The organism is Arthrobacter sp. GW822-FHT05G07, from assembly GCF_058799755.1.
The window spans coordinates 1-55,359 of sequence record NZ_JBXALT010000007.1 but is presented as its reverse complement, the minus strand read 5'-3'; the positions used below and the strand labels follow the sequence as shown (position 1 = coordinate 55,359).

56 protein-coding genes (1 of these 56 only partly in view) are annotated in these 55,359 nt (G+C 62.5%); 19 read left to right on the top strand and 37 right to left on the bottom strand.

All coding sequences use genetic code 11. The features are described 5' to 3' along the window. The 13 genes from AC1RJY_RS13130 to AC1RJY_RS13070 form a co-directional block, all read right to left on the bottom strand. Window positions 1-27, bottom strand: partial view of a LapA family protein gene (locus tag AC1RJY_RS13130; RefSeq protein ID WP_011773409.1) — the beginning only. Its footprint begins 357 nt before the window's first position; the window shows 27 of its 384 coding nt (coding positions 1-27); the start codon lies at window positions 25-27; the stop codon falls past the left edge of the window. A 170-nt stretch (window positions 28-197) separates the two neighbouring features. Continuing rightward, a complete protein-coding gene (locus tag AC1RJY_RS13125) occupies window positions 198-428 on the bottom strand; it encodes a hypothetical protein (protein ID WP_011773408.1) in 231 nt (76 codons plus the stop codon). 100 nt (window positions 429-528) lie between these two features. Further along, window positions 529-1,209, bottom strand: coding sequence for an SDR family oxidoreductase (locus AC1RJY_RS13120; protein ID WP_498602465.1), 681 nt, complete (start codon window positions 1,207-1,209; stop codon window positions 529-531). Continuing rightward, window positions 1,209-2,696 carry an NAD-dependent succinate-semialdehyde dehydrogenase gene (locus tag AC1RJY_RS13115; RefSeq protein ID WP_498602464.1) on the bottom strand — a complete coding sequence of 496 codons (1,488 nt, stop codon included), beginning with the start codon at window positions 2,694-2,696 and terminating at the stop codon, window positions 1,209-1,211. Before AC1RJY_RS13115 ends, AC1RJY_RS13120 begins: the two co-directional genes overlap by 1 nt. A gap of 12 nt (window positions 2,697-2,708) precedes the next feature. Further along, window positions 2,709-3,896: an iron-containing alcohol dehydrogenase family protein gene (locus AC1RJY_RS13110; protein WP_498602463.1), complete on the bottom strand. Its 1,188-nt coding sequence runs from the start codon at window positions 3,894-3,896 to the stop codon at window positions 2,709-2,711. Between the two features lie 5 nt (window positions 3,897-3,901). Then, window positions 3,902-4,888: an NAD(P)-dependent oxidoreductase gene (locus AC1RJY_RS13105; RefSeq protein ID WP_014920691.1), complete on the bottom strand. Its 987-nt coding sequence runs from the start codon at window positions 4,886-4,888 to the stop codon at window positions 3,902-3,904. A 27-nt stretch (window positions 4,889-4,915) separates the two neighbouring features. Continuing rightward, window positions 4,916-6,433, bottom strand: coding sequence for an aldehyde dehydrogenase (locus tag AC1RJY_RS13100; RefSeq protein ID WP_011773403.1), 1,518 nt, complete (start codon window positions 6,431-6,433; stop codon window positions 4,916-4,918). 10 nt (window positions 6,434-6,443) lie between these two features. Beyond that, a complete protein-coding gene (locus AC1RJY_RS13095; RefSeq protein ID WP_011773402.1) occupies window positions 6,444-7,547 on the bottom strand; it encodes a mandelate racemase/muconate lactonizing enzyme family protein in 1,104 nt (367 codons plus the stop codon). A 5-nt stretch (window positions 7,548-7,552) separates the two neighbouring features. After that, on the bottom strand, window positions 7,553-8,062 hold the full coding sequence (fae, locus tag AC1RJY_RS13090; protein WP_498602462.1) for a formaldehyde-activating enzyme: 510 nt from the start codon (window positions 8,060-8,062) through the stop codon (window positions 7,553-7,555). A 2-nt stretch (window positions 8,063-8,064) separates the two neighbouring features. Beyond that, on the bottom strand, window positions 8,065-9,000 hold the full coding sequence (locus AC1RJY_RS13085; RefSeq protein WP_498602461.1) for a glycine betaine ABC transporter substrate-binding protein: 936 nt from the start codon (window positions 8,998-9,000) through the stop codon (window positions 8,065-8,067). Between the two features lie 29 nt (window positions 9,001-9,029). After that, a complete protein-coding gene (locus AC1RJY_RS13080) occupies window positions 9,030-9,815 on the bottom strand; it encodes an ABC transporter permease (RefSeq protein WP_498602460.1) in 786 nt (261 codons plus the stop codon). Continuing rightward, a complete protein-coding gene (locus tag AC1RJY_RS13075; RefSeq protein WP_011773398.1) occupies window positions 9,812-10,828 on the bottom strand; it encodes an ABC transporter ATP-binding protein in 1,017 nt (338 codons plus the stop codon). Before AC1RJY_RS13075 ends, AC1RJY_RS13080 begins: the two co-directional genes overlap by 4 nt. Then, complete coding sequence (locus AC1RJY_RS13070) at window positions 10,821-11,534, bottom strand: ABC transporter permease (protein WP_498602585.1); 714 nt, start codon at window positions 11,532-11,534, stop codon at window positions 10,821-10,823. The genes AC1RJY_RS13075 and AC1RJY_RS13070 overlap by 8 nt, the downstream gene beginning before the upstream one ends. Window positions 11,535-11,628: 94 nt before the next feature. Here AC1RJY_RS13070 and AC1RJY_RS13065 point away from each other — a divergent pair, with 94 nt between their 5' ends. Then, window positions 11,629-12,534 (top strand): IclR family transcriptional regulator, encoded by a 906-nt coding sequence (locus AC1RJY_RS13065; protein ID WP_498602458.1) that lies wholly within the window; start codon window positions 11,629-11,631, stop codon window positions 12,532-12,534. 7 nt (window positions 12,535-12,541) lie between these two features. On the opposite strand, the gene AC1RJY_RS13060 is transcribed toward AC1RJY_RS13065, so the two are convergent. Further along, the gene (locus tag AC1RJY_RS13060) at window positions 12,542-12,766 is read right to left on the bottom strand and encodes a hypothetical protein (RefSeq protein ID WP_011773396.1); all 225 of its coding nucleotides are present in this window, start codon (window positions 12,764-12,766) and stop codon (window positions 12,542-12,544) included. 116 nt (window positions 12,767-12,882) lie between these two features. Between AC1RJY_RS13060 and AC1RJY_RS13055 the strand changes: the two genes are divergently transcribed. From AC1RJY_RS13055 to AC1RJY_RS13040, 4 genes are all read left to right on the top strand, one after another. Then, entirely contained in the window at window positions 12,883-13,344 is a 462-nt protein-coding gene (locus AC1RJY_RS13055; protein WP_011773395.1) for a MarR family winged helix-turn-helix transcriptional regulator, read from the top strand. A 113-nt stretch (window positions 13,345-13,457) separates the two neighbouring features. After that, the gene (locus AC1RJY_RS13050) at window positions 13,458-13,991 is read left to right on the top strand and encodes an SSI family serine proteinase inhibitor (RefSeq protein ID WP_498602457.1); all 534 of its coding nucleotides are present in this window, start codon (window positions 13,458-13,460) and stop codon (window positions 13,989-13,991) included. Then, complete coding sequence (locus AC1RJY_RS13045; RefSeq protein WP_210064717.1) at window positions 13,978-14,916, top strand: 3-methyladenine DNA glycosylase; 939 nt, start codon at window positions 13,978-13,980, stop codon at window positions 14,914-14,916. Before AC1RJY_RS13050 ends, AC1RJY_RS13045 begins: the two co-directional genes overlap by 14 nt. A 29-nt stretch (window positions 14,917-14,945) precedes the next feature. Beyond that, the gene (locus AC1RJY_RS13040; RefSeq protein ID WP_011773392.1) at window positions 14,946-15,350 is read left to right on the top strand and encodes a serine protease inhibitor; all 405 of its coding nucleotides are present in this window, start codon (window positions 14,946-14,948) and stop codon (window positions 15,348-15,350) included. 90 nt (window positions 15,351-15,440) lie between these two features. Here the strand turns inward: AC1RJY_RS13040 and AC1RJY_RS13035 are convergent, their stop codons facing one another. Beyond that, window positions 15,441-18,560, bottom strand: coding sequence for a S8 family serine peptidase (locus AC1RJY_RS13035; RefSeq protein ID WP_498602584.1), 3,120 nt, complete (start codon window positions 18,558-18,560; stop codon window positions 15,441-15,443). Window positions 18,561-18,876: 316 nt separating this feature from the next. Beyond that, a complete protein-coding gene (locus AC1RJY_RS13030; protein ID WP_498602456.1) occupies window positions 18,877-21,813 on the bottom strand; it encodes an exo-alpha-sialidase in 2,937 nt (978 codons plus the stop codon). A 209-nt stretch (window positions 21,814-22,022) separates the two neighbouring features. On the opposite strand from AC1RJY_RS13030, the gene AC1RJY_RS13025 reads away from it, so the two are divergent. After that, window positions 22,023-22,970: a phosphoglycerate dehydrogenase gene (locus tag AC1RJY_RS13025; protein WP_498602455.1), complete on the top strand. Its 948-nt coding sequence runs from the start codon at window positions 22,023-22,025 to the stop codon at window positions 22,968-22,970. Window positions 22,971-23,095: 125 nt separating this feature from the next. Next, the gene (locus tag AC1RJY_RS13020) at window positions 23,096-24,064 is read left to right on the top strand and encodes a manganese catalase family protein (RefSeq protein WP_011773388.1); all 969 of its coding nucleotides are present in this window, start codon (window positions 23,096-23,098) and stop codon (window positions 24,062-24,064) included. 60 nt (window positions 24,065-24,124) lie between these two features. Here the strand turns inward: AC1RJY_RS13020 and AC1RJY_RS13015 are convergent, their stop codons facing one another. Both AC1RJY_RS13015 and AC1RJY_RS13010 read right to left on the bottom strand, forming a co-directional pair. After that, entirely contained in the window at window positions 24,125-24,415 is a 291-nt protein-coding gene (locus AC1RJY_RS13015; protein WP_017198375.1) for a DUF1540 domain-containing protein, read from the bottom strand. Window positions 24,416-24,579: 164 nt separating this feature from the next. Continuing rightward, window positions 24,580-24,762 carry a hypothetical protein gene (locus AC1RJY_RS13010; protein ID WP_011773386.1) on the bottom strand — a complete coding sequence of 61 codons (183 nt, stop codon included), beginning with the start codon at window positions 24,760-24,762 and terminating at the stop codon, window positions 24,580-24,582. 305 nt (window positions 24,763-25,067) lie between these two features. Here AC1RJY_RS13010 and purS point away from each other — a divergent pair, with 305 nt between their 5' ends. Genes purS through purL form a run of 3 tightly spaced genes read left to right on the top strand, consistent with a single transcriptional unit; the run spans window position 25,068 to window position 28,397 of the window. Beyond that, window positions 25,068-25,319 (top strand): phosphoribosylformylglycinamidine synthase subunit PurS, encoded by a 252-nt coding sequence (gene purS, locus AC1RJY_RS13005; RefSeq protein WP_011773385.1) that lies wholly within the window; start codon window positions 25,068-25,070, stop codon window positions 25,317-25,319. A 1-nt stretch (window position 25,320) separates the two neighbouring features. After that, window positions 25,321-26,091: a phosphoribosylformylglycinamidine synthase subunit PurQ gene (gene purQ / locus AC1RJY_RS13000; RefSeq protein ID WP_014920684.1), complete on the top strand. Its 771-nt coding sequence runs from the start codon at window positions 25,321-25,323 to the stop codon at window positions 26,089-26,091. After that, the gene (gene purL, locus AC1RJY_RS12995) at window positions 26,088-28,397 is read left to right on the top strand and encodes a phosphoribosylformylglycinamidine synthase subunit PurL (protein ID WP_011773383.1); all 2,310 of its coding nucleotides are present in this window, start codon (window positions 26,088-26,090) and stop codon (window positions 28,395-28,397) included. The genes purQ and purL overlap by 4 nt, the downstream gene beginning before the upstream one ends. 74 nt (window positions 28,398-28,471) lie before the next feature. Here purL and AC1RJY_RS12990 read toward each other — a convergent pair whose 3' ends face one another. The 3 genes from AC1RJY_RS12990 to AC1RJY_RS12980 are packed head-to-tail and all read right to left on the bottom strand — an operon-like array spanning window position 28,472 to window position 31,565. Further along, the gene (locus AC1RJY_RS12990) at window positions 28,472-29,890 is read right to left on the bottom strand and encodes a putative bifunctional diguanylate cyclase/phosphodiesterase (protein WP_498602454.1); all 1,419 of its coding nucleotides are present in this window, start codon (window positions 29,888-29,890) and stop codon (window positions 28,472-28,474) included. Further along, complete coding sequence (locus AC1RJY_RS12985) at window positions 29,887-30,390, bottom strand: hypothetical protein (RefSeq protein WP_011773381.1); 504 nt, start codon at window positions 30,388-30,390, stop codon at window positions 29,887-29,889. The genes AC1RJY_RS12990 and AC1RJY_RS12985 overlap by 4 nt, the downstream gene beginning before the upstream one ends. Continuing rightward, window positions 30,387-31,565: a GGDEF domain-containing protein gene (locus AC1RJY_RS12980; protein ID WP_210064722.1), complete on the bottom strand. Its 1,179-nt coding sequence runs from the start codon at window positions 31,563-31,565 to the stop codon at window positions 30,387-30,389. The genes AC1RJY_RS12985 and AC1RJY_RS12980 overlap by 4 nt, the downstream gene beginning before the upstream one ends. A 502-nt stretch (window positions 31,566-32,067) precedes the next feature. Here AC1RJY_RS12980 and AC1RJY_RS12975 point away from each other — a divergent pair. After that, window positions 32,068-33,186: a histidinol-phosphate transaminase gene (locus AC1RJY_RS12975; RefSeq protein WP_498602453.1), complete on the top strand. Its 1,119-nt coding sequence runs from the start codon at window positions 32,068-32,070 to the stop codon at window positions 33,184-33,186. A gap of 732 nt (window positions 33,187-33,918) precedes the next feature. Then, on the top strand, window positions 33,919-34,212 hold the full coding sequence (locus AC1RJY_RS12970) for a DUF503 domain-containing protein (RefSeq protein ID WP_498602451.1): 294 nt from the start codon (window positions 33,919-33,921) through the stop codon (window positions 34,210-34,212). Here the strand turns inward: AC1RJY_RS12970 and AC1RJY_RS12965 are convergent. Continuing rightward, on the bottom strand, window positions 34,209-34,850 hold the full coding sequence (locus AC1RJY_RS12965; RefSeq protein WP_498602450.1) for a GntR family transcriptional regulator: 642 nt from the start codon (window positions 34,848-34,850) through the stop codon (window positions 34,209-34,211). The genes AC1RJY_RS12970 and AC1RJY_RS12965 overlap by 4 nt on opposite strands. 221 nt (window positions 34,851-35,071) lie before the next feature. Between AC1RJY_RS12965 and AC1RJY_RS12960 the strand changes: the two genes are divergently transcribed. The 6 genes from AC1RJY_RS12960 to AC1RJY_RS12935 are packed head-to-tail and all read left to right on the top strand — an operon-like array spanning window position 35,072 to window position 40,317. Further along, window positions 35,072-36,433: an MFS transporter gene (locus AC1RJY_RS12960; protein WP_011773375.1), complete on the top strand. Its 1,362-nt coding sequence runs from the start codon at window positions 35,072-35,074 to the stop codon at window positions 36,431-36,433. Further along, the gene (locus tag AC1RJY_RS12955) at window positions 36,430-37,224 is read left to right on the top strand and encodes a carbon-nitrogen family hydrolase (protein ID WP_011773374.1); all 795 of its coding nucleotides are present in this window, start codon (window positions 36,430-36,432) and stop codon (window positions 37,222-37,224) included. The genes AC1RJY_RS12960 and AC1RJY_RS12955 overlap by 4 nt, the downstream gene beginning before the upstream one ends. Window positions 37,225-37,261: 37 nt before the next feature. Beyond that, the gene (locus AC1RJY_RS12950; RefSeq protein WP_011773373.1) at window positions 37,262-37,945 is read left to right on the top strand and encodes a DUF2848 family protein; all 684 of its coding nucleotides are present in this window, start codon (window positions 37,262-37,264) and stop codon (window positions 37,943-37,945) included. After that, window positions 37,945-39,417 carry a 4-hydroxyphenylacetate 3-hydroxylase family protein gene (locus AC1RJY_RS12945; RefSeq protein WP_014920678.1) on the top strand — a complete coding sequence of 491 codons (1,473 nt, stop codon included), beginning with the start codon at window positions 37,945-37,947 and terminating at the stop codon, window positions 39,415-39,417. The genes AC1RJY_RS12950 and AC1RJY_RS12945 overlap by 1 nt, the downstream gene beginning before the upstream one ends. A gap of 2 nt (window positions 39,418-39,419) precedes the next feature. Then, a complete protein-coding gene (locus AC1RJY_RS12940; protein ID WP_011773371.1) occupies window positions 39,420-39,791 on the top strand; it encodes a cupin domain-containing protein in 372 nt (123 codons plus the stop codon). A gap of 1 nt (window position 39,792) precedes the next feature. Continuing rightward, on the top strand, window positions 39,793-40,317 hold the full coding sequence (locus AC1RJY_RS12935; protein WP_011773370.1) for a flavin reductase family protein: 525 nt from the start codon (window positions 39,793-39,795) through the stop codon (window positions 40,315-40,317). A gap of 122 nt (window positions 40,318-40,439) precedes the next feature. Here AC1RJY_RS12935 and AC1RJY_RS12930 read toward each other — a convergent pair whose 3' ends face one another. The 14 genes from AC1RJY_RS12930 to AC1RJY_RS12865 all read right to left on the bottom strand — a co-directional run bounded on the left by AC1RJY_RS12930 (window position 40,440) and on the right by AC1RJY_RS12865 (window position 53,109). Further along, window positions 40,440-40,760 carry a putative quinol monooxygenase gene (locus AC1RJY_RS12930; protein ID WP_011773369.1) on the bottom strand — a complete coding sequence of 107 codons (321 nt, stop codon included), beginning with the start codon at window positions 40,758-40,760 and terminating at the stop codon, window positions 40,440-40,442. A gap of 122 nt (window positions 40,761-40,882) precedes the next feature. Beyond that, window positions 40,883-41,776: a carbohydrate ABC transporter permease gene (locus tag AC1RJY_RS12925; RefSeq protein ID WP_014920677.1), complete on the bottom strand. Its 894-nt coding sequence runs from the start codon at window positions 41,774-41,776 to the stop codon at window positions 40,883-40,885. After that, entirely contained in the window at window positions 41,776-42,792 is a 1,017-nt protein-coding gene (locus tag AC1RJY_RS12920) for a carbohydrate ABC transporter permease (RefSeq protein WP_011773367.1), read from the bottom strand. Before AC1RJY_RS12920 ends, AC1RJY_RS12925 begins: the two co-directional genes overlap by 1 nt. A gap of 5 nt (window positions 42,793-42,797) precedes the next feature. Beyond that, window positions 42,798-44,207: an N-acetylglucosamine/diacetylchitobiose ABC transporter substrate-binding protein gene (gene ngcE / locus AC1RJY_RS12915; protein WP_014920676.1), complete on the bottom strand. Its 1,410-nt coding sequence runs from the start codon at window positions 44,205-44,207 to the stop codon at window positions 42,798-42,800. Window positions 44,208-44,384: 177 nt separating this feature from the next. Beyond that, on the bottom strand, window positions 44,385-45,011 hold the full coding sequence (locus AC1RJY_RS12910; protein WP_498602449.1) for a hypothetical protein: 627 nt from the start codon (window positions 45,009-45,011) through the stop codon (window positions 44,385-44,387). Window positions 45,012-45,107: 96 nt separating this feature from the next. Further along, on the bottom strand, window positions 45,108-45,518 hold the full coding sequence (locus AC1RJY_RS12905; RefSeq protein WP_011773364.1) for an MmcQ/YjbR family DNA-binding protein: 411 nt from the start codon (window positions 45,516-45,518) through the stop codon (window positions 45,108-45,110). A gap of 49 nt (window positions 45,519-45,567) precedes the next feature. Then, window positions 45,568-46,386, bottom strand: a complete 819-nt coding sequence (locus tag AC1RJY_RS12900) for a polysaccharide deacetylase family protein (RefSeq protein WP_498602448.1) — start codon at window positions 46,384-46,386, stop codon at window positions 45,568-45,570. 141 nt (window positions 46,387-46,527) lie between these two features. Further along, entirely contained in the window at window positions 46,528-46,953 is a 426-nt protein-coding gene (locus tag AC1RJY_RS12895; RefSeq protein ID WP_498602447.1) for a CoA-binding protein, read from the bottom strand. A 9-nt stretch (window positions 46,954-46,962) separates the two neighbouring features. After that, the gene (locus AC1RJY_RS12890; RefSeq protein WP_498602446.1) at window positions 46,963-47,817 is read right to left on the bottom strand and encodes a hypothetical protein; all 855 of its coding nucleotides are present in this window, start codon (window positions 47,815-47,817) and stop codon (window positions 46,963-46,965) included. Then, on the bottom strand, window positions 47,814-48,368 hold the full coding sequence (locus AC1RJY_RS12885) for an RNA polymerase sigma factor (RefSeq protein ID WP_498602445.1): 555 nt from the start codon (window positions 48,366-48,368) through the stop codon (window positions 47,814-47,816). Before AC1RJY_RS12885 ends, AC1RJY_RS12890 begins: the two co-directional genes overlap by 4 nt. Before the next feature lie 286 nt (window positions 48,369-48,654). Then, window positions 48,655-50,115, bottom strand: coding sequence for an HNH endonuclease (locus tag AC1RJY_RS12880; protein ID WP_498602444.1), 1,461 nt, complete (start codon window positions 50,113-50,115; stop codon window positions 48,655-48,657). Window positions 50,116-50,159: 44 nt separating this feature from the next. Next, window positions 50,160-51,434, bottom strand: coding sequence for an alpha-L-fucosidase (locus tag AC1RJY_RS12875; RefSeq protein ID WP_498602443.1), 1,275 nt, complete (start codon window positions 51,432-51,434; stop codon window positions 50,160-50,162). Continuing rightward, complete coding sequence (locus AC1RJY_RS12870) at window positions 51,431-52,045, bottom strand: TetR/AcrR family transcriptional regulator (protein WP_498602442.1); 615 nt, start codon at window positions 52,043-52,045, stop codon at window positions 51,431-51,433. The genes AC1RJY_RS12875 and AC1RJY_RS12870 overlap by 4 nt, the downstream gene beginning before the upstream one ends. Beyond that, a complete protein-coding gene (locus tag AC1RJY_RS12865; RefSeq protein ID WP_498602441.1) occupies window positions 52,042-53,109 on the bottom strand; it encodes a saccharopine dehydrogenase family protein in 1,068 nt (355 codons plus the stop codon). The genes AC1RJY_RS12870 and AC1RJY_RS12865 overlap by 4 nt, the downstream gene beginning before the upstream one ends. A gap of 470 nt (window positions 53,110-53,579) precedes the next feature. Here AC1RJY_RS12865 and AC1RJY_RS12860 point away from each other — a divergent pair, with 470 nt between their 5' ends. Continuing rightward, window positions 53,580-54,716, top strand: coding sequence for an AI-2E family transporter (locus AC1RJY_RS12860; RefSeq protein WP_498602440.1), 1,137 nt, complete (start codon window positions 53,580-53,582; stop codon window positions 54,714-54,716). A 12-nt stretch (window positions 54,717-54,728) separates the two neighbouring features. Here AC1RJY_RS12860 and AC1RJY_RS12855 read toward each other — a convergent pair whose 3' ends face one another. Next, entirely contained in the window at window positions 54,729-55,187 is a 459-nt protein-coding gene (locus AC1RJY_RS12855) for an iron chaperone (protein WP_498602439.1), read from the bottom strand. Between the last annotated feature and the right edge of the window lie 172 nt (window positions 55,188-55,359).

Sequence of the window (55,359 nt, the reverse complement as noted above, 5' to 3'; positions counted from 1 at the left end):
GCTTGCTGCATCATCTTGGAAACTCATGGAAGGCCCCCTCTGTAGACCAGCATTTACCGTACTACTCACATAATAAGCATGCTGATTAGTTGCTCAACAGTGGCACGGTAAGGGAATCAGGGTCAAGGCGCCGTGCCGGTCTTCACGTAAGGAAGGGCCGGAGTTCGCGGTCCGGCCCTTCGGCATCTCACGCCTTTTTAAAGGCTGTAGTCGGTGCTGGTTGGCCCGGGATCATTGTTCCGGACTGCGTAGTGATGGCCCTCAGAGTCGGTCTCGACGTCGAAGTTCTTCAGATCCGCCTCGGAAGCGGTCTCGAAATCATCGTGCTTGTGCACCACAGGGCCGTCCGTATCGCCGTGGGTTGCCGGTCCAAAAACGGACTGCAGCCGCTCGGTCACATGGACGAAGCCTTCCATTCTGCGTCCCATGTTTTCCACCTCCTTCCCTACCGGAGAGAGAAAAAGCGAGTGCCAATCAGTGAGGCAATTTTACGCCCGCTGAGGGAAAAAGGCGCGGCCTGAGGCGGGGCTAGAACGCCTGGCCGGTCGCCCGGACCATGACTTCTGAAACGTCGACGCCGGGTGGCTGGGTCAGAGCCCACAGCATGGTCCCAGCCACGGACTCGGGCGGGATGAGAGCATCCGGTGCTTCTTTCCACAGCGGGGTGTCCACATGGCCCGGCGCGATGTGGAGCACCCGCACTCCTGTCCCCACCAACTGTTGGCGAAGTGACTCCGCATACCCGGTCACGGCCCATTTGGTGGCGGTGTACAGATTTCCGGGATATACCTTCCTCCCTGCCGTGCTGCCGATCAGTACCATGTGTCCACGGTTCTCCAGGAGTTGCGGCAGGGCGGCCTTGGCCAGGATTGCGGGGCCGTAGACGTTGGTGAGGACCATGTGCCGCCATTGGTCCGGGTCGCCGTCGGAGAGATCACCGGCCGCGGAGAACCCGGCGTTTGCCACGGCGACGTCGATGCCGCCAAGGAACTCATGCGCTGCGGAAACGGCATCCCGGGTCTGCTCCCAGTCGCCGGCATCTGCCACCACACCACCAACATGACCAAGGCCGGAGCATGTCTCAAGGAACGCTGCGAGTTTCGCAGGGTCACGGCCCGTGGTGAACACCGAATGCCCGGCCTGCAGGGAATCCCTGACCAGGGCGGCACCGATCCCGCTGGTGCCGCCCGTGACAAGTAAACGAAGCATCAGGAGGGGTCCGCGATACCGATGTAGCGGGTCTCCAGGAACTCCTCGATGCCCTCGGTGCCACCTTCGCGGCCAAGGCCGGATTGCTTCACACCGCCAAACGGCGCCGCCGGGTTGGACACGATGCCTGTGTTGAGTCCGAACATGCCCACGTCCACTTTCTCGGACAGCCGGATACCGCGGTTGAGGTCCCGCGTGTAGGCGTAGGCCACCAGGCCGTACTCGGTGTCGTTCGCCAAAGCGACCGCTTCATCCTCAGTGGAGAAACTGACCACGGGTGCCACAGGACCGAACACCTCCTCATGCAGGATCCGGGCTGAGGCGGGAACGTTCGTCAGCACGGTGGGCGGGTAGAAGTAGCCCTCCCCGTCCGCTGGAGCCCCACCAGTCAAAACTGTCGCGCCGCCGTCAACGGCATCAGTCACCAGTTCGTCCACCTTCGCGCGACTCTTGGCATCAATGAGCGGCCCGATGTTGGTGCCATCCGCGGACCCGCGTCCGAGCCGGAGGGAGGACATGCGTTCCGCCAACCGATGGCTGAACTCTGACGCCAGCGATTCGTGGACAATGAACCGGTTCGCCGCTGTGCAGGCCTCCCCCATGTTCCGGAGCTTGGCCACCATGGCGCCATCAATCGCTGCATCCAGGTCCGCATCCTCGAAGACCAGGAACGGCGCGTTGCCGCCCAGTTCCATGGAAGTCCGGAGCACTTGCTGCGCAGAGTCAGCGATGAGCTGCTGCCCCACGCCGGTTGATCCGGTGAACGAGAGCTTCCGGAGGCGACTGTCCCGGATGAGCGGCCCCGTGACGTCGCCCGGGCGGGTGGTGGGAATGACGTTCAGGACGCCCGCCGGAAGGCCTGCTTCCTCCAGGACCCGAGTGAACAACAAGGCAGTCAACGGAGTAAGGTTGGCCGGTTTGAGGACCATGGTGCAGCCGGCGGCAATGGCCGGGGCGATCTTCCGCGTGGCCATGGCCAACGGGAAATTCCACGGGGTGATGAACAGGCACGGGCCCACCGGGCGCTTGGTCACGAGCAGACGGGACTTGCCGTCCGGTGCCGTGGAGTAGCGGCCCGAAACCCGCACCGCTTCCTCGGAGAACCAGCGCAGGAACTCGGCACCGTACGCCACTTCGCCCCGGGACTCGGCCAACGGCTTGCCCATCTCGAGGGTCATCGCCAGTGCGAAGTCCTCTGCCCGGGCCGTGACCAGCTCGAAGGCGCGGCGAAGAATCTCGCCACGCTCGCGAGGCGGGGTTGCCGCCCAGGATTCCTGGACGCGGGCAGCAGCTTCCAACGCACGGTGGCCGTCAGCGGGAGTCGCGTCAGCGATCCTGGTGAGCACAGCGCCCGTGGAGGGGTCCTCAACAACGGACGTCCCGCCGTCGGACGCGTCTGTCCACTGGCCGTCGATGTAAAGCTGCGTGGGCAGGGACTCAACGAACGCCCGCTCGGCGCCTGTCAGAGCGGACGTATCAAAAGTCAAGGTGTTTTCCACTTAGAGCGCTTTCTCGAGGATCGTGCGGATTTCGACGGCGGTGGGCGGCACCGGGGTGTTGTTGATGACCGAGTCCGCCAAGGTGTCCTCCACGAGGGAGTCGAGGTCGGCTTCAGTCACGCCGAAGTCGGTAAGTCGGGCTGTCATGCCCACCTCCCGCGCCAGCGTGGCAACAGCCTCGACGGCGGCATCCGCGTTCTGTTCGACCGTGGCCGCAGTGTCTCCGACACCCAGCGCGAAGGCGAGCCGCGCGGTCCGGTCAAGCCGGTTGCGGAGGTTGAGGCGAAGGACGTCCTCGATCACCAGGCACAGCGCCAGGCCATGCGGGATGTTGAAACGGCCGCCCAGCGGGTGGGCGATGGCGTGCACCAGGCCCAGACCGGTGTGGGAGAAGCCAACGCCCGCAATGTGCGAGGCCAGGAGCAGCTGCGAACGCGCCTCGATGTCACTGCCGTCGGCCACTGCGCGGGGCAGGAACTCGGCCACCATGGAAACCACCTGAAGGGCAATGCCGTCCGAGTACGGGTTCTGCCGGATGGACGAGTAGGACTCAATGGCGTGCGTGAGCGCATCCATACCGGTGGCCGCGGTAGCCTTCGGCGGGAGCCCAAGGGTCAGCTCAGGATCCAGGACCGCGGCCTTGGGTAGCGCCGATTCGTGGCCGACGTAGAACTTTCGGTGTGCATCCACGTCCGTGACCACCCCGAACGCGTTGACCTCCGCACCGGTGCCGGCGGTGGTGGGCACGGCAACAATAGGCAGCGCCGGGTTCTCAAAGTGGTTGCTGTAGTCCAGTCCCGCTCCCCGGGCCGGGTTCACGGCACCCAGCGAGATGCCCTTTGCTGCGTCCATGGACGATCCCCCGCCAACAGGCACCAGTACATCGACTCCGGATGCCGCGGCCTGGTCCGAACCCGCATCCACGCACGTGGTGGTCGGGTTGGGCGTGACGCCGTCAAACACGCTGACGGAGAGCCCGGCTGCTTCCAGGGACTCCCGCACGGCCGCTACGACGTCTGTGGTGGCAAGGAAAGGGTCCGTGACAATCAGGGCGGATTTCGCGCCGAGGGCAGCGACAATCCCTCCAATCTCAACCACGCGGCCCCGCCCAAAGTAGGCGGTGGGCTTCGGATCCAGCGTCAGCTCCGTGGAGGCCAGTTCAGCGTGGATCTGCATACGTGTCTGCATGATGGTCAAGCTCCTTCCGTGGCGCTGCCGGAGGCCTGCACGGGCGTCCGCAACTGCATGCCGATAGCGTCTTCGTAAAGTTTTACCGGGGTCATCTCCCCGGCCTTGTCGCCGTAAAGAGCCTTGGCCCGGCGGTAGAGCTGCTCCACCAAGCCGGACAACTCCATGGGAACTCCAACGGAACGGGCCAGGTCCACGGACAAGCCAAGGTCTTTGCAGGCCAAGGCGATCGCGAAGCCTTCGTCGTAGTCGCCGTGGTTGAGGATGGACAGGACATCGTTTTGGACGAAGTTGGAGTTCGCCGGGCTGGCGATGAGCGCCTGCCTCAGGACTTCCAGGTCCACACCCGCCTTGACGCCTGTGCTCAGGACCTCCGCGGTGGCCACCAGGTGCGAGAACCACAGCTGGTTGATCATGAGCTTCACCGCGTAGCCGGCGCCATGGCCGCCCACGTGCAGTATCCGTTCAGGATCGCCCATAGCTTCGAACACGGGACGAAGACGTTCGACGTCGGCAGGCTCGCCACCGACAAAGATCTGCAGCATGCCGTTCGCAGCGCCTACGGACATGCCGCTGACGGGTGCGTCAAGGACGCGGATGCCGCGGACTGAGCCCGCCTCGCGAACCCTGTTGGCCACCTCCGGAACCGAGGTGGACATGTCCACCCAGGTGCCGCCGTCGGGCATCCCGGCAAGGATGCCGCCGGGCCCCATGGCCACCGTCTCCACGTGCTTGGGCGTGGGGAGCATGGTGATGACGACGTCGGAGCCGGCGGCGACTGCCGCTGCGTCCTCCGCCCACTCTGCTCCGTTCGCTAGGAGTGCGGCCGCGGATTCCTTGCGGACATCGTTGACCACCAGGTGAAAGCCCGCGGCTTGGAGGTTGCGCGTCATGCCCGAGCCCATGTTGCCGAGGCCGATGAAGCCGATGCGGGCGGTTCCGGGCGTGAGGGGTTGTGTTTCCGTGGCGGAAACGTGCGTTGTTGCAGTCATATCGAGTCTCAATTCAGGCTGGGTGGTTCAGTCGTCCAGGGCAGCGTCGCCCAGGTTGATCCAGGTTGTTTTCAGTGCGGAGTAGGCGTCCAGGGCGTGCAGGGAACGGTCCCTGCCGAACCCGGATTCCTTAAAACCGCCAAAGGGCGTAATGATGTCCGCGACGTCGAAGGTGTTCACCCAGACGGTGCCGGCGCGGAGTTCACGCGCGGCTGTGTGCGCCTTGGTGATGTCCTGCGTCCACACGCTGGCAGCCAGCCCGTACTTGGTGTCGTTGGCCATCCGGATGCCCTCCGCAGCGCCACGGAACGTCGATACTGCCAGTACCGGCCCGAAGATCTCTTCCTGGCCGATGCGGCCGGCGTTGTTGACCCGGTCCAGGACCGTGGGTTCCAGGTAGTAGCCATGTTCGACGCCGGCAGGGTGGACTTGGGTGCCGCCGCTGGCCACCGCGATGCCCTCGCCTTCTGCGACGGCGTAGTAGCCGAGGATGCTCTCAAGCTGCCGGTCATCAATAATCGCCCCGATCTGGGTGGCAGGATCCAGCGGGTCGCCGAGCTGCAGCGAGCGCCCCACCTTGATGACTTCTTCGATCAATTCGTCGTGGACGCGTTCGTCCACCAGGAGTCGGGAACCTCCGTGGCAGGTCTGCCCGGCGTTGTAGAAGATCCCCCAGGCCACAGCCGAAGCGCAGGCTGCGATGTCTCCGACGTCGTGAAGAACCACCTGCGGCGACTTGCCACCGAGCTCCAGCGCCACCTGCTTGCCATTGGATTCGGAGGCGTAGCGTTGGAAGTACCGCCCAACCTCCGGTGAGCCCGTGAAGGTGATCTTGTCCACGAGGTCATGCCGCCCCAAGGCAGCACCCGCAACGTGGCCGAGGCCGGGGACGACGTTGAATACGCCATCCGGCACGCCCGCCTCAGTGGCGAGTTCGGCCAGGCGCAACGCAGTCAGGCTGGTCTGCTCCGAGGGCTTGAGGACCACGGAGTTTCCGGCGGCGAGGGCGGGAGCTACTTTCCAGGCAGTGATGATCAGTGGATAGTTCCACGGAACCACTGCGCCGATCACACCGAGTGCCTCGCGGGAAATGACCGCGAGGGCGTTGCGCGGAGTGGGTGCGACGTCGTCGTAGACCTTGTCCAGGGCTTCCGCGTACCAGCGGAAGGTCCGTGCGCAGCTGGGCACGTCAACGGCGAGTGCGTCGCTGATGGGGTGCCCGGCATCCGTGGACTCCAGGAGCGCGAGTTCCTCGAGGTTTTCCAGGATCAGGTCCGAGAGCCTGGTCAGGACTGTTTGCCGGTGGCGGCGATCGGTCCTCGACCACACGCCGCTTTCGAAAGTACGGTGCGCGGACCGGACGGCATCGTCCACGTCCTGATCCCCCGCTGCCGCCACGTGAGCCGTGATGGAGCCGTCTCTCGGCGAGACAGTGGGGAATGTTTCACCGCTGCGCGCGGAGCGGAAACCGCCGTCGATATACAGTCCCGTGGCTGGCTGCTGGGCTGCCGCCCGCTCGATCCAGTCGTTCTTCGTTGTTGCCATGGCGGGCTCCTTAGACCGAGTACTTCTTGACGGCGTCGTAGTCGATGACGGCGCCCAGGCCCGGAAGGTCGGGCACGCGGAGTGCACCGTCGTCGTCGATGTCCAGGGGCTCCATGAAGAAGTCGCGGCGCTCGGGGGTCCAGCCCGGCGGGTCATAGGGGAATTCCAAGTATGGCCCCGCGTCCACGCCTGCGGCTACGTGCAGGTTGGCCAGCAAGCCCAAACCATTGCTCCACGTGTGCGGTGTGAAGAAGCGGTGCTTCAGGTTTGCCGTTTCGGCCACTTGGCGGGCGCGGTACATGCCAACTGCCAGGGCGACGTCGGGCTGGTAGATGTCGTAGGCGTCGGCTTCGATGAGGGCCATCATTTCCGGCATGCTGCGGACCATCTCGCCTCCCGAGACCTGGATGCCGGTCTGCTCACGCACGCGCTGTGCGCCCTTGATATCGGCCTGCGGAAGTGGTTCCTCGAGCCAGCGGACATCCAGTTCAGCCAGCTGGGCTGCGAGTCGGTGGACTTTGGCAAGTTCCAGGGCCGGTTCGATGTCGCCGCTCATGCGCCACATCTGGTTGAGGTCCACCATCAGGTCGAAGTCTTTGCCCACGGCTTCCCTGGCAGCGCGGACGGACTCCACGCCTTGGTCCAGGTGGTCCCGGGAAATACGGATCTTCATGGCTTTGAAGCCGCGCTCCTTCGCCGCGAGTGCAGACTCGGCCCTCGCTGCGGGCGCCTTCAGTTCGCCGGAGGAAGCGTAGGCCACCAGGCGATCCTGGGCTCCGCCGAAGAGAGTAGCTACCGGGAGTCCGGCAACTTTGCCGATGATGTCCCACAGCGCCGCTTCGAGTGGCCAGTAGCGGCCGCCGTGGAAGTTGATGGTTTCGATCCTGCGGACCTGGTTGAGGATGGCCATAGGGTCGGTCCCGATGAACAGGTGCTCATAGGCCTCGAAGCCATCCATCGTGTCGCCGGAGCCTACGCCGGTGATGCCTTCGTCAGTTTCCACCTCCACCAAAGTTGCCGGGAATGATGTGCGGGGTTCAGGATCCCAAGCGGCGTTGAACGGCGGGTCCAGGGGCAGGACCATGCGGGTCAGCCGGATTGCGGTGATCTTCATTGCTGTCAGCCTCGCGGGGTGAAGAAGGGGTTGGACGGGGAGTTGCGTGCCTCGATCACTTCTGCCGTGGAGGGAAGGTTCTTGACCCCGTTCTCCAAAGCAGTCCGGACTGACTCACGGTTATTGCGGTAGACGGCGTCGTCGTCGTCGGCGTTGGGGTTCACCCACACCGCGGCGATCAGCGCGTGCGAATCGGCCTGTTCGTCCGTGAGGATGCCGTCGGCCACAGCGTCTGCCACGCCTGCGGCGATGCCGGCCTGCGCTGCACCCCAAATGAGGTTGCCGTGCTGGTCGTTGGACGCCGCCGCCTTGGTGACGAAGAGCGTCAGCGGCTTCACGGGAAGCGAGGGCCGGAGGACGGCGACGAACGGAACGTGGCCGGCACTCGGTGATGCCAAAGCCGTGGCCCACGCGGTTCCAGCGGGGCCGCTCCGGTGTCCCAGTACGGTGTTGACGTGCGCTGCGTTGACGCCGTCCCCAATGAAGGACTCGCCGATTTGAAGCTGTTCAGTCATTTTCAGATCAGTCCTTCGGATTCGAGCCATTCCTTGGCAATGTCTTCCGGGTCTTCGCCATCCACGTCAGCCTTGGCGTTCAGCTGCTGCATGACCTCGGTGGTGAGCTTCGGGGAGACCTTGGCCATAATGTCCGTGATGGCCGGGTACTTGGCGAGGATGTCGGCCTTGACAGTGAGGGCACCTTGGTAAATCGGGAAGAAGTTCTTGTCGTCTTCCATGACCTGAAGCTTCAGCGCGGGAATGCGGCCGTCCGTTTCGAAGACTTCGCCGAAGTTGCAGTCCTGGCCCTTCTGGGTGGCGGTGTAGATGACGCCGGTGTCAAGCATGGAGACCTTGGCGTCGGGGCTCAGACCGTACTCTTTGCGCAGTCCCGGCCAGCCGTCGTCGCGGGTTGAAAACTCACTCTCCACGCAGAAGGTCTGCTCGCTGGCGGGAAGCTTGGCCACGTCCGAGAGGCTCTTGATGCCGAGTTCCTTGGCCTTATCCTCGCGAACGGCGAATGCGTAGGTGTTGTTCAGCGGTGCGGGGTCCAGCCAGGCAATGCCCTTCTTGGCATCGGCATCCTTCACGGCCTTGAACATCTCCGTTTTGTCCTTGATAGGCGTGGTCTGCTTGTTGTAGGTGATCCAGGACGTTCCGGTGTACTCCCAGTAGCCGGCGAACTGGCCGGTCTCGAAAGCCGTGCGGACGTTGGCCGAGCCCACCACGCTGGTGTTGGTGGTGGTGTCTGCGCCGTGGGCGTTCAGGACCTGGCTGGTGATGTGGGACAGGATGAACTGCTCGGAGAAGTCCTTGGCACCGAACACGCCGGTGAGGCCTTCGAGTTCGTTGCTTCCGGCTCCGCTTGACGTGGAGGAGGCCGAGCCGCCGCAGGCTGTGAGGCTGAGGGCCACGGCGACGCCGGTGGCCAGGAGGGTCATTGCGGATTTTTTCATGATGAAAGTCCTTGGGGAAGTAGGAAAAGTCAGATGCCTTTGGGCTTGAGCAGGTCTTCAGCGAGGCCTGCCAGCCAGTCGATGGTGAGGGCGATGCAGGAGACCACCACGGCTCCGGTGATGAGGACGGGCCAGCGCTGGAGTTTCAGGCCGTTGACGATCATGTCGCCCAGGCCGCCGGCGTTGATGAATGTGGCCACTGTGGCGACGCCGACGCAGAACACCAGCGCGGTCCGAAGTCCGGCAATGATCACCGGCACGGCCAAAGGGAGCTCGATGCGGGCCAGCACTTCCAGCGGACGCATGCCCATGCCCTTGGCCGCTTCCGTGAGGCTGGAGTCAACCTGTTGGAGTCCCACCAGGGTGTTCCGGAGGACAGGAAGGACCGAGTAGGCAACCAGGCCTACCAGTGCCACTTCAAAGCCTGTCTTCCACACGATGGCCAGCAGGATCACCAAGCCGATGGCGGGTGTTGCCTGCCCCACGTTGGCAATCCCGAACACCACTGCGTGGACAGCCTTGGAATGCACCCTGCTCAGGGCAATACCTGCCGGGATGGCAATCAGGGACACGATCGCGGACGCCGTGACGGTCAGCAGGAGGTGTTCCCTGGTCCGATCGGCAAGGTAGTCCCAGTTCAGGGTGCGCAACTCAATGGAATCGAGCGTCAGCGAGGAGATCCAGAGGAGCAATGCCAGCAATGCGCCCACGATGATCAGCGGTGTTCCGAACCGTTTGAAGGAGAAGTACTTGCCTTTGCGGTTTGAGGCGGTGCCGAAGGACGTGGCCAGATCCCGCGTTGCCTGCGCAGTCATGGCCGCACTCCCCCGGCAAGGGCTGGCGGGAGAATTTCGGCGCCGAGGACAGCGGAGATTCGTTCGATGTCGATGGTTCCCACAGAACTGCCGTTCCGGTCCAGGACCGATACGGGAAGGCCACCGGACAGCACCAAGGCATCCAGCGCGTCCCGCAGGGAGTCGTCCACACCTATGGTCATGGCGGTTTGTCCCCCGGCCGGACCCAGCGCCGCATGGCCCACAGGGATGAGTCCCAGCCGCTTTAGGGCGGCACCGTGTCCTACGAACTGGGACACATAATCGTTGGCGGGATTGGCCAGGATGTTCGCGGGGGTGTCGAACTGCTCGATCTGGCTTCGTTCGGACAGCACCGCGATCCTGTCGCCGAGCCGAACCGCTTCATCGAAGTCGTGCGTGACGAACACGATGGTCTTGCTCAGTTTCTCCTGCAGGCGCAGGAATTCACTTTGCAGCTTTTCCCGGGTGATGGGATCCGTGGCACCGAAGGGTTCGTCCATGAGCATCACGGGCGGATCCGCGGCCAAGGCCCGCGCAACGCCAACACGCTGTTGCTGCCCGCCGGACAGTTGGCGCGGGTAGCGGGAGGCGAACGTTTTGGGGTCAAGCTCGACGACGGCCAGCAGCTCTTCGACGCGGTCCCGCGTGCGCTTCTTGTCCCAGCCCAGGAGCTTGGGCACCACCGAGATGTTCTCCGCGATGGTCATATGCGGGAACAGGCCGATCTGCTGGATGACGTAGCCGATCCGACGGCGCAGCTCGTTGGGGTTCAGGGACAGGACGTCCTCACCGTCGATGGTGATGGAGCCCGAGCTCGGTTCGATGATCCGGTTGATCATCTTCATAGTGGTGGTCTTGCCGCAGCCGGACGGACCAACGAACATGATCAGTTCGCCTGGTGCGATGTCCATGGAGAAGGATTCGACGGCGGGAATCACCTGACCGGGGTAGGTCTTGGTGACGTCCTTGAGGACGATCCGGGCGCCGGCGGCCGGGGTTGTTGATTCAGACACGAAGTCCCCTTGAGGTAGTAACGCGGCGGATGAGCACGAACGCGCCATCCAGCAGCAGGGCAAGGACAATGACACCGACGGTTCCGACGACGGCGAAGTTCAGGGCGTTCTTGGACCCCAGGCTCGACAGGCCTTTGAAGATCATTTCGCCCAGACCGGGACCACCCACATAAGCAGCGATGGCTGCGATACCCATGGACAGTTGGGCCGAAACACGGACTCCGGTGAGCACTACCGGCCAAGCCATGGGCAGCTGGACCCGGAACAGGGTCTTCACGGTGCCCATCCCCATGCCCAATGCGGATTCGGACACTGCCGGCGGTACTTCGCGCAGCCCCACCACCGTGTTGCGGATGATGGGGAGCAGCGCGTAGAAGGCCAGACCCACAACGGTGGGAGTCCAGCCGAGTCCCAGCACGGGGATAAGGAGTGCCAGGAGCGCCATGGACGGAATGGTCAGGCCAACACCGGCCCCGGCGATGGCCATCGAGCGGCTGATGGGCCTGTTCCACACAAGGACACCGACCCCCACACCGATGACCGTTGCTATCAGCAGGGAAACCAAGACAACCACCAGGTGCTGGGCGGCGGATTCGGCAATGTCTGCCGATCTCTTGACGAGGAACTGTCCAAGGTCGGACAGAAGGGTGTCGTTCAACGTGATCCTCCTTTTCACTTCATTGGGGGTAAGGATCGGGGCCCACATCTCCGTGAGCCATGACACAACCGTAGAGGGGGCGTTCCCTTTTGCGCAATGAATGTTGTTGAAATGTCAACGCCATGAGGGTTAGGATCGGAGCGTGACCGGAACAACCAAGGAGCCAGCCGTGAACGGAACACCCATCCCCAGGCGCAATTCCTCGGGCCTCCGCAGGGATTTGGAACTGCTGGAGATCCTGGGCTCCCCGGAGGCCGTGGCCGGAGGGGGGCTCGGAGTAAACAAGGTTGCCGAGATCACCGGGCGGGACAAAGCCCAAGTGTCCCGGACACTTGCCACACTGGCGGAAGCGGGCTTGGTCAGCAGGGACCCGGAGAGCCTGCTCTACACTCTCGGGCACAGCCTCTACGCCTTGGCTGCCCGGACCACCGAGGCTCGCATGGTCAGCGCATCGGCACAATACCTCAAGCGGGTGTCGGCGGCTACTCACGAAACAACGCACCTTTGCGTGCTGCGCGGCGGCACCGTCCTGACCCTCAAGAGTGAAATGTCCAATCACACCTATAGGGCGCTGGGCTGGGAAGGTGTCAGCGTGGACGCCTGGAGCACATCAGCCGGCAGGGTACTCGTCAGCGACTGGGACGACGCCGCCCTGAAGGATTGGTATGACACGCATACCGCCGAAGCCAAGGCCGGGGTTCGGCCTGATCGGCAGGACCTTTCGCCCTTGGCGCTTCAAGCGGGCCAAAGCCCGTTAACAGGGGACCTCACGTCCAAGATCCAAACGTTCGAGGACCTTCGCGCCGAGATCAACCTCATCCGACGGCAGGGTTATGCGGTGGTGGACGAAGAATTCGAACTGGGCGTAGTGGGCGTCTCGGCACCCGTCTACGACTTCAAGCAACGCGTCGTTGCAGCCTTCAATGTCAGCGCGCCCAAGCAGCGGTTTGGACGGCATTTGGATCAAGCGGGGGTGCTGGCCGCGAAGGTTGCCCGGGACTTTTCCGTAGCTCTTGGCGCTTCAACCAACGCCGAAATCCCCCGCTGAGACGGGTTTACCGCAGCGACTTGTCCTCCGGGTTGCGTGGCACCACATAGGTGCTGCCGTCGGGCCGGCGGAGGGTTTCCCATTGCTGCGTCTCAGCCTGGCGCTGGGCGAGCAGTTTCCGGTTGGCGTCGGTCATCTCGTGGTCCAGGGAGCTGCTGTGCGCGGGGCCGAAAATTATCCGGAACTTCCCTGTCGCGCGCATGAATTTCCGAGTGAAGGATTCCTTGGCCACGCGGATCGACTCCTCTTTTAGGCGGTTCAATGAGTCCATAGTACGCTAATAATTAGTGCACTAACTAATCGCCGGGTGTGCGCTAATAGATGAGGCAGCGAGCACAGGAGGCAGCCATGACAGCCGTTGATGAGTCCACCCCCGAGACGGACGACCTCCTTCTGGAACGCCAGCTGTGCTTCGCCCTGACCGTGGCCTCCCGCAGTGTTGTTGGCGTCTACAAGCCTGTGCTGGAGCGCCTTGGACTCACCCATCCCCAGTACTTGGTAATGCTGGCCCTCTGGGAACGAAGCCCCCGGACCCTGAAAGACATCAGCGACAGCCTCCTCCACGAGCCTGCCACTCTCTCCCCTTTGCTGAGGCGTTTGGAGGAAGCCGAGCTGATCACCCGCGAGCGCGTACCCGGCAACGAGCGGGCGTTGGCCGTGAAGCTGACAGATAAAGGTGCCGCACTCCGCGAGCAGGCCACCGCTGTTCCGGGCGAGATCCGCGAGCGCCTGCAACTCAGCCGCGAAGAAGTAGCTGAACTCCACCAGGCCATGACCGGGCTGATCGCCGCCACCCAGCGGAACAACTAGGCGAACCGGACAAACCCGGCAGCGTTGCCCCTAGCCAAGCGCACAGCCTCAGTGGTCTCCTTGAGACGAGCACCGGAACTGCCACGTAAAATGGATGCAACTTAGGAGATTAGATGCGCATGCGATTTGTTCGGCCCTTACTGGCAGTACTGGCCGTCGCCGGACTCGCCGCATGCTCAGGCAGCCCCACCCCGGGTACTACGGGAAGCGCAACCCAGGCGCCGTCGTCGTCGGCCACCTCCAGCAGCCCAAGCAGCACCGCAACTCCAAGCGCCTCCCCCACCAGCACCTCGGCGGCGCCGGGACAGGGGAACGCGGAGCTCTCCATCACGCTCCTTGAAACTCCGGAAGCGGCACCCCAGATGTTCACGCTCGTCTGCACAAACGGCGCGCCGGCAGCTGAGAGCAGCCACCCCTCGGCGGCCGAGGCCTGCACTGCACTCAAGAACAGCCCCTCCCTCCTGAGCCCGGCCCCCACCCGGACGGATCAGGCCTGCACCATGCAGTACGGCGGCCCGGCAACGGCCAAGGTAACCGGCTCCGTGGATGGCAAGGAGGTCAGCGCTTCCTTCAACCGCACGGATGGCTGCCAGATCGGCTTATGGGACGCCGCAAAGAGCGTCCTCGGTTCAGATGGCGGCCTCTAGGCTGCGGCACCTCCCCCAAGCGCAGTGGCTCGGGCTGGAGGCAGCCCATCACGCGCGCGTCGCTCGCTACGCCGATCCCTATCTGGCCCGCCGTTCGGCCGGCAAGAAACACCCCGTGGAGGACTTCCTCTTCACCTACTACACGCAGAAACCGGGCCAGCTGCTCCGCTGGCATCCCGGCGACGGCGTGGTCCTCAGCGGCGAACGCGCCTTGGAGCGCGTCGCTTGGAAGTTCTACAGAACGCTCGACGACGGCGAGCTCGCCTCAGTGGGGCTGGCCCCGGACACGCCGGCGGTCACCTTTGATCGGGGCAGCTTCATGACCGATCGCGCCGAAGCTGTCCGCTTTGCGGGAATCATCCTCGGGGGCACGGCCAAGCGACCGGCACAGTTTGGCTGCTTTGGCTTGCACGAGTGGGCCATGGTGTACCGGCAGGAAAAGTTTGAGCTGCGGCACGAGTACCTGCAACTGAGGCTCGGCGGCGATGGCACGGACGCAGTTGTTGAAGAGAACCGCATCCGCTGCTCGCACTTTGACGCTTTCCGCTTCTACACACCCGATGCCATCCCACTGAATGAGCTCACGCCCACCCGCGAGAACCAGCGCAGCATGGAGCAGCCGGGATGCCTGCACGCCAACATGGACCTGTATAAGTGGGCCTACAAGCTGACGCCGGCGCTTCCGAGTGAGCTGGTGATGGACTGCTTCGAACTGTCCTGGCGAATCCGCGCGATGGACATGCAAGCATCTCCCTACGATCTTGAGGAATGGGGCTACCCGCCCATCAGGATTGAGACACCGCAGGGCAAGGCCGAGTACGTTGAATACCAGCGGGCTTTCGCGGCCGAATCCCAGGAGCTGCGGGCCCGCGTGCTCCAGGCAGTAGGGCCGCTCTTGGACGAGCTGAGCGGTTTGGCTGCCTGAGCACCCGCCGCCACCAGCGAAAGGTAACCATGGTTTCCGCAAACACGAGCGACACAAGCACGAGCGAGTACGACGTCGACCTCACAGTCACGCTGACAGAGGCACCTGGCGCTGAGAGCCACGAGTTTTTCCTCCGGTCCGCCACCGGCATCCTCTCGCCCGACCCTGACTCGCTGGACTCGAACTTGCCGGACGCACGTGCCGCGCTGGCCGCCGTCGAGCAGTTCGGAGAGGAAATCTTCTTTCCGGAACCCCGTCCGGACCGGATCTGCACGCAGCAGTACGGCGGCCCGCAGGTAGCTGTGGTGGAGGGTTGGTTCCGGGGACGCAAAGTTCACAGCCAGTTCAGCAGGACCGATGGTTGCGAGATCGCCCGTTGGAAGACCTTAGCTGCCTTGTTGGGCAATACAGGGGGCTCAACCGGGGCAAGCTAAGCCCGGCTCGCGCCACCCTTTCCGGCTGCACAACAGCAGTGGCCGGCGGGAACACCCACCGGCCACTGCTGTTTATCGACTCAAAGGGGATCAGCCGGCGTTGTTGCTCTGCGTCGGCTCGTCAGCGCGGATCTTGCCGCGGTGCTTCTTGTCCTTCTTGTCCTTCTTCGGGTCTTCCTCATCAGGAACCACCACGGCTCCGCCCGGGTTGACCAGGACGGTGACGAAGCTCGGCTCGCTGGTTCCTGCGAAGGTCAGACGACCAATGTAGGAACCGGGTTCAAGGTTCTTCCAGTTCAGCGAAATCTGACCGGTCTTGCCGTTGGCGAGGCGGATCGGATTCGGCGTCACGGAGGCGTTGCCCTGATTGGCGCCCAGGACCGCGGCATCAACAGTTGCCTTGGTGGCCTGGTTGTTGGGGCTCGCGTACAGGTTGGCGTAGACGTAGTAGTCGCCTGCTGCCGGGTTGGGCACGGACAGGGTTTCGCTTGCTGAGGCGGTGGCGGCCGGCAGTTGCTGACCGGACGGGGTGACCACCAGCATGTCGAAGTCCGCGGCCTCGTTGGAGGAGATGACCGAGAACTTAGCAAGGGCGCTGCCCTCACCAACGGTGACCTTCTTCACATAGTTGGACGCATTGGTCTCGCCCGCGAACGGACCCGGAACCAGCTCGACTGCAGAGGAATCGGCCTTGGAAAGACCATCAATGGTCACACCCACCGGCAGGTTGGTGCCTGAGGTGATGTTGATGGTTCCGGAGCCGTTGGGGCCCGTTCCGGTGAAGGCCAACGCCTTATCCGCGATGACTGACTGCGGCCGCACTGCGATGGGCGAGGTGACGGTCTTGTTGGCACCCTGCCAGTTCAGCGAACCCATGGCGAACTTGCCCAGGGCAGCGTTGTTGTTTTCGAACTGAACCTTGAAGGTCTTCTTCTCGCCGGGAGCCCCGAAGGTTAGGACTGACGGTGTGACTTTGACGTTGACACCGGGGACGTTGACTGACGCCCGGTATGTTCCCGGAGTCAATGCCGTCAGGGTACGAGTGACCTCGATCTTGCCGGCCAGGTTGCCCAGGGCGAAGGAAGGTACGTTCATGTCGCGTGCCTGGGTGGTGCCCAGCCCTTCCATGCCCAGGTCCATGCCTGTGCCTTGGATGAACTTCAGGTAGTCCTCGGTGGTGGCGTCGTACACGAGGCCCGGTGAGAGTACCTTCGCAGGATCCACCTGCCCGGCACCGGTGGCAAAAACGTCCTTGTTGACGGCGCCGTTGGCCAGCTTGACCGGACCAGCGGTGGTCATCATGGCGGACTTCACGGTGGCCGGGGACCACTGGGGGTTCTTGGCCAGGATCAGCGCGCCGAAACCGGCAACGTGCGGGGAAGCCATGGACGTTCCGGAGAGGAAGCCGAAGTTGTCCCCTCCGGTTCCGATCGGCGAAACGCCTGCGAGGATCGCGACGCCCGGCGCGGACACGTCAGGCTTCAACAGGTCCGAGTCCGTGGCGAGCAGCGGACCGCGGGAGGAGAATCCGGCGATCTGCGGCTGCGCTTCAGCAGGCAGGCCCGTGGTGTCCCGGTTTAGCAGGGACACGGTGATGGCCGGGTTGGCCGTGACCTTGTCCTTGATGGTCTGGGTGGCGGGCGGGTTCACGTGGACCGTGGGAATAATGTGCTTATCGGTGTCCAACGATGAATCAGTCAGGTTCACCAGGATCATGCCAACGCCACCCCCGCGCAGAACCTCCGCGCTCTTGGCGGTCCGGTCAACAACGCCGCGGTCACAGACAACAACCTTGCCGGCTACCTTGGCCGGGTCCAGCGAGCCCGGGGCGCAGAGTGCCGCGTTGCCTTCACCGCTTGCGGCGTTGGTGGAAAGCACGACGCCGGCCCCGGTCACCTCGCGGTTCATGATGGACGCTCCGCGGAATTTGCTGCCATCGGAGAACTCAACAGTGCCCTGGAGCTCTTGCGAGAAGGAGGTGGCGGCTACGGTAGTCAACCACGGCGCTCCATGGTTCACGGTGCTGGCGGTCGGTCCGGAGTTGCCGGCCGAGGTTGCCACGAAGATGCCTGCGGAAGCGGCTGACAGGAATGCCAACGACACAGGATCCGTGGTGGACGTGGTTGAACCGGAGATGGAGTAGTTCAGGACATCCACGCCGTCCAGGATGGCTTGTTCGATTGCATCCACGGAAGCGGAGCCGTAGCAGCCGCCGGTGGCGGGATCGGTGTCTTCCCAGCAGACCTTATATACGGAGAGCTTGGCGGCGGGTGCGATGCCGCTGGTTGTTCCGAAGCTGCGGCCATCTACGACGGCGTCAACGTTGGCGTTGCCCGCTGCCGTGCTGGCTGTGTGGGTGCCGTGGCTGTCCGCGTCCACGGGTGAAATGACTTCTTCCGGGGCACGGTTTTCCGGCGGAACTGTTTCGAGGAAGGCGTCCGCGAAGTAGTGGGTGCTGAGGACCTTGGAGTTGCAGGCGCTGCCGTCGTAATCCGCGCCGGTATCGGTACCTGGCTGGCATTCGCCGACGAAAGTATCGCCGTCGGCTTTGAGCATGGCGATCTTGCCGTCGGCGGTGCGGTAGGGAACGCCGACCTGGGGGTTGCCCACCAGCGGACCAACGGGCTCACCGGCGAAGAACGGGTTGGACGGGGTGTAGCCGGTGTCGATCACGCCAACAACGGTGCCCTTGCCGGCGTTGTCCTGGCCGCCGTACTGCGTAGCCCAGGTTCCGTTGGGGCCGCTGAGCTTGAGGAAGTCGGTAGTGGAGTAGTCCGGAGCGTACTGCGTATCCGGCGCCACCATGAGGACCTTGGGATCCTTGGCGAGGTTGATTGCTTGGTCTGCCGTAAGGGTGGCACTGAAGCCGTTAACGGCAGTGGTGAAGTCACGCTTGATGGTGACGTTTTCCTGCTGGGCGACCTCCTGCTGCTTCTGTTGGAGGTGCTGCTGGTATTGCTTCACCTCGGCACTGTCGACGTCCAGTTTCTTGCCCTCTTCGGGTTTGGTGGGCGCAAGGCCCGCCGTGCCGCCGTCGTATGTGGCTGCAGGCTTCTCGGCAAGGACCACCATGTAACGGCCGTCCTTGTAGGAGCCGGGGTCAAGGTTCTTCTTGGCCACGCCTGCAACATTCCCGGGCGCCTCCGGAGCGGGAGCGGCCTGGGCCGGCATCGCCATGGACGAGAGCAGCAACGGCAGGCCGACGGCCATCGCCGCCGCCTTCCGGAGTCCCCCGCTTCTGACGAAGCTCTTTCCTTGTGATTTCACGAGTGGTTGCACCTTTCACTGAGGGAGGACCGGGCTCCATCGCCCAGGCCTGTCAACTTTCAGTTGGTTGAACCTTTGACAGTTCTTGTCAAAGCCGCGCAACCAGCCGAGTCACAGAGTACCTAGTGATAGCCGAATATGACATACAGCACATTTCAAGATTTTTGTCTTGTCACAACAAGGGTGATTCGTCATGGAATGACAAACGGCGGACCGCAGGAGAGTCCTGCGATCCGCCGCCTGCTTCCGAGCCACATGGCTAGCCCTTGGGGGTCACCTGCAGGCGGTCGAAGGAGACTTGGCCGCCGTCCTTGTCCAGGACCACCGCGTCATCCCGGCCGTTCTTCACGTCCGACGGAAGAATGAACTCCACTGCGTTATCCGTGGTGGGGAAAATCCATCCGAGCCGGTAGCCCGTCTTATTCAAGTACACGTAGTACCAATTCCCGTACTCCAAGCCCTTGAGCACTACCTTCTGGCCCGTGCGGTACTTATCCGCAGTCCCGAGGTCCGTCGGCGGCGTGCCCAACTCCTGGACAGTCAGTGTCGGCACAGAGTCTGGACGCGCTGGCTGAACGGCGAGCGCCAGCGGGTCACTCCCGGCTGCGGCCGCAACTGCCCGGGAACCATTCCAGGCCGTCGCTTCAAACGAGACAGCACCCAAACTCCCCGCAGCAACGTCCGCGGCTGTCAGCACACGCTCTCGTGTAGCCGTAACGGTGTCACCGGCAGGCAGCGTGGCCGCCGAGATGCCGGCGTCGGGCGCCTCCAATCCGGTCACTGCGACGTTCCCGGCGTTGCCCACCGTGTACGTGTACGTCACGGGATCGCCGACGCTCGCGAAGCGGTCGCCGTCAGCGTCGCTCCACTCGGCAGACACGGTTCCCTCCAGCTTGGGCTCGCGAACCTTGAGGTCCACTTCGCCGCCGTCCACCGTAATGGTCTTGGTGCTTTGACCGGCCGAGCTGACCTCCCAGGTGGTCTTCGGAATGAAGAAACCCTGCTCGGCTTCTTCTGCGGTCACGGTGTGGCGCGGGGTGGCACACTGGTAGCTTTGGCCGGCCGGGAGCACACTGTAGCGGCAGTTGCCGGGCCCTTCCGGCAGGAACGGGCTGAAGTTACCGGCTGTGGGGACCACCTTCTCCACCAGCGGACTCGTGTTCTTCACCGTGAAGGCATATGGGACCTGGTCGCCGGCCGCGTATGGCTGGGTTGCCAGATCACGTCCGACGTCGGCGCGCGCCCCGCTGATATCGGCCGTCAGCAGGCCGTCACGCAAGGCCACCGCAGCGCCGGTGAACGGTACCGTTTTGGTCAGCGACGGCGTCGAGCTTGCCGTGATGCTGAAGCTGGCCTCCGGCACGAAATAGCCGCGTTGGATGTCGGCTGCCGTGATCACGTGCTTGGCGGTGGTGCAGGTGTAGCTGGCACCTGCGGCCAGATTGTTGAACCGGCAATTGGGGGCCGACGGCGGCAGGAACCCGGAGTCGAACGTCCCGGAAACCGGTACTGAATTGGCCGTGACGTTGGCGGTGCTCTTGACGTTGAGCGAGTAGCTGAGAACGTCGCCCATCTGGTAGGGGCTGGCCACGACATCGCGGGCGGGTGCCGTCCCGGTAATGGTGAGGCCTACCTGCGGAGCTGCCGGCACCGTTGCGGTGAAGGTGAACTGCGAAACCCGGCCGTTCGCCGTCGTGAAGGCTGCATTGAGGTTCTGCGGACCGCTGGCGTTGGCCGGTGCCGTCAGGGCAACGTTGACGGTCACCGAAGCGCCGGGGGCGACGTCGGGAACCGGCACCGTGGTGGCCGACCAGCCGCTGGGTGTGTAGACGGTGGCGCTGGCGCCCGAAAGTGTGGCGGCTTCCTGGTTGGTGACAGTCACGGGCACCTGCTGGGTGGCCCCCGGCGCGGTGGTGACAGCCGGGACAGCCAGCGGGGCACAGACGTAGTTCAGCCAGGCGTCGTCGAACTTCGCGAACGGCATGTTGTCCGTGTAGTTGCCCTCGTAGAGCACACCGAACTTACCGTTTTCCAGGCGGGTGACCGTGGAGTAGGCGGAGAAACCCGAACGGATGGTGCGGACGCCCGGCCAGGTGGCGCCGTCGTCACAGGAGACCCTGGCCGAGACGTTTTCGCGGCCGGTCTTGGAGTTCGCGTTGGTGAAGATGAGCTTCTTGGCATCAGCCGAGCCCTGCGCAGCGTTGGGGAACATCCGCGCAATGGCGCCGTTGTTGGCGGGATCCGGGAGTTCGGTGTCCTGCGTGACCGGGCCATATGTGGCGCCACCGTCCGTGGAAATGGCCACCTTGCGGTAGCCCTGGTTGGCGTTGTCCCGTGAGTTCAGGAGCACGCGGCCGTCGGAAAGTTCTACGGTTTTGTTCTCATCCATGCGGTCCCCGACGTTGGCGCCCTTGTGCCAGGTGGCGCCATGGTCATCGGAGTAAACGGAGTATGCCTGGATCTTGTTGGTGCCGTCCGCCTGGCGGATATCGCCGGCGAACTGCTGGATCAGGCGGCCCTTGTATTGGCCGTACTTGAGCTGGATGCCTTCGCCGGAGGATGCGAAGTTGGACCTGACATCGCCGGCAACAGGGCTGGTCTTGCTGGTGCCCGGCTTGGTGACGTTGGTGATGAGTCGGGGCTGGCTCCACGTGACGCCGCCGTCCGAGGACTCGATAACTGCCGAGGAGATCACAGTCCTGTCGGCGTCATTGTTGCCGAATTGGCTGCCGCCGAAGCCCTGGTCCTTGGAGTACACGAAGAAGGCTAAGACCTTGCCGGCTTCGGCATCGTAAATGTAGGAGGGGTCGCTGTATCCGTATTTGGGTCCGCTGGCATCGCCAACATGTCCCGCGGCGATGACGGTAACGGGTCCCCACGTCTGGCCGCCGTCGGTGCTGCGGCGCTGCACGATCGAGTTCGGGTTGGGGGCATCCGCGGCCGAGCCCGGACGCCCGTCCCAGGCCGCGAGCACCACGTTGTTGCCCAGATAGGTCAGGGCCGGAATCCGGTAGAAGAAGTTGGCGGCCGTACGGTCAGCGCCGATGTTGGCCTCGGTGAATGTACCGGGAGCTGCCGCGGGGTTGCTGGGCGGAATGGGTGCAGCGGTGGCGGGAAGGCCCAAGCCGGCCAGAAGGCCCAGGCTGACGGTGCCGACGGCGGCGATGCGGGCGAGAGGTGATGAAGAGGATCTCAAATCCGATGTCCTTTCGAAACTGCTTCGAGCGGGAGGATGCGAAACGACGACGTGGAGATTACTTGTGTTACGTGCCACGTCGAACGTCCTACAACCATAGGGTGTCAGTCGTCACATTGCTAGAGATGAATCGCAGTAGCCTCTCCGAGCTTGGTGAAGCGATAGCCTCGAGAGCGCAAACACCCGCCACATTTACCCTTGGAGCCCCCGTGAAAATCCTCGTCCCGGACACCATCGAACTGGACCTCGCCCATCTGGTTGCCGCGGGTGACGATGTGGTGGTTTACGCGGTGGACAAGCCCGTCCCCAGCGAACACCGTGACGCTGAGGTGCTGGTGGTGTGGCGGAACACCTCGGAGAACTTGTCCGACGCCGCTAAGGAAATGTCCGCCCTCAGGTTGGCGCAGACGCTCGCAGCGGGCCCGGATTCAGTGCTGGCAGCGGGCTTCGCGGACAACGTGGCCATCACGTCCGGCCGCTCACTGCACGACGGCCCCGTCGCCGAACACGCACTTGCCCTGATTCTGGCCACAGTGCGCCGCCTGGACCAGCTGATGGAGTCCCAGAAGGCCTCGTCCTGGAACCAGGCATATAACGCAGCCCAGTCCGTGCCTGACACTGAGCACCTTTACACGCTCGACGGCGCCAAGGTCACCATTTGGGGCTTCGGTTCAATTGCCGGGCGGCTCGCTCCCCTGCTGGCCGCACTGGGTGCAAAGGTCACCGGCGTCGCCAGCTCCAAGGGCGAGCGCCATGGCTTCCCGGTGGTGGCCGAGGACGAATTCCCCGATGTCCTGCGCACCACGGACGTCCTGGTCTCCATCCTGCCGGCCACTCAGGACACCGCGGATGCCCTGAACGAAGAAATCCTCCGCAGCCTCCCGGCCAGCGCAGTCTTCGTGAACGTTGGCCGTGGAGCCACCGTTGACGAAGAGGCCTTGATTGCCGCACTGGAAGAGGGCAGGCTGCGGGCGGCCGCCCTGGACGTCACCAAGGACGAGCCGCTGCCCGCCGATTCCAAACTTTGGAGCGCCCCCAACCTGATTATCACTCCCCATGTGGCAGGCAACCGCCCCAAGGGGTCGGCCAAGCTGGTCACAGCCAACATCTCCGCACTGAGGGACGGCAAGCCACTAACCAACAAAGTTGCGGGCTAAGCAATCCCCAATTCCTCACGGAATTCCTTGCATTGAAATAGTAAGCATGCTTATTGTAATGATTCCGGGGTGGCCAGCAGAGGGTTTCCATCCCACGCATAGCATGAGACAACGTGAGGAAACGTATGTACCTGCACACCCAGCTTCTCATCAATGAAATCGCTGCAGACGAGCCAGATCCCGCAGCCGCCAACGCCCTCCAGGAAGGCCTCGGCGGACAATTCGGCGAGATGCGCACCATGATGCAGTACCTCTTCCAAAGCATGAACTTCCGGGGCGACGCCGCCTCGAAGCCCTACAAGGACCTCCTCCAGGGCATCGGCACTGAGGAGATCAGCCACGTGGAGCTCATTGGAACCACCATTTCCCAGCTCTTGGACGGCTCGCCGCGCTACCAGGGGAAGAAGTCCGATCCTGTGGACCAGCCGGGTGCCGGCGGAGCCACTCCCCTGAAGATCGCGCTGGACACCAGCAACATCCACCACTATCTGGTGGGTGCCCAGGGTGCCCTGCCCGTGGACGCCGCGGGCAATCCGTGGAGCGGATCCTACGTCTACAACAGTGGCAACCTGGTGCTGGACCTGCTCTACAACCTGATGCTTGAGTCAACGGGCAGGCTCCAGAAGTGCCGTATCTACGAGATGACGGAAAACAAGACGGCGCGCTCCACCATCGCGTACCTGATCGTTCGCGACCAAGCCCACGAGAATGCTTACGCCAAGGCCTTGGAGAGCCTGGGCGTGAACTGGGGCAAGGTCCTCCCCATCCCAAAGACCAACGCTGAGCAGTTCCCCGAGGTGAAGAAGCTGCTGGACAAGGGTCTCCAGAGCATCCAGTACACCTTCAGCGCCGACAACCTCAGCGAAGCAGGGAAGCTCTACCGCGGAGCGTCGCCCTCCAATGACGGCACCGAGCTGAGCACGGACGTCATGCCCGAAGGATTCCCGATCACCATTTCTCCGGAACGCAAGGAAGAGTTTGCTCCCGGCCTGGACCCGGAGCTGCTGGCCTTGATCCAGGCCACGGCAGAGCAGGAAATGAAGGAAGCCGATAGCCCCAAGGAAGCCAAGCCTGCGGCAACCAAGAAGAAATAGCGGACACAAAAGGGTCCCCGCCTCAACCGAGGCGGGGACCCTTTTGGTCGTCAGGAAATATCAGGCGTGCTCGTACGTCAGGCAGTCGGCGGCCTCACGGCCGGGGCCAACCTTGACGTCGTGTGCTTCGCACATGAGGTTGTTGTTGTGGACGCATTCGGAGCGCTGGCAAGCGCCAACGTGGGCAAGAACCTTGGGAAGGCCACCCATGGCATTCGTGTCAATGAACGTAGCGCAGGAGGCGTGGTCCTGGCTGCCACCGATGGTGATTCCGAATGCGGTGCATCCGTTGTGGTTGAATCCGCACGTGCCAACGCTACAGGCGGATACTTCGGCAATGTGTTCGGTCATTGTTCCTCCTGGTGTGGGTCCTGAAAGGTACCGGGGCTTTACCCCTGGTGTACTTCCAAACTACGCCGAAACCACGCCTTTTAACCGCTTTGAATAGCGCATTTGTATGTGCCCTAATCCGCGTCATTCCGCCGGAAAACAGCCACTCGGAGGTTAGGTCCTGCTTACTTTGGCGTGCGCAGGGCGTCGCTGATTTTGGCTCGCGTTTCCTTATCCAAGGGCGCGGTGACGCGATGCTCCCGTGCCGCCCGGTCAGCCATGATCTTTTGGATGACCATTCGGCCCAGACCTGCAAAAACGGCTGCGGCCACAACGCCCAGCACCATCGATTTCGGTTTCTCAGCCATGCCGCAATCCTAGTGACGCCCGCCACGCAGGGAAAGTGCCGCCGTCGAGCCGTCAATTGAGGCTTTTTCCCCCGCCGTGGCGGGGTGTCCTCGCGCAATCCGGCTGAATAGGGTATGCGCGCCGCTCCCGGTAGAATGGGTGTGCAAGCTCGCGGAGCGCCCCCCATGCCGTTCAAACATTGCAGTTCACAACCGTGTTTAACCTGTGTTCATAACGCTGTTTGAATGCGGCTGAACGGCGTGAGACGGCACCTCCGCGGCAGCCTTATTTAAGGTTCACCCAACTCACGCACAGGAGTTACCGGATGCCCCGGATCGTCGTTGACGTCATGCCCAAGCCCGAGATTCTGGACCCCCAGGGGAAGGCCATCGTGGGTGCTCTGCCCCGCCTCGGCTTCAACAGCTTCAGCGCAGTCCGCCAGGGCAAGCGCTTCGAACTGACCGTCGACGGCGAGGTGACCGACGCTATCCTGGCTCAGGCCCGTGAAGCTGCTGAGACTCTCCTGTCCAACCCGGTGATCGAGGATGTTGTCAACGTCGAGGTCGTCGAGGCCTGATATGACGTCGATTCCCCTGATTGGCGAGGCTGTGGCCGTCGCCGCAGAACCCCGCTTGGCCGGCGCCAAGATCGGCGTCGTCACCTTCCCCGGCACCCTTGACGACCGCGACGCCGCCCGTGCGGTGCGGCTTGCAGGCGCAACGGCGGTGCCGCTCTGGCATGCAGACACTGAACTCGGCGATGTTGACGCAGTCATCATCCCCGGCGGTTTCTCCTACGGTGACTACCTCCGCGCCGGCGCCATCTCGCGGTTCGCTCCCTTGATGTCCAAGATCATTGACGCCGCGAACTCCGACGCCAAGCTCCCGGTTTTGGGTATTTGCAATGGTTTCCAGATCCTGACCGAGTCGCACTTGCTGCCCGGTTCCATGATCAAGAACGACCACCTGAAGTTCATCTGCCGGGACCAGACACTGCGCGTGGAAAACGCCAACACTGCCTGGACTGTGGACTACACGGATGGCCAGGAGATCGTTGTGCCGCTGAAGAACCAGGACGGCCAGTACATCGCTGACGAGAAGACGTTGGACGCCCTTGAGGCTGAGGGTCGCGTGGTGTTCCGCTACGTGGGCTTCAACCCGAACGGCTCCCGCCGCGACATCGCGGGCATCTCCAACGCGGCCGGCAACGTAGTGGGCCTCATGCCGCACCCCGAGCACGCAGTGGAGACCGGCTTCGGCCCGGAGTCCCTTGATGGCGCGCCCCGCGACACCGACGGCCTGGGCTTCTTCACCTCCGTTTTGACCAAGATTGTGGGAGGCGACAAGTGACCACGGAAACCACCAAGAAGTTCAACATCGATACCGTTGAGCACGCTGCCAAGACCCCGGACACGGAACTCCCGTGGGCCGAGCTCGGCTTGAAGCAGAACGAATTCGACGAGATCGTCAAGGTCCTTGGCCGCCGCCCCACCGGTGCCGAGCTGGCCATGTACTCCGTCATGTGGAGCGAGCACTGCTCCTACAAGTCCTCCAAGAACCACCTTCGCCAGTTCGGCGAGAAGGTCACCGAGGAAATGAAGAAGGACATGCTGGTTGGCATCGGCGAAAACGCCGGCGTCACCAACCTGGGCGACGGCTGGGCCGTAACGTTCAAGATCGAGTCGCACAACTCGCCTTCGTTCGTTGAGCCGTACCAGGGTGCCGCTACCGGCATCGGCGGTATTGTCCGCGACATCATTTCCATGGGTGCCCGCCCGGTCGCCGTGATGGATCCGTTGCGCTTCGGTGCGATCGACCACCCGGACACCGCCCGCGTCATGCATGGTGCTGTTGCCGGCATCGGCGGCTACGGCAACTGCCTCGGCCTGCCGAACATCGGCGGCGAAATGGTCTTCGACTCCGTCTACCAGGGCAACCCGCTGGTGAACGCACTGGCAGTGGGCGTCATGCGCCACGAGGACATCCGCCTGGCCAACGCCTCCGGCAAGGGCAACAAGGTTGTCCTGTTCGGCGCGCGCACCGGTGGCGACGGAATCGGCGGTGCTTCGGTGCTCGCTTCCGAGTCCTTCGACGACACCAAGCCGTCCAAGCGTCCGGCCGTCCAGGTGGGCGACCCCTTCGCAGAGAAGGTCCTCATCGAGTGCTGCCTGGAGCTCTTCAAGGGCTCGCTGGTTGAAGGCATCCAGGACCTCGGCGCTGCAGGCATCTCCTGCGCCACGTCCGAGCTTGCCTCCAACGGCGACGGCGGCATGGAGGTGGAGCTGACCTCGGTCCTGCTGCGCGATCCCACGCTGACCCCGGGTGAGATCCTCATGTCCGAATCTCAGGAACGCATGATGGCCGTGGTCACCCCGGAGAACATCGCCGCGTTCGAAGCTGTGATGGACAAGTGGGCTGTGGAGTACTCCTGGTTGGGTGAGGTCACCGATACCGGTCGCCTCATCATCACCTGGGAAGGCGAAGTAATCGTCGACGTCGATCCCCGCACCGTTGCGCACGACGGCCCGGTCTACGACCGTCCGTTCGCCCGCCCGGAGTGGCAGGACTCGGTTCAGGCCAACTCCTTCACCGGATCTGTTGAAGACGCAGGCCGTCCGTCGGCTCCCACCGAGCTGGCTGCGGCCGTCACCGAGCTCGTGGCATCGCCGAACATGTGCAGCAAAGCCTGGATCACCAAGCAGTACGACCGCTACGTTGGCGGCAACACTGCCATGGCCTTCCCGGACGATGCCGGCGTGGTCCGCGTTGACGAGGAAACCGGCCTGGGCGTTGCCCTGGCCACTGACGCCAACGGCCGCTACACCTACCTGGAGCCCTACCAGGGTGCACAGCTCGCGCTGGCCGAGGCCTACCGCAACGTTGCCACCTCCGGCGCTGTTCCGATGGCCGTCAGCGACTGCCTGAACTTCGGTTCACCGGAAGACCCGGATGTCATGTGGCAGTTGGCTGAAGCCATCCGTGGCCTGTCCGACGCCTGCATGGAGCTCGGCATCCCGGTCACCGGCGGTAACGTATCGCTCTACAACCAGACCGGCACCACGCCGATCCACCCCTCCCCCGTGGTGGCTGTCCTGGGCAAGCTCGACGACGTCGCCCGCCGCACGCCGTCAGGCTGGCGCGAGGACGGCCAGGCCATCTACCTGCTGGGCACCACCGCAGCAGAGCTGGACGGTTCGGAATGGTCCAACCTCCGCGGACACCTTGGTGGCTTGCCGCCGAAGGTGGACCTCGCAGCTGAGCGCGCATTGGGCGAGATCCTGATCAACGCTTCCCGCGACGGCATGGTTGACGCAGCACACGACCTCTCCGAAGGTGGCCTCGCGGCTGCCTTGGTTGAGTCCTCGCTGCGCTACGGCGTGGGCGCCCGCATCGCCCTTGAGGAACTCATGGAGCGCGACGGCGTGGACCTGTTCACCGCCCTCTTCTCCGAGTCCCAGGCCCGTGCAATCGTGTCCGTGCCGCGCTCCGAGGAAGTCCGCTTCAAGGACATGTGCACGGCCCGCGGCTTCGCCCACCTCCGGATCGGCGTTGTTGACGCTGCCGGTGGAAAGCTGGAGATCAACGGCGTGGACGAGCTCTCCTTGGACGCTCTCCGCGAAGCACACGAAGCCACCCTGCCCAAGTACTTCGGTTAAGAACAACTAAGCCAAAAGGCCCCTGCGAGCGTCCGCCAGGACGTGTGCAGGGGCCTTTTGCTGTCTCACAGGGTTTACCCCGGCCAGGTCCGCAGCCGCGACAACTGTTCAGTGAACTCCGCCTCCGGCAACGGCCTGCCAAAGTAATACCCTTGGCCGCTCGCGCAGCCGATGCTCCGAAGTGCCTCTGCCTGTTCGGCGGTCTCGATTCCCTCCCAAACGCCCTCCAAACCACAAGAATGGATGACGTGCTGGATGGCGGCCAGGAAGCCCAGCTGGGAAGGATCTTTCCCCAAGTCCTTCACGAATTGCCGATCCACTTTCACCCGGTCCACGGGCAGTTTCCGCAGGTAGCCCATGGACGAGTAGCCGGCTCCGAAGTCGTCGATCTCAAGTCCGACACCTAGCCTGTGCAGACTCGCCAGTGTGTAACGGTCCAGCTCGTTGTTCTGGATGATGGCGCTCTCCGTCAGCTCCAGCACCAGTGAATCCGGGGCCAGGTGCTCCTCCGCCAAGGCCGCACTGACAGCGTCCACGAACTCCAGGCTTTGAAGGTCCGCGGCCGAGGCATTGATCCTCATGGAGAAGTCCTGCTGTGCAGTGACAGGATGGTCCCGCCAACGCCGCAACTGACGCACGGCCGTGCGCAGGACCCACCTGCCCAGTTCCGCAATGAGGCCGGTCGCCTCAGCTATGGGAATGAACTGGTCCGGCATGATCAGGCCGTGCACGGGGTGGTTCCATCGGACCAGAGCTTCGCAGCCTTCGATCCTGCCGGTGGAGAGCTCCACGATCGGCTGGTAGTAGAGGACCAGCTGGTCTGCACGGATGGCTTCGCGGAGTTCCCCCACTATCTGCCGCTGGAGCAGCTGCGCGTGCAGGGTTGCGGGATCGAACACCTTCAGCTTGTTCCTGCCCTCGTTTTTGGAATCTTCCATGGCCAGATCGGCCTCTTGGAGAATGTCCTCGATGCTGTGATGCGGTTCCGCGGTACGCAGGCCGACGCTTGCGCCGCAGCGGATGCTGTTGTTCCCGAGGTCAATGTTCGGTTCCAGCGCTGCCAGGATGCGGTTTCCGACGGCGGTGGCCCGGTTTTGCGGGGTGGCGGGCAACAGCACGGCGAATTCGTCGCCGCCCAAGCGGGTGACGACGTCGTTCTCCCGGACTGCCGACCGGATGCGCATGGCGACGGTGACCAGAATCTGGTCCGAGGCGGCATGGCCGGCGGAGTTCTTCAGTGCTTTGAAGCCGTCCAGGTTCACCAAGAGGAGTGCCGGGGGGACGGCGCCCTTGGCCGCGGCTTCCTGGGCTTCGATGAAGGAATTGACCAGCGCCTGACGATTGCCGAGCCCGGTGAGGGCGTCTGTGAGGGCATCTCGGCGCTGTTCGTAGCGTGCTTGGTGGAGCTCCTGCATGAGTGCCTGGACGTGCCGCTCCAGTTTCTCGATCCGTGAATCAGCGGGGACCAGCCGGTGGGGCTTGGTGGCGCTCACGACTCTTCCAGGCGTCGCAATGATGAGTCGGCCACAGCTTGCGGCTTGGATACGGGGTTGCGGCGTTCGTCCAGGAAGAGCCGGTAGGAAGCGATGTCCAGCCTGCCGTCCGGCTCCACTTTGTTTCCGGCGCGGTAAACGTGGGTGATCCATGCCCCGCCCAGGATTGCCTCAATCCAGGCATCGCACTCTGCCAGCGGGAGGTGAACACGTGTGCCGGTGTTCCTGCGATGACCAGCGATGGACACCGTGATGCAGCTGCCCAGGAGGCCCTTGTCCGCGGTGAACCAGGCGAGGCCTTCGACGTCGGCCACTATGGTCAGATTCGCGTTGCTGTCCTCCACCGACTGAACAGGGCTCATCCTGACCGAGCGGCGGTCCGCGTTCAGCGTTGTGGGCGTCCCTGCTTTGTAGGGAGCGCTGGTGATGTCTTGCCGGAACGCGGACAGTTCCTGGGTGTGCTGGATCTGGATCCGGGTGGTGAGTTCGTTGAAGGTCATGATCGTGCCTCATCCGCGATAGTGGCCGCCTCGAGGCGGTCGGCTCCTACAATCCTGTTTCTGCCTTGCGCCTTTGCGCTGTAAAGTGCTGCGTCCGCTACCTCGATCATGAAATTGAGGTCTGCGACAGCGGGGATGCTGGACGTTACTCCATAGCTGACGGTGGGGAAAACCACACCTTCGGGGGTCTGCATGGCTGCCATCCGGCGACTGATTTCGCTTGCGATGTTCTCGGCCCGGTCCTGCGTTGCGCCCGGCAGGAAGAGGACGAACTCTTCCCCTCCATACCGTCCGATGAGGTCCGTGGACCTGACCGATCCGGCGCAGGCTTCAGCGAATGCCCGCAAGGCCACGTCCCCGGCCCCGTGCCCGTGCTCGTCATTGACGGCTTTGAAGTGGTCCAGGTCCGCCAGGACTACGGATGCGCCCGAGCCCGTGGATTGCAGACGCTCAAGTTCAGTGGTGGCAAGGTCCAGGAAAGCTCCGCGGTTGAGGAGTCCCGTCAGATGGTCGCGGGTGGCACGTTCACGGAGGCCTTTGATGAGTTGATCACTGGTAAGGGCCGTCATGCTGAAGGACACGGTGACCAGAAGCACCATGGATATCAGTGCGGACGGTCCGGGTCCGAAGTAGGTGCGGAACGTGTAACTGGCCGGCCCTTCGAATGCGTAGACCACCCAGCGGCACAAGTAGTAGACGGCCAACATACCCGCGGCCACGGACAGGGCTTTGTGGACTTGCGAGTGCGAGGACTTGATAAACCAGAGGTCATACGCTGCAAGTGCTATGCCCAGGGTCATCATGGCCAGATAGACCAGGCCGCCCGACCAAACATTGTTTCCCGGGTTTTCCAGGAACGACGCGACCGCAGTGACGGCCGGTCCAAGCGCCAACTGCCATGGTGCGGCTTTCCGGTTCCTCAGGGTCTTCGCTCCGGCCCAGACGCTGAAGGCTCCAGCCACCACAAGGACGTTACCCAAGGGGTTGGCCCACAGCTGGTGGGGAGTTCCGTTGAGGAGGAACGCCGCGTTTCCCACCATGAACTCGAGCAAAGCCAGGCTCCACCAGCCTGCGTACGGCGAGCGTGTGCGGTGGAATGAGGCGCAGAACAGCAGCAAGAGTGTGACAGTGACTACGCCAAGCGCAACCCTTACCGAGAACGCATCGAGCACCATGTCCAACCCCCTCAGCTGGTCATCATTCTGCCTTTGAGTCCAGTGTCGCGGGGCTTTCTCAACCTCGATGCGGCATTTGCTCAGGATTTGCTCAAGATCGTTTGTGGTCCCACCTCTACCAGTCGATCAAGACAACTTGCCGAGGGTGAGCCGGCGAGATCAACAGCAACCCGGCCGGGTATGTCCTGGACACCCTCGCCTAAAGCGGTCGGTACCGATGGACTGCCGGCCTATGTCCAAGTGGGCAACGTTGGATGTACCCCATATTTGTCAGACTGGATGTTGGATTACTGATTCTCTGAAATCGTTAGGTACCGACCACCTCACCGTGTCCGCCGCCTTACGATGCAGTTAAGATTCAGCTGGTCAATTGCGCCTAACCGTCCAATGCGACAGTTCAGCACTTGAATTCCATTAGCCCTAAACACGTATCGCTTTGTTGTGGACAACAGGACGACACTTAAGTCTCTTCGCTGAAATGACCAAATGATAGGTTTGGAAAATGATGCGACGAAATGACCTTCTCAACAGTCTTCCGCTGCGCGAATCTCTTCGAGCGCGGGAGGTCTATGGAGCCCCACAGATTGAAGTGCCTGTGGCGCTGAACACGAATGAGAATCCGCATTCATTGCCACCCGTTGTCCAGCAGTCTATCTCGACGGAGATCGCTGGAATCCTCTCGGACTTGAATCGCTATCCAGACCGCGAGTTCACTTCACTTCGTGAAGCGATGGCCGCCTATCTCGGACATGACCTGACCCACGAAAATATCTGGGCAGCAAACGGATCTAATGAAGTGCTCCACCACATCCTTCAGGCATTCGGTGGCCCCGGCAGATCATTGTTGACATTCGTACCCAGTTACCCGATGTACCCGATCCTTGCGGGGGGCGTGGACACTGAATTCATAGCCATGAACAGGGGCCATGACTTTTCCATTGATGTCGATGGGGCCGTAGCAGCCGTTGAGCACCACCAACCGGCCATCGTACTGCTCTCGTCGCCCAACAACCCCACGGGAACCTCACTGGAAGATGGCGTAGTCCAAGCCATCTACGAAGCTGGCGAGCCATCGTCAACAATCGTCGTAGTGGATGAAGCATATGCCGAGTTTTCCCACACCCCTGAGAAGACAGCTTTGCGTCTATTGGAAGGGCGTCAGCGGCTGATCGTTACCCGGACGATGTCGAAAGCGTTCTCCTTGGCCGGCGCACGAGTCGGCTACTTTGCCGCAGCGCCGCAAGTGGCTGATGCCATGCGCTTGGTACGCCTGCCATATCACCTCTCTGCGTTGACACAGGCGGCGGCGATAGCCGCTTTCCACAACGCCGCCGCTCTGCTCAAAGACGTCAACCGGATCAAAGAGCAACGTGACAGAATCGTCACTGAACTAGCAGGTATGGGACTGTCACCAGTGCCCTCAGATGCAAACTTTGTACTGTTCGGTGGTCTGCAAGATAGGCGTGAATGCTGGACAGCACTTCTGGAACACGGTGTATTGGTTCGCGAACTTGGACCTGAGGGTTACCTTCGGGTGACAGCTGGAACCGAAAAGGAAACCACTAAGTTCCTGGAAGCCCTTCGGAGGTATCTCATTAATTCTCGGCCCCTAGGCGTTTGAGATCTTCACCCAGGCTTCCGAGCAGTTAGTGCCATCCACGAGAGTTGCCCGGACGTCGAGTTTACCAACTTAGCCGTCCACCGATCCACCAATGATCGGTGGACGGCTTCACCATACCTCTCGACAATGCTGCCTCGTTCAGCATCTAGAATTGCTAGTCCGTAACGCTGCGATGCAACCAAATCGTCAGTCCAATCCTCTGCATCAACGTCAGCCCAGCCAGCCGCATGTAGAAGATCTACATATTCCCTAATGGTCACCATATGTTGTCCCCAATTGGTCATCCTATGGGGAAAGTCAGATTGGGCGTGGGGGCCCACACAAGTCGATCTTCGAGAACATCCGAACAACAGAATATAGCCCTCGCGCCACAGCGCCGGACTTTCTAGTCAATGATCGGCAGATTGTACTTTTACCTTCACAAGGCGAGCATGATATGGGCTGAATTCGCAAGGTACAAATCACTCAAATCTAGGCTGTGGATAAGTGCAGCAGGTGGTCCAGCACGTTTTCCGACTGACGAATGCGTCCGAGTTCCCGCTACGCTCAGCATGAGGTCATCTGTGTCGGATAGAAGGCGACCAGTCCCGCGCGGAACTTCGTCAGAGCGACGGGGTGGTTGAGGTCAGATTCCGAAACAGGAATCCTTGAAGACCACGCGAGACCTGCCTCGAACGCAGTAAAGGATCTTGCGCTATCGGTACAAGATTTGGTTTGCGGCGATAATGAACCATGTGGATCGGTTGGATTGAGTTCGACGTCCTCTTGGGCGATGTCCATAGCCTGAAGGAGAAGCGCTCGCTCGTACGGCCCTTGGTGGCCGAACTGAAGCGGCGCTTCGATGTTTCTGCTGCGGAAACCGGGCTTCAGGACCAGCACCGACGGGCGCTGGTTGGCGCCGCTGTGGTGGCACCGGACCACGCGCATCTTCAGCAAGTGCTCGACGCCGTTGAACGGTTCGTGGCTGCCCGGCCTGAGTTTGAGCTGCTCAGCGCACGGCACCGGGAGCTGCACAGCGAGGACTAATAGCCGATGACCGCCAGGCGCGTTGAGTTCAGGTGGGCGTCGATCGCTTGGTGTGCCGCATCCAGGCTGCGGCTGCGCAGCGCATCCACAATGAGCTGGTGCTCCCTGAGGACATCCCCTGCGCGGTCCGTTTGCTGGCTTACTGCCTTGACGCCGATCCTGAGTTGCTTTTGCCGGAGCGAAGCGTAGAAATCGGCAAGGACGGGATTACCTCCGGCACGGACCATGAGGGTGTGGAACTCGGTATCCAGTTCGATGAACCGGGCGGGATCATCCTTGGCTTCCTGCTGCTGGTCAATGACGCGCTGGAATGCGTCGATCTGGGCATCCAGCATGCTCTCCAGTGCCGAGACCGCCCATTTCTCCACCACGGACCTGGCCTGCAGGATAGCCCGGACGTCGGGGTCGGAGATGGGGGGCACGAAAGCGCCTTTGTGCGGGATCCGTTTGACGAACCCTTCAGCTTCGAGGCGCAGCAATGCCTCGCGCACGGGCGTACGTGACGTACCGGTGGTCTTGGCCAGGACCGCCTCGTTCAGGAAGGTTTCTTCCTCCCTTGGCAGGGCTGAGATGAAGCTTTTCATCCATTGGTAGGCCACTTCTGGCTGCGACCGTGCAGCGGGGGTCATCTGGATCATGCAGAGCCTTTCTCGCGAAGCCCACAGTATACGAGTTGCATTCCGGATGTTCCGGACGTCCCGAAAAACTTCTCCCCTAACTATAGACAGGTTGTATACAACCCGTCTACAGTGAAGTTCAGTGACTCCGCTCACGCACCGGAAAGACCCCAATTTCCTGGGAGCCCCGGCCACCGGTTCCACCGGCAGCCCGCCGCTCCCCATCGCAAAGGACCTCCAGAATGACCGAATTGAAGAAAGCAGAACTGAGGCAACAGAAGCACTCAAGCCTGCCCGTGGTGGCCGCTTCAAGCCTGGCCGGCACCGCGGTGGAATGGTATGACTTCTTTCTCTACGGCACCGCCGCCGCATTGGTATTCAACAAGCTCTACTTCCCCACCGACGATCCTTTGGTGGGCACCATGCTGGCACTCGGAACGTTCGCGGCCGGCTTCCTGGCCCGCCCCATCGGGGCCATAGTGCTGGGCCATCTCGGCGACAAGCACGGCCGCCGCGCAACCCTGGTGGCCAGCCTGATGCTCATGGGCGTAGCCACCACACTCATTGCCTTCATTCCCTCATACGCTGCCATCGGCCTCGCAGCACCCTTGCTCCTCCTCCTGCTCCGCCTGATTCAGGGGTTTGCGCTTGGCGGCGAGTGGGGCGGAGCCGTTCTCCTCGTCTCGGAGCACAGCAACGAGAGCACCCGTCGTGCCTTCTGGGCTTCCTGGCCCAATATGGGACCGCCCCTCGGCAACCTGATGGCCGCCGGCGTCCTGGCCATCCTCGCCGCCACCATGCCGGAGAGCGAGTTCCTGGCGTGGGGTTGGCGCATCGCGTTCGGATTGTCTGCCCTGCTGGTGGTCATTGGCCTCATCCTGCGGCTCTACGTGCAGGAAACCCCACTGTTCAAGGAAGCACAGCGGAAGCGCGAAGCCGAAGGCAACAAGGAACGGAAGATGCCGCTGACCATCCTGTTCCGCCGCAACTGGCGCGAAATCCTCATCGCCACCGGCAGCAGGATGGGCGAGAACGCGGGTTTCTACATCTACTCGCTGTTCATCATCACCTACGTCACCCAAATCATGGGACTGCAGAGGCAGACAGGCCTTACCGCCGTCATGATCGGCCAAGGCGTGGCCGTCGTCGCCATTCCCATCCTGGCGATCTACGCGGACAAGGTAGGCAGGAAACCCATCCTCATTGGCGCCTCGATTGCCACCATGGTGTGGGCCTTCGCGTTCTTCTTCCTCCTGAACACGGGCCAAGTGTGGGGCATCATCGCCGCAGCCGTCGGAGGCCTGTTGATCTTCGCGGCCTACAGCTCGGTGATCGGCGCCTTCTTCTCGGAACTCTTCCCCACGGACGTCCGGTACAGCGGTACCTCGGTGTCCTACAACCTGGCGTCGCTGATCGCCGGTTCCTTGTCCCCGATCATCGCCCTGGCACTCTACAGCGCTTTCGGAACCGGCTATGCGATCGGCATCTACCTCGCCGCCATGGGCTTGATCTCCATGGTTTCGGTGATGTTCGCCAAGGAAACCAAGGGCCTGAAGCTGAGCGATTTGGACGAGCCGACCAGCAAAGAGAAGGAACAAGCATGAAAATCGCACTCGTCCAGGTGGCCAGCCCGGATTCCGAAACCCGCGAGGACCGGATTGATCGTGTCGAAGCGATTCTCCGCGGGATCAACGGCGCCGAACTCATCGTGCTCCCTGAACTCTGGAGCGCCGGCTACTTCCACTTCGACGAGTACGAGGCATTGGCCGAAACGCTTACCGGTCCCACCGTCTCCATGTGCTCACGGGTAGCGGCGGATCTGGGCGTATACCTCCACCTCGGCAGCATCATCGAGGCCGGCCAGGACGGGCAGCTCAGCAACACCTCCATCCTGCTGGGGCCGGACGGCAGCGTGGTCCACACCTACCGGAAGATCCACGTGTTCGGCTACAAGTCCAAGGAAGCCAGCCTGCTCACAGCCGGATCCTCGCTTCCCGTGGTTCCTTTGCCGTTCGGATCCGTTGCCGGCATCACTTGCTACGACCTCCGCTTCCCTGGCCTGTGGATGGAGCTGAGCACACGCGGTGCGGAGATCGTCATAGTCCCCGCGGCCTGGCCGGCAGCCCGACGGGAACACTGGCGCCTGCTCACCACTGCCCGGGCGCTGGAGCACCAGATCTTCGTGATCGCGTGCAACGCCGCAGGAACCCAGGAAGGTGTGGCACTTGGCGGGCACAGCAGGGTGGTGGACCCATCCGGCACTGTCCTCGCCGAAGCGGACTCCGACGAGGCCGTCTTGATGGTGGACATCGATCCCCTGCAAGTGGACGCCGTCCGCAGCGAATTCCCTGTCATCGGAGACCGGCTCCCCGCCTACAACACACTCACCGTTTAGACCCCAAGAACGTTCAGAAGCCCTCCAAGGAGACGGAATGGAAACAACAAGGCAAGTCCCACTCACCTTCAGGGTGGTGGGCACGGACCAGACAATCGTGGTCTCGGATTTCCACGGAGTAGTGGCTGGTTACACCGGCCGGGATCCGAAGGCAGTCCAGCACCACATCGACGAATTGGCAGCCATAGGCGTAGCTCCGCCGCCAGAGGTTCCCATGTTCTACCGGATGGACTCGGACCTGTTCGAAACTTCCGGGGAGCATGACACGTCGGAGAACCTGACCTCCGGTGAGATCGAACCCCTCTACATCCGCCACAACGGCCAGTACTACCTCGGCATCGGCTCTGACCACACGGACCGCGACATCGAAGCCCGGGACATTGGCGATTCGAAGCGCGCATGCCCCAAGCCCGTCGCAGGCGAGGTTATCGCCGTCGAATCCTTGGAGGACCTCGACCTCGATACATGCACCGCGCGCTCGTGGGTTGACGGAACCCTGTACCAGGAAGGTTCGTTGAGCGGCCTGCGCAAGCCGGCCGACGTCGTCGAGCGCCTTTTGGCCCGCACCGACATCGGCGACGCAGACTTCATGTGCCTCGGCGGCACCCTGCCGCTGCTGAACGGAAAGTTTGTGGATGGAACTTCCTGGAAGTTGGAGCTCTCCTTCCCGAATGGGACCACCATTGAACATAACTACAAAATCAAGAAAGGCTCACTCTGATGAGGACCGGAAAAGAGTACCTGAAGTCCCTGAACGATGGCCGGTCGGTGATCCTCGACGGCGAGGTTGTCGGCAACGTCCTGGAACACCCGGCCTTCGCGAACGTTGCCCGGACCATGGCCGAGCTGTTCGACATCGCAGCTGATCCCGAGAATGGAATGCAGTTCCATTCCGAGGAAATCGACGGGCCTGCCAACCGCACGTTCGCAGCTCCCCGCACGCAGGAAGAGTTGGTCCTGCGCCGTCAGGCGATCGAGAAGTGGGCCAAGCACACGCACGGCTGGGTGGGCCGCAGCCCGGACCATGTTGGTACCTTCTTCGCCGCCTTCGGCTCCCACCCGGACGTCTTCAAGAACGACGAGCGGGACTTCGCCGGCAACGTGGAGCGGTACTACAAGAAGATCCTCTCCGAGAACCTGTACCTTTCCTACGCGATCATTCCCCCGCAGGTCTCGCGCGCAACCACAGCGTCCGGTTGGGAAGGCGAATACCTTCAGGTCGGCGTCGTGCGGGAAACCGAGGAGGGCATTATTGTCCGCGGTTCCCAGATGCTCGCCACAGGTGCCGCGATCGCCGACGAAGTCTTTGTCACCTGCATCAAGCCGCTTGGCCCGGACGACGTTGACTTCGCGGTCAGCTTCGCCATCCCTGTGGCCACCGACGGCCTGAAGCTCTACTGCCGCCGCCCGTTCGCGCCCGCCGCAACCAGCGACTTCGACTACCCGCTCACCAGCCACTACGACGAGCCCGACGCCTTGGTTGTGTTCGACGACGTGCTCATCCCATGGGACCGCGTGTTCATCAACCGGAACATCGACACCCTCCGCCGCCAATTCTTCGACACCGGCGCCCATGCCCTGGGTAACTGGCAGGCACAAATCCGGTTCTCCACCAAGCTGAAGTTCATCGCGTCGGTGGCCCGCAAGGTCACTCAGGTGAACGGCACGGACAAGATCCCCGGCGTCCAGGAGAAGCTGGGCGAGCTCGCCGCAATTGTGCAGTCGGTTGAATCGGCCGTCCTCGCCGCCGAATACACGGCAACAACGGACGACGCCGGCATGCGCGTTCCGGGGAAGAGCGCACTGTACGGGGCAATGGGCTTACAGTCCGAGACGTACCCCCGCGTGATCTCGATCCTCCGCGACCTGGTGGGTGGCGGCGTCCTGCAGCTGCCGTCCAGCATCGCCGACATGACCAGCAGCGTGACCCGCCCGGACATGGAACGCTACGTCCAGTCCCCCGGCGTTACCAGCGAGGAGCGCGTGAAGCTCTTCAAGCTTGCCTGGGACATCATCGGTTCCGAATTCGCCGGACGCCACCAGCAGTACGAAATGTTCTACGCCGGTGCACCGTTCGTGGTCCGAGGCGCTTACACGTACCGCAACTACGGCTACGACGCCCTGGTGGCAGAGCTGGACACCTTCCTGGGGTCCTACAGCATCGCGAGCGCCACCGAATCGGAAGGGATCTGACCATGGCAAAGCCGGAATTCGAGTTCACCCCCGTATCGTCGGTGGACTTCGCACCCTGCAACCCGCACATCGAAGGCCTGTCCGAGGCCATCCTCGCCAGGGATTCGGACAACGACAGCGTCACGCGCATCCTCAAGTTCGAGCCCGGCACCGACACCTCACCCAACGGCGTCCTCACACATGATTTCTGGGAAGAAGTCTTCATCTTTGAGGGCTCGTTCGTGGACCAGCGCCTAGGCCGGACCTTCAAAGCCGGCGACTGGGCCACCCGTCCGCCGGGCATGGAACACGGGCCATGGGTTTCGGAGAACGGAGCCAAAATGTTCGAAGTTCGGTATTACACGGAGCCGACACCAGCGGAGCGGAGCAACTGACATGAGCCTGGCACCAGCCTTCACCATCCCCGACGCCATGGGGATGCGCCGCGCTATGGGCCGCTTCCTCACGGGCGTCGCCGTGGTCACCACCCAGCATGAGGACGAGCAATATGGGATGACCATCAGCTCGCTGACCTCCATCAGCTTGGAGCCACCCATCCTGATGATTTCGCTGAACTTCGGTACCCGGACCGGCGAAGCCCTGATGGAGAGCGGCAAGTTCGCCGTGTCCATCCTCGGCGCCAAGCAGGAGTCGGTGGCACGGCGGTTCGCAGTCCGCGGCGGCGACCGCTTCGGCGACGGAGACTTCGACATCACCGACAACGGCCTTCCCGTGATCAAGGGCGCCCTCGCCCAGGCGGACTGCACCGTTGTGCAGCAGTACGACGTCGGCGATCACCAAGTCTTCTTCGGGCAGGTCACCACGTGCCGGGACAGGGACGGCGAGGTGCTGGCGTTCAAGGCGGGCCGCTTCGGCTCGTTCAGCGACTTCGGCCATGCGGAGATCCCCTGGATGTTCTGAGTAGTACGGTCACGGGCCTGTGCCACCACGACCTTCTTTGAATCACAACCGCCCCCGACACGCCTTTTTGAAGGTGTGTCGGGGGCGGTTTGCTTCCAAAGTGGGTGGATGCGGTACAGCCGCTACGCGATGGTCAGTTCACCCATGCGGTCCCAGCCGCTGCCTTCGAACTGGCGGCTGATGATGTGCGGGGTCTCCACCAGTGCCTGCGGCATGTCTGCCATGGCCTTCTTGAAGTGATCGCTATTGACGTGGGCCTCCGCGGCGTCGTCCTGGAAAGCTTCCACCAGGACGAACTCGTTCGTGTTGTCCACGCTGCGGGACCAGTCGAACCACAAGTTGCCGGGCTCTGCGCGGGTCGCCTCGGTGAAGTCGGCCACCAGGTCCATCCAGCGCTCGGACCACTCGGGCTTGACGTTGAACTTGACCACAATAAAGATCACGGGCTGCTTCCTTTCGTTGCATTACAGAATCCGTTCCATTCTGTCACTGCCTTTAACGCCCGACGGCGGCCCCCACCGTTTAGGTGAGGACCGCCGTCGAACGCTGTTTTGGCTCGGTTGTACTACTTTGACGTGCCCTGCGATACGGAACCCTGCAGCTGGCGCTGGAAGATCACGTAGACGATGAGCACTGGAATGACGGTGACACTGACGGCTGCGAACAGCGCGCCGTAATCTACTGCGTAACCCATCTGTCCAGCGAAGGCCGCGAGCTCTTGGGACAGGACGCGAGGACCGGCGGCGTTGATGGACACCGGAATGAGGAACTGGTTCCACAGCCCCAGGAAGTTGAAGATGGCAACCGAGGCGAGGCCCGGCTTTGCCATCGGCAACATGACCTGGAAGAACGTCCGCCACTCCCCTGCTCCATCGAGGGCTGCTGCTTCGGTGATTTCGTGCGGCAGCGACTTGAAGAAGGAGAACAGGAAAAACACCGTGAACGGAAGCGCGAAGCCCACGTACACCAGGATGAGGCCCGGCAGGGTGTTCAGGAGCCCCATGTTCCTCAGGACGAAAAACAACGGCACCATGGCCAGGAAGATCGGGAACGTCAGTCCAGCGAGCATCAGGTAGTAGATCGCCCGGCTGCCCCGGAAGGTGTAGCGGGCCAGGACGTAGGCACACATGGCGCCGAGGACCATGACGATCACCAGTGCGACAGCCACAACCAGCACGGAGTTAAGGAAGGCAGATCCGATGCCTGCCTCGCTCCAGGCCTTGACGTAGTTATCCAGTTTCCATTCAGCCGGCAAGGCGAACGGCGAGGCGAAGATCTCGCTGGACGTCTTGAAGGAGGACATGAAAGTCCACAGCAAAGGAAGAATGACGATCAGGGTCCAGATGGTCAGGGCGGTGTGCGACACCGCTCCCACCACTTTGTCGCCCGTGGTTGTTGCCGGGGTCCGCGGCTGGAAGTGCAATGACTTCATTTCCGGAGTTGAGACTTTGGTAGTCATTACAGGCTCACATCCTTATCGCCGCCGGTGAGCCGGTTGACCAGGAAGACCAATCCGGAGAAGATCAGCGTGGCAACGGCCAGTACGACGCCCATCGCACTCGCCAGTCCGAACTGGCCCTTGCTGAATGCGGTGAAGAACAGCTGCTGCGCCATGACCAGCGTGGAGTTGTCCGGGCCACCGCCCGAGTTGAGGGCTGCCATGTAAACGAAGGCATCCAACGCCAGGATGCCCATGTAGATGTAGGCAGTCTGGATGTTGTCCCGAATCAAAGGGATGGTGATGGACACTGCGGTGCGGAAGCGACCGGCGCCATCGATCCTCGCGGCCTCGAAGAGCTCGGCAGGAATGCCTTTGATACCGGCAACAAAGAGCACCATGTAGAAGCCAACAAAGCCCCAGACGATCACGAACATAGTGGCAATCATGGCCGTGTTCTTGTCACCCAGCCAGGCAAAGTCCTTGAACTGGTCAAAGCCGAGCCCTGTGAGGATGCCGTTCAGCAGGCCACCGGAGGGGTCGTAAATCTGACCCCACATGATGCCGATGGCGATCGCCGGGATGGTGTACGGGAAGAACGACACAACACGGTAGAAACTGGAATTCCGAAGGCCCTTGATCTGGCCTTTGCTGCTCCCGCCAACCGTCACCAAGGACGCCAGCACCAGGCTGAGGATGATAGTGATGATCGGGAGGAAGATGACCAGGAGGATGTTGTTCCCCATGGCCTTCATGAAAATGTCGTCCGTAAAGATCTTGGCGTAGTTCTCCAGACCGATGAAGTTCTGGGTAGGCGAAAAACCTGACCAGTCGGTCAACGAGTATCCAAACGCCTGAACGAAAGGCCAAATCACGAACAAAAGGTAGATCGCCAGCGGTAGTCCGAGGAACACCGCGAAGAAGCTGACCTTGTCCCACGTCAACGGCTTCCGACGCCGCTTAACCACTTGCTGCGGAGCCGTGGCCGGAACGACGGCGGTCAGCCCGTCGTCGCTCCGGCTCTGCTGAGTTTTCACTGAAGTCACTTCACTTCGATCTTCTTGACCGAGCTGTCGTTGCGGACCTTGTCGGAGATGTTCTGCAGCGCGGAGGTGAGGGTTGCAACGTCCGACTTGCCGTCCAGGAAGCTGTTCCAGACAACCAGCTGATCCTTGTTGGTTCCGTAGAGGTCAATGAAGTTCCACGTGAAGATGTCCTCACCAGCGTCAGCGAGCAACTTGGTCTGCGAGACCAGCGCCGTGGAACCGAATCCGTCGGCCGGGACTGTGTCCTTGACGATGGTGGGAGCAAGCTTGGTCTTGGCGAAGTTCGTTGCAGCTTCCTTGGACAGCATGATGCGGAGCAATTCCTTGCCACCGGCTGCGTTCTTGCCCTGCGACGGAACAATGAACGGCTCGCCTGCAGCGCTGTGGAGGGACGTGTACGGCAGCTTGGGGCTGGCGCTGACAGTGGGTACGGGAGCACCCATCATGTTGAAGCCAGCCTTGGTCTGGTCCTTCATTTCGTTTTCGATCCAGGAACCCGACGGGTAGAACACGGCCTCCTGGGCGTTGGTCCACTGTGCCTGGGCTGCCGTGAACTGGGTGCCGGAGCCGCCCGGCTTGAAGAAGCCGGCCTTGACGATCTTGTCCAGTGCCGTGAAAACGGACTGGATAGCGGGGTGGGACCACGAGTCGGCCGTGAGGTTTTCCAAGCCGATGCGGACTTCGTCGCCGCCCTCCTTGATTGCGGAGGCAATCGCCATTTCCTGGTAGTACGTGGCAGCTTCCTTGCCCCACACGAACAGGTACTTGCCCTTGGCCTTGGCCTGCTCGCCCAAGGTGTACATCTCATCCCAGGTCTTCGGCAGTGTCCAGCCGTTTTCCTTGAGCAGGGAATCCGAGTACCACATGGCGAACACAGTCAGCACGTAGTTCAGGGCGGCAAGCTTGCCGTCGAAGGTGCCTGGAGCCAGTACGCCGGTGTACAGGGTGTCCTTGATGACCTTGCCTTCGAGGTTCTTGGCCTCTACAAGGGGGGTCAGGTCCTCGAGCTGGGCCAGGATGGTGCTGAAGCCAATGGCCTTGGCCCCGGAGTTGTCGATGAGGTCCGGCGGGTTGCCACCGACGAAGCGCGGCTGAAGCTCCTGCGCGATGTCCGTGGACGGTGAAATCTTGGCCGTGGAACCCTCGTGGGTCTTTTCAAAGATCTTGCCGGCGAACTCGACGTAGTCGATGCCGTAGCCACCCTTGAAGATCACGGCGTCGAGGGTTGCCTTTTCCGCCATGCCAAACGGGTTGGTGTCGGAAACAGTGCCCGTGGGGCCGGTGGTAGTGCCGCCGCCACCCGCGGCACAGGAAGCAATGGTTCCCCCCATGGGCACGAGCACTGCTGCTGCGAGTGCTCCGCGCAGGAATCCACGGCGACCGACGGACTGGTGCTGAACGTTCATTTCTAAACCCTCCAGTGACTCGTAGTGTCAGACTGTTGCGGCAGGAAAGCCGTTCAGTCGGACAGTCTGGGTTGGCACTCTGGCAGCACCAACCTTCTGTGACATAATTCACCACGAATGATCGAAAATCAATCTTTCTCGGCAGTTTCGATCAACATTTGTCAAAGCGTGATCTTCCTACGGACCTTCTGCGAGAGCTTTTCCGCACTCCGTTATCGCATCCCGGGCCATGACCCTCTGCCGCTCAGTTCCCAGTCGTTCCGCCCATTGTTCGGCCAATTGGTACTCCACCAAGGCTTCGGTGAGCCGCTTTTTACCCTGCAGTAACTCGCCGAGGCTTGCGTGCAAAGCAATCATCCATCGCTTGGTTCGCTCATCATGGGCCGTGGAGGCATATTCCAGTGCACTGCGCATCCAAACCTCGGCGTTCGCAGCATCTGCGATCGAGAGCATGTGCAGGGCATCGACGGCCAGGAATTCCTCACCAAGATGGTCCGCCAACTCGGCCGCCTGTTCCAGGAGAGGCACAGCCATGGCGCCTCGTCCGCCGGCGTTCAAAACCCGCCCGCGCTCAAGGAGGATACGCACGCCCACGGTTGGCTCGTCGTCGTCAATGTTGTCCAGAAGGGCGTCGGCTTCTTCGAAGCGGCCCTGCAAACTGATGGCCCGCCCAAGCTGGGTTGCCAACTCGGCGCGTTCGTCGGCGTCGTAAGCTTTCTCGCTCATCGCGGCGCGGAACGTCGCCTCGGAGGCTGCCGGATCGCGAAAGTTCCAAAGGTGGTCCAGTGTCTTCTGATCCAGCATCAAACCGCTCCTGACCAGCGCATGGCTGAGGTCTTTAGGTATGCAGTATCAATCTAGTCCCATGTCAGCGCCGTGGGGAGGGGGTTTGCGGGCGTGTCAGTTGCCTTGCGGTTTAGCGAGCCTGGCCCAGCCGAGTTGCTCCTGTTGCCGGCGGCTCAGAGTGGCCACCACCAGGTCATAGGAATCCTCCACCATGTCCCGGATCATGTCGTCGGGCAGTGTTCCATCCAAGCGAACGCCGTTCCAATGGGTCTTGTTCATATGCCAGGCACCGGTGATCTCGGGGTTCGCTGCCCTGAGTTGCTCGGCCAACGCGGGCTCGCACTTGAGGCTTACGGACCAGTTCTCCGGATCCATACTGGACAGTGCGAACATCTTGGCCTCTTGACGCGAACCACCGGCGACGGCGGAACGCACCTTGAACACGGAGGTTTCAGGCCCGAACGGGAAGTCTTCGAACGCGCCGGGAAAGCCCAGGCAAATGGCGCGGAGGGTGGGAACGTCCATGGGGAGAGCCTACTGGTGCTCCGAGCGAGGGGCCACGCTGATGCTACGCCTATGCCACGCCGAGGAAGTCCTCCAGCAGCACCACTTCCAGTCCCGCCGCCAACTGGGCGGCGCGGAAAGCAGCGAGGTCGGCTGCAAACTCGGCCCGGAAGTGCATGAGGACAATATCGCCGGGACGCAATGCGTTGCCCACCTGGTAGTCCATCTTCCCGGCGTTTGCTTTCGCCTCCCACGTAATGATCGCCTTCATGCCGGCGTCAGCCACAGCTTGGCGCATCACATTGGAATATGCGCCTCCCGGCGGCCGGAACAGTGTGGGACGGCGCCCATAGTGCTGCAACGCGTACTCCTGCATGCCCACCATGTCGTTCAGCTGCTGCTGGTAACCCCACTGCCGCACCATGTTGATGTTGTGGGTCACCGTGTGGTTCTCGATCAAGCTGCCCTGGGCTTTGAACGCGTTGAAGAACGCCGGGTTGTCCGCGACGGTGTCCTTGGTGAGGAACAGTGACGACGGATAGTCGTACTCCGCCATGAGCTTGATCGACTCCGGTGTTTTGATGTTGCCGTCATCGATGGTCAGGAACACCACCGGGTGCTTGGTCTCGATTTTGGTGATCACCGGAGCCAGGCCACCAACGATCGGCGGCAGCTGGTAATCCGGGATGAAAGTGCGCCGGATGCGTTTGGTGGGCGTGGGGGTGGGCGTCGGGGACGCGGATGCGGCCGGAACCCCGGGCGACTCGGCAGCGGCAGTCGGCGTCAGCGCCGGCGTCGAGCGTTGAGCGGTTCCAGCGCCTTGAGTGGTTCCAGCGCTTTGAGTGGTTTCAGCGCCTTCAGCGGCAGTGCAAGCCGTCAACCCTGCCACCACGGAAGCACCTAAAACACCAAAGACGGCCCGTCTGCTGGGAGTGGAAATACGCACCGCAGAATGGCCGCCGAACATGGCTGTCCCCCAAGACTCAAGAAATGATTCAGCTGAAATCTAGCAGATGAATCCGTCCTCGAATTACAGGCCGTAATGCCAGCCTTCACGTGCCGGGCACGAGTTGACCACCACGTCCAGTCCGGCTTCGCGTGCGCGCTGTGCGGCGTCGTCGTCGAAGACGCCCAACTGCAGCCACACGGCCTTGGCGCCTATCGCAATCGCCTGATCTATTACCGCGCCTACGCGCTGGGAATTAACGAAACATTCAACAACGTCGATGGGGTGCTTGGCCTCGGGAATGTCAGCAAGGTTCTTGTACCCCTTTTCGCCGTGCACATCCTCGCCCTTGAGGTTGACGGGAATGATCTCCATGCCCATGGTGTCCCTGACATAGAGCGAGACGTCATACGCGGAGCGCCATTGGTTGGTGCTAAGGCCCACGACGGCCCAGGTGCCTTTGGTTCGCATCAACCGCTCGACGACGGCCGGATCGTTGACATGCATCATGACCCAAGCCTAGTGGTCGCCGCGCTTAAGCCACTGCTTCCACTTGTCGACGCCGCCTTGGAACTGCTCTTCGGCCCGTTGGTTGATCAGCCCTGGAGGCACGTGTCCGGGCCTATTACCTTCCACTCCGGGCAAGGGCTTCGCGGGCTTCCCGGCATCCTGCGTCGAAGCATCAGGCTTGGCGGCTTGTTGCTTCTCGTCTTTGGCCGGGCCCGGCTCTGCCTGCGGGCTGCGGGCAGGGTTTGGGGCGACGTTGCTCGGCGGGGCATCGGCGGGAGGTTGAACCACTGAGGGTACCGGCGGCTGTGCCTGTGCTGCGGGTGCCTGTGGTTGAGCCAGGGCCTCGGTGGGTGCCGCTGCCTGTGCCTGTGCCTGTGCCTGTGTTTCCGCAGGTGCTGCACTGCCGGGTACGGGAATGGATGAAGCTGCGGGGATGGGCGGAACCGCTGCAGGATCTACCACCGGAGCAGGTTCCGTGGTGACGCGCGGTGCGTCGGGAACCGGCAGTACGGGCGCGGCTGCCGGCTGCGGACTGTAGTTGCCCAGGAGTTCATCGATGAAGGAGGGGTTCCGGGTGAACCCGGAACTGGCGGCGGCAACCCCGCTGACGCCGAGGCCCATTGCTGCCACCACGGCTACGCTTACTACTGCCGTTCGGTGCTTGTGCCTCCAGCGGCGTTTGCTGACTTCATCATGCGGACCAGCCAGCATGGCGGAGAGCTCCGGTCCCGGCGTTGGGGCTTCAAGGTTGGCGAAGGAACCCATGGAGAGCAGCGCCTGCCGGATGTCAGCGGCGTCGACCAGATCAACGTCGAGCAGCAGCTCGTCCACCATCGCTTCGCGTTCACTATCCCTATATGTCATGGCGACACGTATTCCTTCACTGCCGAAAGCTCACGGAGCGTTATGAGTGCCCGCCGCTGCAGTTGCTTCACTGCACCAGCGGATTTCCCCATGATCTCGGCAACCTGGTCAACGGTCAGGCCTGCCACAATGCGAAGCGTCAGAACCTCCCGCTGCTCGGCCCCGAGGTGGTCCAACAGCGCCATGACCTCATACGGTGCCAAGCGACCCATGGCTTCGGCCTCGGCCGAACTCGCTTCCCGTGTATCCCGCTCAGCCTCGAACTCGTGCTGTTCGGGCGACCTGCTTTGCTTCCGGTGCTCATCCACCATGCGGGCATGTGCCACCGAGAAAACGAAAGTCCGGAGGCCGTGGACCCCACCGTTGATGCCATCCAGTCGGGGTAGAACGGCCAGGAACACGTCCTGCGTGACTGCTTCCGGATCTGACACACCTTTGGCCGTCAGATAGCCCAGAACCTGACCGGCATATGCCTGGTAGACGGCGCCGAACAGTTCCGCGTTATTGCCCTTGAGCGCCTGAAGCACTTCATCGGTCAATGCGTCGGTCACAGAAATGAGGCTTTCGGTTGGCGGCAGGTCCGTTGCTTGGGTCTGGACGTCCGCTTGTCACCAACGGACGACCCCACCAAGGGTAACTGCTCTATCTGCCCTTCCGTGGAAGGACCCGCTTGCCCGACAAACACCCTGGAGACAAGGAAGAGCCGAGCTGGAACATGATGGGGGACAAATTCCAGCTCGGCCCTTTCAAAGACGTAATCGTCACGGCACGCCAAAGGGTTACGCGGGGTACAAGGTTTTTTGAAAAAGTTTTTCAGAGCCCCAACGGAGCCTGTGCCTACGTTCTGGAGGGCCGATGCCCGGGCAGGGGTGGGGCTTTCGATTGGTAGGTATGCCCGGTGGGCGTGCTGACTTCGAGCGTGTGATTGCCCTGTCCGTCCCTGTTCACGGTTTTGTTGTTCCAGCCGGGGTTTTCTTTGGTGTGGTTGCAGGCTTCGCAGAGCCCTGCACCGTTCTCCACAGTGGTGGTCCCGCCGGAGCGCCACGGAAGCACATGGTCGATATGCCGGATGGGCGCGTCGCAGTACGGGGTGCGGCAGGTATCGTCACGGATTTCGATGAAGCGCCGGAGCCTTGTGGGGAACAGCCGTGCTTTGGAGTCCATGGTCAGGAGTTCTCCTGAGGCCGGCGCGGTGTAAAGCCGACGAAGCCAAACAGTGAGCTCCTGATCCTGCACCGCCGGCCCTGGGCTCACTGCCGGTGCTGGGCTCACTGCCTGCCCCAATCCGAGGAGCTCCCTTCCCCATTCGGCCGGGACGATTCCGTAACCCTTCAGCCGGGCCGGTTCACTGTCCCCCTGAAAAAGAGTGCGGTCGGTCATGACCAAATCCAGGTTGATCCCAGAAAACCCGCCAGGGGTCCCCGTGATGCGTTCGACGAGGGTGTCGGCCATGACCTGGCCTCGGGTGCCGGCGTCACCGCTGGCGCGGGCCGAATCAGCTGCCCGGGTCAGGGCTGCGTAGGCGGCCACTCCCTGGGCAACGGGAAGCAGCGCGGTCAGGTAGGTCATGGTGTCCGGCGCCGGACGCAGGCTGACCGTCCGTTCAGCGGCGGCGCGACTGGCACGCCTCGCTACCGACCGCGGATCCCGCCGGTAAGCGGCAGCCTTCGCAGCGGCAATGATCGCTTTGTCGCCTTTGCCGGCAAAGGTTCCGGTGTCCGCGGCGAGTTCCTCGTCCACCGCGCAGCGGTCCTCAACCGACAGGCAGGCTGTTTCCCTTACGAGCAGCGTGGCCCGCCATTCGTTCAACTGCCCGGATTGCAGTGCGGCCAGGGTGCGTGGCATCTCCGTCACCAGTGCCTTCGCCAGTCCGAGTAGCCGGGATCCACGGTTGGGTGATTCCAGCCTTGCGAGTGCGATCTGGGCGCCCACGCCTTGGCCGCGTTCGGACGCAGGAACACCGGCTTCGGCTTGTTCGGCGCGTTGGGCAAGGTCAAAGGCCACGGCGACCCGCGCCTGCAAACCGGAGATCGCGGACTTCATCTCCTCCAGAACACGCAGCTGCTCGATCAAGTCACTGCTGACGGTGCTGGCCGGAACAGGGCTGGCCGGAACCTTGCTGGCCGGAACGGGGCCGGCCGGAACCTTGCTGGCCGGAACGGGGCCGGCCGGAACCTTGCTGGCCGGAACGGGGCCGAGCTGAAGAGCGCTTGCCGGCAAGCCACGAGACGAGGCAGCAACAAGCGCATCCGCAACTACTGCGCCCGCTTGCCTCTCCCGATTCCGCTCCATGTCCATACTCTGGCAGGAGGCACCGACATTATTAGACGCCCCTCAAGGAACTACTCCGGCTCGTCTGTTGGGGCTTCATATCCTTCGGGGATCGCTGGTACTCCAGCATCCAGAGCACCTGTATATACCCGCGCAGAGACCAAGCGTCCGCCGCTACCTTCACCGTCGCCGCCACCACCGAACCTCACGTGCAGCCGGCTTGCGGTGGTGGCCGGCAACCGGTGGATACGACGGTTGCCAACAGTCATCCCGCCTGCAAGGTCCACGCCATCGGCAGCCACCACGTGCCGGCGGATCCGCTGCCCCGAGCTCAGGTCCTCCACCAGGTCCAGGTGATTGAACGTGACGGAAGCCGGAAAACTGAGGGTCGCTCCGCCGTCGTGGTTTTCAACCGACGCTTCCACCACCCCGGAGAGTCGACGATCCAATTCCCGCTTCCACTCCCTGAGCCTCGCGGAATCCTCGTCAGGAAGGCGTCCGCGACTATCGGGAGGCAGGTTCAGCAGGAGATTCGCGCCCATTCCCACCGATTGGTAGTAAATGGCGAGCAGGTGCTCCACGGATTTTGGCTGGTCGTCCGGATGCCAGAACCAGCCTCGGCGGATGGAGACATCGCATTCCGGCGGCAAGTAGTGTTGGGCCGGCAGCCCTGAGCTGGTCTCGGTGTACTGGGTGTCAGAGGTGCGGTCCACAACATAGTTGACGGGGTCCGACGCCAGTCCATTCTCGTTGCCCACCCAGCGGATGGTGGGTTGGCCCATGTTGAAGATCATCGCCTCAGGCTGGTGTTCCTTAACAACAGCGATGATCCTGCCCCAGTCATACTCGCGACCCACCGAGCCCGCGCCATCGAACCACAATTCCATGAGCGGACCGTAGCCTGTGCAGAGCTCAGTCAGCTGTTGGACGTAGAAATCGTCATAGGCTGCGGGATCGTTGTAGCACTCGGCGTTCCGGTCCCACGGGGATAGGTAGAGCCCCAGCCCTATTCCATGTTCTGCGCAGGCGTCCGCGACTTCGCGGACAACGTCCCCCTGACCGTCGCGCCACGGCGAGGACGCAACGGAATAATCAGTGGTGGCTGTGGGCCAAAGGCAGAACCCGTCATGGTGCTTGGCGGTCAGGACGAGGTACCTCGCACCCGCCTCTTTCGCGGCGCGGACCCAACTGCCGGCGTCGAGTTCTGTCGGGTTGAAAATCGACGCCGGAACGGTGCCGTCGCTCCACTCCTTACCGGCGAAGGTGTTGATGCCGTAGTGGATAAAGACGCCAAATTCGAGCTGCTGCCAGCGGACTTGGGCCGGGGTGGGCACAAGGTGAGTCACTGCGTGGGTTCCTGTCCGTGGATCAACCATTGGGCCGCGCGGATAATGGCTCCGTCTCCGTGCTCTGTCCGGAGGCCGGCAATATCCGAGCGTGTGACAGCCGCCCCCTCGAAGAGGCTCACGATCGCGGCAGCAACGCCGGCGAGTTCCGGCTCCGACAACTCTGGCCTGCCGCGCCGCACCACGCTGCTGACGTGCGCTGCATACTGCCCATAGAAGCTCCTCAGCGCAGCCGCCGCTTGCTGGTCTGCTGAGGCCAGGGCCCAGATCTCCAGGTGCATCTTCACGTCTTCAAGCGCTGAGTGTTCGTGCAGCAGCGCCGTCAAGAGTCGATGGGAATCCTCCCGCGTCAGACCTCCGGCCGCATCGGCACCAAGGTCCAGCCCGGCCTCTTCCGAAAGCCTCTGCAGTGAGCGTTCAAGGCTTCGCTCAAGGACAGCGCGGATCAGGTCCGCCCGCGTAGGAAAGTAGTGCTGCAGGTGTCCGATGCGCACTCCGGCCGCGGCGGCGAAGTCCCGCATGGCAGCATTGGCGTTGCCCTTGGTGACCAGAACTTGTTGAGCAGCGTCAAGGAGCGCCGCCTTCCGCAGGGCGCCCTTGCTTTCGGTCATGACCTCAATATTGTCACACCGTGGGATTCAAGTTCCGCCAGACGGGATGCTGGATCCGGTGCGGATTCGGGGAAGGTAACACCGGGCCCGGCGCCCTCCGCGAGAACACTGCGCAGCCCCAGCAAACCGCCCAAAGCGGTGAGGTGCGCCTGCCCTTGCGGATCGGAAATGACGGCAGTTCGCGTTCCGGCCGGACCTTTCACATCGATGCGGATATGTGCCGTGCCACCTGAGCCGGGCGAGTAGAGGAAGGACCTTCGCAGCGGCGCCCACCGTGCCCCGCTACCCCAGCGGAAGAGTCCCACCGCACGTGCGGCGAGCAACGCCGTCGTGGACGCATTGGAACTGAAGCCGATCCGGGTGGACACCGATCCGGCGCCAAGGGTGAGCGGCAATGTGAACTGTTCAGGTGTGTCGAGCCGCGCCACTTTGGTGCGGTGCCCGGCAATGTCCACCCGGCGCGCGTCAGTCAGGGGGCGTACGACGGCGGCCTGACCGCCTTTGCGTACTTCGAAGTCCAGTCCCAGCCGGTCCATGAAGTCCACTGAATCGACTCCGGCCTTGTCATTGATGTCGTAACGGATGGCGACGTCGATCTGGTCCCCGCCGCCGGCATCGTGGGCCAAAGCTGCTGCGACGATGTTGGTGACCCCGCCCATCCAGCCTGAGCTCAGCAAGACAGGAGCGGTTGGCTGCAGCAGGGTTGCCAGAGTGAGTGCCCTGGTGACGCGGCTGGTCCAACGGGTGACGTCGACGTACGGAATTCCGGCGGAGACGGCTGCGCGAAGCACCCTGTCATGGGGATCGTTGACGGTGCTGATGACCGCCCTGATCTTGGCGGCGAATGGCTCGGTTTGGTTGAGGTCCCATTTCTGCACTGTCACTTTTTGTTGCTCACCGGGAACGTTGCTGGTGATCAAATGACTGCCGCGCTCCGGGTTCCGGCCGGTGAGGAGCAAGGGCCATTCGGCTGCGGCGAGTCGGGTCAGCGCTGTGCCGACGGTGCCGTAACCGCCGACGATCAGCACGGGACCGGTGGTATCGAGTTCAAGGAAATCAGTCATGAGTTTGATTCTAGGTCATATGACCTAAAATCAAACTACTCATCCCAGCAGCGGTCGGAGCTCGGCATACGCCCACCGCGGTCCATAAGTGTCCGCTAGGTGGGGCAGCTCTGTGGCTGACTGGAAACCGGGAGTAGGCTGCAGTTATCTGCCGGAGCAATACCCTGAGTACGCAAAGGAGAGATCGTGACACTTCCTCCCACCCACGAGCCCGAGCCATTCCCTCCGGATCCCGGGCCAGTGCCGCCACCACCGGATCCCACCACCCCCTTTCCACCCAGCCCCATTCCGGACCCGAATCCAACCCCTGGTCCATTGCCGGTTCCCGATCCCGGGCCCGTCCCACCGCACCCCGATCCGACTCACTAGGCGGGCCAATCCGGCGCAGGACGTCTCCACTCCAGGGCAATAGTCAGTAGGCTTATGTTTGATCACGTCGGCTAACCGATGCGAACGAACAGGAGCTCATCATGACGGCACCCGAGGAAACAGCCCCCGTTTCCGTGCGCAAGCCATCCAAACCCGACCTCTGGAAAGACTCATTGGGCCGGACGGCCACCCGGGCGCTTCAGATTCTGCTCATCCTGACCCTGACAGTGGTTGCGGTTTTTGGGCTGCTCCAAATCCGCTTGCTCGTCATCCCGGTGCTCATCGCCCTGATTCTGGCCGCGGCCATCGGCCCCTTCGTGAATATGCTGCGACGCCGCGGATGGCGTGGAGGGCTGGCCACCGGCGTCGCTTTCCTGGGCTTGTTGATAGTGCTCGGCGGGGTCATCACTGTCATTGTGATGTCAGTCCGAAGCCAATGGGACGAACTGATCAGTCAGGCAGCAGCCGGTTTGGACGAACTGGAGAACTTCCTGCTGACTGGACCGTTTCCCATTGACCGGGAGCAACTGAACCAGGCACGGGAAGCCGTGGTGGAGTTCGCGCAGAGCAGCCAGGTACGCTCCGGTGCAGTGACCGGACTGTCGGTAGTCACCGAATTCCTGGCCGGCGCCAGCCTGGTGGTAGTCATCCTGTTCTTCTTCCTCAAGGACGGCGCCAAAATCTGGGAATTCTTCCTGAGGCCCTTCAAAGGCAGGCGCGAAGCCAAGCTTCGCCGCGTCGGCAAGCGGACCATGGAGGTCCTGGGGGGCTACGTCCGGGGAACGGCGATCGTGGCGTTGGTGGACACCGTGGCCATCGGCGCTGCCTTGCTCATCATGCAAGTTCCGCTCGCCATCCCTTTGGCCATCATCGTGTTCATCGGCGCATTCATCCCCTTGGTGGGTGCCACAGTGGCCGGAATCCTGGCTGCTTTGGTGGCACTCGTGGCCAACGGTCCCATCGTGGCATTGATCGTGATCATCGTAGTGATCGCCGTCAACCAGCTCGAAGGTGACCTCCTCCAGCCGGTGGTCATGGGCAAGTCCCTGGAGCTCCACGCACTGGTCATCCTGATGGCCCTGACGGCAGGCACCATCCTTGCGGGCATCATCGGCGCCGTCCTGGCGGTACCCATCGCGGCGGTCACGTGGGCCATCATCCAAGTGTGGACGGCAGAAGATCCGGACCTGGAACCCATGAATCCGGATCTCCCGCCAGCCAACAGCCAACCGGCCTAGCGGGCGAATTCCTTAGCCCAGTGCCTTCTTAATGAGCTCGACGATTCTTGCCTCAGTCTCAGGCGTGATCTCGGTGAGCGCGAAGGACGTGGGCCACATGGCGCCGTCATCCAGCTGGGCGTTCTCTTCGAAGCCGAGCGTGGCGTACCTCGCCTTGAACTTGTGGGAGCTCTGGAAGAAGACGATGTTCTTCCCGTCCCTGGCGTAGGCGGGCATACCGTACCAGGTTTTGGGGGTGAGCTCCGGGGCGTGCTCCTTGACGATCGCGTGGATTCGCTCGGCAAGAGCCTTATCTGCCTCAGGCATCTCGGCGATCTTGGCCAACACGTCAGCCTCGCCATCTGCCTTGGACGATTTCTTGCGCGGCGCCTTCTTGAGTTCCTGTGCACGCTCCTTCATTGCTGCGCGCTCTTCTTCAGTGAAACCGTCGTAGGACTTTTCCTTCGTGGCCGACTTTTCCGTGTCCGTCATGGCGTTCTCTCCCCTTGGTCTTAGAGCTGATACCCCTAACGGTAGGGTGCCCATGAATCTGCGGCTTCTCCGAAACTGCTCAATTGGGCTGCGGGAGTCTTGAGGGTTTCCTGAGGAACTGTTGACCGAACACAGGATTGGTTCTTGATCCGGGCCCGGCACAGTAGTTCTT

Excerpts from the sequence above, each read along its gene's own strand:
- AC1RJY_RS13010 (WP_011773386.1), bottom strand. The coding sequence starts at position 24,762 with ATGGCTGAGAAACCGAAATCGATGGTGCTGGGCGTTGTGGCCGCAGCC.
- AC1RJY_RS13020 (WP_011773388.1), top strand. The coding sequence starts at position 23,096 with ATGTACCTGCACACCCAGCTTCTCATCAATGAAATCGCTGCAGACGAG.
- AC1RJY_RS12955 (WP_011773374.1), top strand. The coding sequence starts at position 36,430 with ATGAAAATCGCACTCGTCCAGGTGGCCAGCCCGGATTCCGAAACCCGC.
- AC1RJY_RS12905 (WP_011773364.1), bottom strand. The coding sequence starts at position 45,518 with ATGGACGTTCCCACCCTCCGCGCCATTTGCCTGGGCTTTCCCGGCGCG.
- AC1RJY_RS12925 (WP_014920677.1), bottom strand. The coding sequence starts at position 41,776 with ATGACTACCAAAGTCTCAACTCCGGAAATGAAGTCATTGCACTTCCAG.
- AC1RJY_RS12910 (WP_498602449.1), bottom strand. The coding sequence starts at position 45,011 with ATGCTGGATCAGAAGACACTGGACCACCTTTGGAACTTTCGCGATCCG.
- AC1RJY_RS12940 (WP_011773371.1), top strand. The coding sequence starts at position 39,420 with ATGGCAAAGCCGGAATTCGAGTTCACCCCCGTATCGTCGGTGGACTTC.
- AC1RJY_RS13080 (WP_498602460.1), bottom strand. The coding sequence starts at position 9,815 with ATGACTGCGCAGGCAACGCGGGATCTGGCCACGTCCTTCGGCACCGCC.
- AC1RJY_RS13125 (WP_011773408.1), bottom strand. The coding sequence starts at position 428 with ATGGGACGCAGAATGGAAGGCTTCGTCCATGTGACCGAGCGGCTGCAG.
- AC1RJY_RS13040 (WP_011773392.1), top strand. The coding sequence starts at position 14,946 with ATGGTTTCCGCAAACACGAGCGACACAAGCACGAGCGAGTACGACGTC.
- AC1RJY_RS12855 (WP_498602439.1), bottom strand. The coding sequence starts at position 55,187 with ATGACGGACACGGAAAAGTCGGCCACGAAGGAAAAGTCCTACGACGGT.
- AC1RJY_RS13085 (WP_498602461.1), bottom strand. The coding sequence starts at position 9,000 with ATGAAAAAATCCGCAATGACCCTCCTGGCCACCGGCGTCGCCGTGGCC.
- AC1RJY_RS12970 (WP_498602451.1), top strand. The coding sequence starts at position 33,919 with ATGTGGATCGGTTGGATTGAGTTCGACGTCCTCTTGGGCGATGTCCAT.
- purQ (WP_014920684.1), top strand. The coding sequence starts at position 25,321 with ATGACGTCGATTCCCCTGATTGGCGAGGCTGTGGCCGTCGCCGCAGAA.
- AC1RJY_RS13120 (WP_498602465.1), bottom strand. The coding sequence starts at position 1,209 with ATGCTTCGTTTACTTGTCACGGGCGGCACCAGCGGGATCGGTGCCGCC.
- AC1RJY_RS12895 (WP_498602447.1), bottom strand. The coding sequence starts at position 46,953 with ATGATGCATGTCAACGATCCGGCCGTCGTCGAGCGGTTGATGCGAACC.
- AC1RJY_RS13110 (WP_498602463.1), bottom strand. The coding sequence starts at position 3,896 with ATGCAGACACGTATGCAGATCCACGCTGAACTGGCCTCCACGGAGCTG.
- AC1RJY_RS12880 (WP_498602444.1), bottom strand. The coding sequence starts at position 50,115 with ATGGACATGGAGCGGAATCGGGAGAGGCAAGCGGGCGCAGTAGTTGCG.
- AC1RJY_RS12960 (WP_011773375.1), top strand. The coding sequence starts at position 35,072 with ATGACCGAATTGAAGAAAGCAGAACTGAGGCAACAGAAGCACTCAAGC.
- AC1RJY_RS13070 (WP_498602585.1), bottom strand. The coding sequence starts at position 11,534 with ATGTGGGCCCCGATCCTTACCCCCAATGAAGTGAAAAGGAGGATCACG.
- ngcE (WP_014920676.1), bottom strand. The coding sequence starts at position 44,207 with ATGAACGTTCAGCACCAGTCCGTCGGTCGCCGTGGATTCCTGCGCGGA.
- AC1RJY_RS12965 (WP_498602450.1), bottom strand. The coding sequence starts at position 34,850 with ATGATCCAGATGACCCCCGCTGCACGGTCGCAGCCAGAAGTGGCCTAC.
- AC1RJY_RS12975 (WP_498602453.1), top strand. The coding sequence starts at position 32,068 with ATGATGCGACGAAATGACCTTCTCAACAGTCTTCCGCTGCGCGAATCT.
- AC1RJY_RS12860 (WP_498602440.1), top strand. The coding sequence starts at position 53,580 with ATGACGGCACCCGAGGAAACAGCCCCCGTTTCCGTGCGCAAGCCATCC.
- AC1RJY_RS13015 (WP_017198375.1), bottom strand. The coding sequence starts at position 24,415 with ATGACCGAACACATTGCCGAAGTATCCGCCTGTAGCGTTGGCACGTGC.
- AC1RJY_RS12870 (WP_498602442.1), bottom strand. The coding sequence starts at position 52,045 with ATGACCGAAAGCAAGGGCGCCCTGCGGAAGGCGGCGCTCCTTGACGCT.
- AC1RJY_RS12950 (WP_011773373.1), top strand. The coding sequence starts at position 37,262 with ATGGAAACAACAAGGCAAGTCCCACTCACCTTCAGGGTGGTGGGCACG.
- AC1RJY_RS13095 (WP_011773402.1), bottom strand. The coding sequence starts at position 7,547 with ATGAAGATCACCGCAATCCGGCTGACCCGCATGGTCCTGCCCCTGGAC.
- AC1RJY_RS12935 (WP_011773370.1), top strand. The coding sequence starts at position 39,793 with ATGAGCCTGGCACCAGCCTTCACCATCCCCGACGCCATGGGGATGCGC.
- AC1RJY_RS13045 (WP_210064717.1), top strand. The coding sequence starts at position 13,978 with ATGGCGGCCTCTAGGCTGCGGCACCTCCCCCAAGCGCAGTGGCTCGGG.
- AC1RJY_RS12980 (WP_210064722.1), bottom strand. The coding sequence starts at position 31,565 with ATGGTGCTCGATGCGTTCTCGGTAAGGGTTGCGCTTGGCGTAGTCACT.
- AC1RJY_RS13035 (WP_498602584.1), bottom strand. The coding sequence starts at position 18,560 with ATGGCCGTCGGCCTGCCGTTGCTGCTCTCGTCCATGGCGATGCCGGCC.
- AC1RJY_RS12985 (WP_011773381.1), bottom strand. The coding sequence starts at position 30,390 with ATGACCTTCAACGAACTCACCACCCGGATCCAGATCCAGCACACCCAG.
- fae (WP_498602462.1), bottom strand. The coding sequence starts at position 8,062 with ATGACTGAACAGCTTCAAATCGGCGAGTCCTTCATTGGGGACGGCGTC.
- AC1RJY_RS13100 (WP_011773403.1), bottom strand. The coding sequence starts at position 6,433 with ATGGCAACAACGAAGAACGACTGGATCGAGCGGGCGGCAGCCCAGCAG.
- AC1RJY_RS12945 (WP_014920678.1), top strand. The coding sequence starts at position 37,945 with ATGAGGACCGGAAAAGAGTACCTGAAGTCCCTGAACGATGGCCGGTCG.
- AC1RJY_RS13055 (WP_011773395.1), top strand. The coding sequence starts at position 12,883 with ATGACAGCCGTTGATGAGTCCACCCCCGAGACGGACGACCTCCTTCTG.
- AC1RJY_RS12865 (WP_498602441.1), bottom strand. The coding sequence starts at position 53,109 with ATGACTGATTTCCTTGAACTCGATACCACCGGTCCCGTGCTGATCGTC.
- AC1RJY_RS13105 (WP_014920691.1), bottom strand. The coding sequence starts at position 4,888 with ATGACTGCAACAACGCACGTTTCCGCCACGGAAACACAACCCCTCACG.
- purS (WP_011773385.1), top strand. The coding sequence starts at position 25,068 with ATGCCCCGGATCGTCGTTGACGTCATGCCCAAGCCCGAGATTCTGGAC.
- AC1RJY_RS13050 (WP_498602457.1), top strand. The coding sequence starts at position 13,458 with ATGCGCATGCGATTTGTTCGGCCCTTACTGGCAGTACTGGCCGTCGCC.
- AC1RJY_RS12890 (WP_498602446.1), bottom strand. The coding sequence starts at position 47,817 with ATGACATATAGGGATAGTGAACGCGAAGCGATGGTGGACGAGCTGCTG.